Annotated in this window: 52 protein-coding genes, 1 other RNA gene and 2 pseudogenes (1 of these 55 running past the window's edge); 21 read left to right on the top strand and 34 right to left on the bottom strand. The window is 62.4% G+C overall.

What is annotated here, in order from left to right; all coding sequences use genetic code 11:
* Both KLP40_RS09915 and KLP40_RS09910 read right to left on the bottom strand, forming a co-directional pair.
* On the bottom strand, positions 1–498 hold the 5' portion of the coding sequence (locus KLP40_RS09915) for an NADH-quinone oxidoreductase subunit B (protein WP_044000931.1). It extends 57 nt beyond the left edge of the window; the window shows 498 of its 555 coding nt (coding positions 1–498); it begins with the start codon at positions 496–498; the stop codon falls past the left edge of the window.
* Between the two features lie 81 nt (positions 499–579).
* The gene (locus KLP40_RS09910) at positions 580–972 is read right to left on the bottom strand and encodes an NADH-quinone oxidoreductase subunit A (protein ID WP_044014256.1); all 393 of its coding nucleotides are present in this window, start codon (positions 970–972) and stop codon (positions 580–582) included.
* 132 nt (positions 973–1104) lie between these two features.
* Between KLP40_RS09910 and KLP40_RS09905 the strand changes: the two genes are divergently transcribed.
* The gene (locus tag KLP40_RS09905) at positions 1105–1704 is read left to right on the top strand and encodes a Uma2 family endonuclease (protein WP_215593618.1); all 600 of its coding nucleotides are present in this window, start codon (positions 1105–1107) and stop codon (positions 1702–1704) included.
* Positions 1705–1717: 13 nt separating this feature from the next.
* Positions 1718–2323, top strand: coding sequence for a Uma2 family endonuclease (locus KLP40_RS09900; protein WP_215593617.1), 606 nt, complete (start codon positions 1718–1720; stop codon positions 2321–2323).
* Between the two features lie 66 nt (positions 2324–2389).
* Here the strand turns inward: KLP40_RS09900 and KLP40_RS21640 are convergent.
* Positions 2390–2566, bottom strand: a pseudogene (locus KLP40_RS21640) (L-glutamate gamma-semialdehyde dehydrogenase); the annotation flags it as partial.
* A complete protein-coding gene (locus KLP40_RS09890; protein ID WP_246558747.1) occupies positions 2567–4975 on the bottom strand; it encodes a TonB-dependent receptor domain-containing protein in 2409 nt (802 codons plus the stop codon).
* A gap of 205 nt (positions 4976–5180) precedes the next feature.
* Here KLP40_RS09890 and KLP40_RS09880 point away from each other — a divergent pair, with 205 nt between their 5' ends.
* Complete coding sequence (locus KLP40_RS09880) at positions 5181–6281, top strand: sensor histidine kinase (protein ID WP_215593616.1); 1101 nt, start codon at positions 5181–5183, stop codon at positions 6279–6281.
* Positions 6282–6327: 46 nt separating this feature from the next.
* A complete protein-coding gene (locus KLP40_RS09875; protein ID WP_215593615.1) occupies positions 6328–7038 on the top strand; it encodes a LytR/AlgR family response regulator transcription factor in 711 nt (236 codons plus the stop codon).
* Positions 7039–7121: 83 nt separating this feature from the next.
* On the opposite strand, the gene pruA is transcribed toward KLP40_RS09875, so the two are convergent.
* The 5 genes from pruA to KLP40_RS09850 all read right to left on the bottom strand — a co-directional run bounded on the left by pruA (position 7122) and on the right by KLP40_RS09850 (position 11276).
* Positions 7122–8786, bottom strand: coding sequence for an L-glutamate gamma-semialdehyde dehydrogenase (pruA, locus tag KLP40_RS09870; RefSeq protein ID WP_215593614.1), 1665 nt, complete (start codon positions 8784–8786; stop codon positions 7122–7124).
* Positions 8787–8968: 182 nt separating this feature from the next.
* Positions 8969–9517, bottom strand: a complete 549-nt coding sequence (locus KLP40_RS09865; protein ID WP_215593613.1) for a nucleoside/nucleotide kinase family protein — start codon at positions 9515–9517, stop codon at positions 8969–8971.
* 103 nt (positions 9518–9620) lie between these two features.
* Positions 9621–10313, bottom strand: a complete 693-nt coding sequence (locus tag KLP40_RS09860; protein WP_215593612.1) for a YjjG family noncanonical pyrimidine nucleotidase — start codon at positions 10311–10313, stop codon at positions 9621–9623.
* A 146-nt stretch (positions 10314–10459) separates the two neighbouring features.
* Positions 10460–10777 (bottom strand): (2Fe-2S) ferredoxin domain-containing protein, encoded by a 318-nt coding sequence (locus tag KLP40_RS09855; protein ID WP_215593611.1) that lies wholly within the window; start codon positions 10775–10777, stop codon positions 10460–10462.
* A 106-nt stretch (positions 10778–10883) separates the two neighbouring features.
* Positions 10884–11276 carry an ArsR/SmtB family transcription factor gene (locus tag KLP40_RS09850; protein WP_215593610.1) on the bottom strand — a complete coding sequence of 131 codons (393 nt, stop codon included), beginning with the start codon at positions 11274–11276 and terminating at the stop codon, positions 10884–10886.
* Between the two features lie 133 nt (positions 11277–11409).
* Between KLP40_RS09850 and KLP40_RS09845 the strand changes: the two genes are divergently transcribed.
* From KLP40_RS09845 to ureG, 8 genes are all read left to right on the top strand, one after another.
* A complete protein-coding gene (locus KLP40_RS09845; protein ID WP_215593609.1) occupies positions 11410–12078 on the top strand; it encodes a carboxypeptidase-like regulatory domain-containing protein in 669 nt (222 codons plus the stop codon).
* Between the two features lie 260 nt (positions 12079–12338).
* Positions 12339–13721, top strand: a complete 1383-nt coding sequence (locus tag KLP40_RS09840; RefSeq protein ID WP_215593608.1) for an NAD(P)/FAD-dependent oxidoreductase — start codon at positions 12339–12341, stop codon at positions 13719–13721.
* A 142-nt stretch (positions 13722–13863) separates the two neighbouring features.
* Complete coding sequence (locus KLP40_RS09835) at positions 13864–14589, top strand: urease accessory protein (protein WP_215593607.1); 726 nt, start codon at positions 13864–13866, stop codon at positions 14587–14589.
* 105 nt (positions 14590–14694) lie between these two features.
* Positions 14695–15393 (top strand): urease subunit beta, encoded by a 699-nt coding sequence (locus KLP40_RS09830; protein ID WP_215593606.1) that lies wholly within the window; start codon positions 14695–14697, stop codon positions 15391–15393.
* Positions 15394–15446: 53 nt separating this feature from the next.
* A complete protein-coding gene (locus KLP40_RS09825; RefSeq protein WP_215593605.1) occupies positions 15447–15872 on the top strand; it encodes a hypothetical protein in 426 nt (141 codons plus the stop codon).
* A gap of 14 nt (positions 15873–15886) precedes the next feature.
* Positions 15887–17602 carry an urease subunit alpha gene (gene ureC / locus KLP40_RS09820; RefSeq protein WP_215593604.1) on the top strand — a complete coding sequence of 572 codons (1716 nt, stop codon included), beginning with the start codon at positions 15887–15889 and terminating at the stop codon, positions 17600–17602.
* A 117-nt stretch (positions 17603–17719) separates the two neighbouring features.
* Complete coding sequence (locus tag KLP40_RS09815; RefSeq protein WP_215593603.1) at positions 17720–18403, top strand: urease accessory protein UreF; 684 nt, start codon at positions 17720–17722, stop codon at positions 18401–18403.
* 266 nt (positions 18404–18669) lie between these two features.
* Complete coding sequence (ureG, locus tag KLP40_RS09810; RefSeq protein WP_215593602.1) at positions 18670–19422, top strand: urease accessory protein UreG; 753 nt, start codon at positions 18670–18672, stop codon at positions 19420–19422.
* A gap of 223 nt (positions 19423–19645) precedes the next feature.
* On the opposite strand, the gene KLP40_RS09805 is transcribed toward ureG, so the two are convergent.
* The 11 genes and pseudogenes from KLP40_RS09805 to KLP40_RS09755 form a co-directional block, all read right to left on the bottom strand.
* Complete coding sequence (locus tag KLP40_RS09805; RefSeq protein ID WP_215593601.1) at positions 19646–20542, bottom strand: urease accessory protein UreD; 897 nt, start codon at positions 20540–20542, stop codon at positions 19646–19648.
* Between the two features lie 31 nt (positions 20543–20573).
* The gene (locus tag KLP40_RS09800; RefSeq protein WP_215593600.1) at positions 20574–21293 is read right to left on the bottom strand and encodes a hypothetical protein; all 720 of its coding nucleotides are present in this window, start codon (positions 21291–21293) and stop codon (positions 20574–20576) included.
* 50 nt (positions 21294–21343) lie between these two features.
* Positions 21344–21994, bottom strand: a complete 651-nt coding sequence (locus KLP40_RS09795; RefSeq protein WP_215593599.1) for a beta/alpha barrel domain-containing protein — start codon at positions 21992–21994, stop codon at positions 21344–21346.
* A gap of 110 nt (positions 21995–22104) precedes the next feature.
* Positions 22105–22494, bottom strand: a complete 390-nt coding sequence (locus tag KLP40_RS09790; RefSeq protein WP_246558746.1) for a PH domain-containing protein — start codon at positions 22492–22494, stop codon at positions 22105–22107.
* A gap of 22 nt (positions 22495–22516) precedes the next feature.
* Positions 22517–22963: pseudogene (locus KLP40_RS09785) on the bottom strand (HEAT repeat domain-containing protein); the annotation flags it as partial.
* Positions 22964–23289: 326 nt separating this feature from the next.
* Complete coding sequence (locus KLP40_RS09780) at positions 23290–25653, bottom strand: M1 family metallopeptidase (protein ID WP_215593597.1); 2364 nt, start codon at positions 25651–25653, stop codon at positions 23290–23292.
* 186 nt (positions 25654–25839) lie between these two features.
* Positions 25840–26442 (bottom strand): HupE/UreJ family protein, encoded by a 603-nt coding sequence (locus KLP40_RS09775; RefSeq protein ID WP_215593596.1) that lies wholly within the window; start codon positions 26440–26442, stop codon positions 25840–25842.
* A gap of 192 nt (positions 26443–26634) precedes the next feature.
* Positions 26635–29172: a S9 family peptidase gene (locus KLP40_RS09770; RefSeq protein WP_215593595.1), complete on the bottom strand. Its 2538-nt coding sequence runs from the start codon at positions 29170–29172 to the stop codon at positions 26635–26637.
* A gap of 196 nt (positions 29173–29368) precedes the next feature.
* Complete coding sequence (locus KLP40_RS09765; RefSeq protein ID WP_215593594.1) at positions 29369–30079, bottom strand: pirin family protein; 711 nt, start codon at positions 30077–30079, stop codon at positions 29369–29371.
* Between the two features lie 2 nt (positions 30080–30081).
* Positions 30082–30660, bottom strand: a complete 579-nt coding sequence (locus tag KLP40_RS09760; protein ID WP_215593593.1) for a nitroreductase family protein — start codon at positions 30658–30660, stop codon at positions 30082–30084.
* A gap of 138 nt (positions 30661–30798) precedes the next feature.
* Positions 30799–31512 (bottom strand): pirin family protein, encoded by a 714-nt coding sequence (locus KLP40_RS09755; RefSeq protein ID WP_215593592.1) that lies wholly within the window; start codon positions 31510–31512, stop codon positions 30799–30801.
* Between the two features lie 184 nt (positions 31513–31696).
* On the opposite strand from KLP40_RS09755, the gene KLP40_RS09750 reads away from it, so the two are divergent.
* Positions 31697–32572, top strand: coding sequence for a glutamate--tRNA ligase family protein (locus KLP40_RS09750; protein WP_215593591.1), 876 nt, complete (start codon positions 31697–31699; stop codon positions 32570–32572).
* A 122-nt stretch (positions 32573–32694) separates the two neighbouring features.
* Here the strand turns inward: KLP40_RS09750 and nfi are convergent, their stop codons facing one another.
* The gene (nfi, locus tag KLP40_RS09745; protein WP_215593590.1) at positions 32695–33381 is read right to left on the bottom strand and encodes a deoxyribonuclease V; all 687 of its coding nucleotides are present in this window, start codon (positions 33379–33381) and stop codon (positions 32695–32697) included.
* A 112-nt stretch (positions 33382–33493) separates the two neighbouring features.
* Here nfi and KLP40_RS09740 point away from each other — a divergent pair, with 112 nt between their 5' ends.
* Positions 33494–34063: a DUF1990 family protein gene (locus KLP40_RS09740; RefSeq protein WP_215593589.1), complete on the top strand. Its 570-nt coding sequence runs from the start codon at positions 33494–33496 to the stop codon at positions 34061–34063.
* Complete coding sequence (locus tag KLP40_RS09735; protein ID WP_215593588.1) at positions 34056–34781, top strand: DUF1990 domain-containing protein; 726 nt, start codon at positions 34056–34058, stop codon at positions 34779–34781. The genes KLP40_RS09740 and KLP40_RS09735 overlap by 8 nt, the downstream gene beginning before the upstream one ends.
* A 35-nt stretch (positions 34782–34816) precedes the next feature.
* Here the strand turns inward: KLP40_RS09735 and KLP40_RS09730 are convergent, their stop codons facing one another.
* Positions 34817–35482 (bottom strand): cytochrome b/b6 domain-containing protein, encoded by a 666-nt coding sequence (locus tag KLP40_RS09730; RefSeq protein ID WP_215593587.1) that lies wholly within the window; start codon positions 35480–35482, stop codon positions 34817–34819.
* A 175-nt stretch (positions 35483–35657) separates the two neighbouring features.
* On the opposite strand from KLP40_RS09730, the gene KLP40_RS09725 reads away from it, so the two are divergent.
* A complete protein-coding gene (locus KLP40_RS09725; protein WP_215593586.1) occupies positions 35658–36704 on the top strand; it encodes an NAD(P)-dependent alcohol dehydrogenase in 1047 nt (348 codons plus the stop codon).
* A gap of 179 nt (positions 36705–36883) precedes the next feature.
* On the opposite strand, the gene KLP40_RS09720 is transcribed toward KLP40_RS09725, so the two are convergent.
* The 3 genes from KLP40_RS09720 to KLP40_RS09710 all read right to left on the bottom strand — a co-directional run bounded on the left by KLP40_RS09720 (position 36884) and on the right by KLP40_RS09710 (position 40519).
* The gene (locus KLP40_RS09720; RefSeq protein WP_215593585.1) at positions 36884–38422 is read right to left on the bottom strand and encodes a serine hydrolase; all 1539 of its coding nucleotides are present in this window, start codon (positions 38420–38422) and stop codon (positions 36884–36886) included.
* 193 nt (positions 38423–38615) lie between these two features.
* Positions 38616–39125 (bottom strand): hypothetical protein, encoded by a 510-nt coding sequence (locus KLP40_RS09715; protein ID WP_215593584.1) that lies wholly within the window; start codon positions 39123–39125, stop codon positions 38616–38618.
* A gap of 197 nt (positions 39126–39322) precedes the next feature.
* Entirely contained in the window at positions 39323–40519 is a 1197-nt protein-coding gene (locus KLP40_RS09710; protein ID WP_215593583.1) for a pyridoxal phosphate-dependent aminotransferase, read from the bottom strand.
* 248 nt (positions 40520–40767) lie between these two features.
* On the opposite strand from KLP40_RS09710, the gene KLP40_RS09705 reads away from it, so the two are divergent.
* Positions 40768–41289: a DinB family protein gene (locus KLP40_RS09705; protein WP_215593582.1), complete on the top strand. Its 522-nt coding sequence runs from the start codon at positions 40768–40770 to the stop codon at positions 41287–41289.
* 10 nt (positions 41290–41299) lie between these two features.
* Here the strand turns inward: KLP40_RS09705 and KLP40_RS09700 are convergent, their stop codons facing one another.
* Together KLP40_RS09700 and KLP40_RS09695 are read right to left on the bottom strand one after the other, a co-directional pair.
* Positions 41300–42229 (bottom strand): glycoside hydrolase family 16 protein, encoded by a 930-nt coding sequence (locus KLP40_RS09700; protein ID WP_215593581.1) that lies wholly within the window; start codon positions 42227–42229, stop codon positions 41300–41302.
* Between the two features lie 30 nt (positions 42230–42259).
* Positions 42260–42556 (bottom strand): DUF202 domain-containing protein, encoded by a 297-nt coding sequence (locus tag KLP40_RS09695; RefSeq protein WP_215593580.1) that lies wholly within the window; start codon positions 42554–42556, stop codon positions 42260–42262.
* Between the two features lie 174 nt (positions 42557–42730).
* On the opposite strand from KLP40_RS09695, the gene KLP40_RS09690 reads away from it, so the two are divergent.
* Positions 42731–43807 carry a mechanosensitive ion channel family protein gene (locus tag KLP40_RS09690; protein WP_215593579.1) on the top strand — a complete coding sequence of 359 codons (1077 nt, stop codon included), beginning with the start codon at positions 42731–42733 and terminating at the stop codon, positions 43805–43807.
* Here the strand turns inward: KLP40_RS09690 and KLP40_RS09685 are convergent.
* Entirely contained in the window at positions 43804–44241 is a 438-nt protein-coding gene (locus KLP40_RS09685; RefSeq protein WP_215593578.1) for a hypothetical protein, read from the bottom strand. The genes KLP40_RS09690 and KLP40_RS09685 overlap by 4 nt on opposite strands.
* Positions 44242–44412: 171 nt before the next feature.
* Between KLP40_RS09685 and KLP40_RS09680 the strand changes: the two genes are divergently transcribed.
* On the top strand, positions 44413–45117 hold the full coding sequence (locus KLP40_RS09680; RefSeq protein WP_215593577.1) for a hypothetical protein: 705 nt from the start codon (positions 44413–44415) through the stop codon (positions 45115–45117).
* A 281-nt stretch (positions 45118–45398) separates the two neighbouring features.
* Here the strand turns inward: KLP40_RS09680 and KLP40_RS09675 are convergent, their stop codons facing one another.
* The 4 genes from KLP40_RS09675 to dnaX form a co-directional block, all read right to left on the bottom strand.
* Entirely contained in the window at positions 45399–45929 is a 531-nt protein-coding gene (locus KLP40_RS09675; RefSeq protein ID WP_215593576.1) for an REP-associated tyrosine transposase, read from the bottom strand.
* Positions 45930–46426: 497 nt separating this feature from the next.
* Complete coding sequence (gene icd / locus KLP40_RS09670; protein WP_215593575.1) at positions 46427–47689, bottom strand: NADP-dependent isocitrate dehydrogenase; 1263 nt, start codon at positions 47687–47689, stop codon at positions 46427–46429.
* 155 nt (positions 47690–47844) lie between these two features.
* Positions 47845–50811 carry a M16 family metallopeptidase gene (locus KLP40_RS09665; protein WP_317196764.1) on the bottom strand — a complete coding sequence of 989 codons (2967 nt, stop codon included), beginning with the start codon at positions 50809–50811 and terminating at the stop codon, positions 47845–47847.
* 198 nt (positions 50812–51009) lie between these two features.
* Positions 51010–53163 (bottom strand): DNA polymerase III subunit gamma/tau, encoded by a 2154-nt coding sequence (dnaX, locus tag KLP40_RS09660; RefSeq protein WP_215593574.1) that lies wholly within the window; start codon positions 53161–53163, stop codon positions 51010–51012.
* Between the two features lie 179 nt (positions 53164–53342).
* Between dnaX and ssrA the strand changes: the two genes are divergently transcribed.
* Together ssrA and KLP40_RS09650 are read left to right on the top strand one after the other, a co-directional pair.
* Positions 53343–53714: a transfer-messenger RNA gene (gene ssrA, locus KLP40_RS09655) on the top strand.
* Positions 53715–53935: 221 nt separating this feature from the next.
* On the top strand, positions 53936–54307 hold the full coding sequence (locus tag KLP40_RS09650) for a hypothetical protein (protein WP_215593573.1): 372 nt from the start codon (positions 53936–53938) through the stop codon (positions 54305–54307).
* 82 nt (positions 54308–54389) lie between these two features.
* Here KLP40_RS09650 and KLP40_RS09645 read toward each other — a convergent pair whose 3' ends face one another.
* Complete coding sequence (locus KLP40_RS09645) at positions 54390–54737, bottom strand: hypothetical protein (RefSeq protein WP_215593572.1); 348 nt, start codon at positions 54735–54737, stop codon at positions 54390–54392.
* A gap of 122 nt (positions 54738–54859) precedes the next feature.
* Entirely contained in the window at positions 54860–55768 is a 909-nt protein-coding gene (gene uvsE / locus KLP40_RS09640) for a UV DNA damage repair endonuclease UvsE (protein WP_215593571.1), read from the bottom strand.
* Positions 55769–55776: the final 8 nt, after the last annotated feature.

The raw sequence follows: 55776 nt of genomic DNA, 5'->3' as shown, positions 1-55776 counted from the left end.
GAAGGATTCGTTCTTGGCCAGGTCCTGGATGCGCATCAGGCCGTCGAGCACCTGCTCGGGGCGGGGTGGGCAGCCGGGCACGTACACGTCCACCGGGATGATCCGGTCGATGCCCTGAAGCACGGAGTAGGTGTCGAAGATGCCGCCCGAGGAGGCGCAGGCACCCATGGCCAGCACCCAACGGGGCTCGGCCATCTGCTCGTACACCTGCTTCACGATGGGGGCCATCTTCTTGGCGATGGTACCCATCACCATCAGCAGGTCGGCCTGCCGGGGCGAGAAGCTGGGGCGCTCCGAGCCGAAGCGGGAGATGTCGTAGCGGGAGCCCATGGTAGCCATGAACTCGATACCGCAGCAGGAGGTGGCGAAGGGCAGCGGCCAGAGTGAGTTGGCGCGGGCAATGCCCACCACTTTTTCCAGCGAGGTAGCGAAGAAGCCGGCGCCTTCGAGGCCGTCGGGCGCGTCTACCGTTTTGATTTCAGGAACTCGGGTATCCATGAGAGCAAGTCAGATTTGGGAAGCGGCGACGCTTCAGAAAGGCAACATCCGGCCAGGGCCAAAGGTTGCCGCCACTAGGGCTTAACGGGCTTCGTTCCAGCGCAGAACGCCTTTTTTAATCACGTAGGCGAAGCCGGCCATCAGCAAAGCCAGGAACACCAGCATCTGGTAGAAACCGGTGGTGCCCAACTGGCGGAAGTTCACGGCCCAGGGGTACATGAAGATAACTTCCACGTCGAAAAGCACGAATAGGATAGCCGTGAGGAAGTATTTCACCGAAATCGGGGTGCGGGCGTTGCCCACCGACTCGATGCCGCACTCGAAGGCTTCATCCTTCACCACGCTCTTGCGGCGCGGGCCCAGCAGGTGGGACGTAATCATGGCGAAGGCCACGAAGGCCACGGCCAGCACAAACTGCACCACGATGGGCAGGAAATCCTGGGGCTGATATTGGGTCGGAACGGCGAGAAGCATAGGCTGCGACAAATAAACGCCGCGTAGAAACGGCATGGGAGGCAAAGGTAGGACCTAGCCGGTTGGGAACAAAGGTGAAATAGGAGGGTAGGGGAAAGGCGTATATTTGGTGAACACCAAGCCCTATTGCCTGTGGAAACCGCTCTAGCTACCCCACACCGTTATACTGTAGAAGAATACTTCGCCCTGGAGGAAGTATCGGAGGTACGACACCTTTATTACCGGGGCGAAATCTTCGCTATGTCGGGTGGCCTCGGGTTTCACAACATTGTGAAGCAAAACTGCGTGATGAGTCTACGCAATGCGCTGCGTGGCAAAGGCTGCCGGGTGTATGCCGAGAACATCCGGCTGGCCGTGCGTGAAGGGGAATTATACACGTACCCGGACGTGATGGTGACCTGCCATCCCGACGACTCACCAGATAAAATAATGATGCATCACCCGGTGCTTATTATCGAAGTGCTGTCGCCGGGAACGGAAAGCCACGACCGAATCTGGAAGTTCAGCCGCTACACACAACTGGCCTCGTTGCAGCACTACCTGCTGGTATCAGCCGATAAGTGGCTGGTGGAGTGGTATCGGCGGGAGCCGTCGGGCGTGTGGTCGTTCACCCCGTTGGCCGGCCAGGACGAGGCGGTGACGATTCCGGAGCTGGGCATTACGCTGCCATTGGCTGAGCTGTATACGGAACTGGACATAAAGCCAGAATTGGACAAGCCACGCAGTAACTAACCGACAACCGCACATGGAACCGGCCGCATTACCCACTCAGTATACTGTAGAAGAATACCTGAAGCTGGAAGAAAGCTCAGAAATCCGCCACGAATTTTACCGCGGCGAGATATTCGCCATGTCGGGGGCTTCACTCAGCCATAACCGTATTATTCGTAATGGTGCCACCTCTACACAGCGCTTACTGAATGACGGGGCGTGTGAAGTATTTCTCGACGGTGCGCAGCTAAAGATAGATGCTACTTGCTTCCTCTACCCCGACCTGACTATCTCCTGCCATCCGGACGACCTCGCTGCCGACCGGATTCTGGCGCACCCCAGCGTGGTTTTCGAAGTGCTTTCCCCCAGCAGCGCCGATTACGACCGCACGAGTAAGCTGCGGCTGTACCAGCAGCTCCCCAGCCTCCGCCATTACGTGCTGGTGCGTCAGGATTATTGCTGGGTGGAATGTCTCACGCGGCAACCCCAATCAGCGGGGGCGGAAAACGAGTGGACGCTACAAGTGTACGATAAGCTCAGCGACGAACTCCATCTTTCAGCCTTGTCTATTCGGGTGCCGTTGACCGAGCTGTATGCCCGCGTGAAGCTGGAACAGCCGCCCCAGATACGACTCCGATAGCACCAATAAGAAGGCCGCCCTGGAATTCCAGAGCGGCCTTTTTATTTCTAAAAACCGAACAACGGCCTACAGACCTTTGTCCCGGTTCAAGTCCTCCTTAGGCTCGGAGCCCAGGAAGGGGTAGCGGTAATCCGTGACGGGCACGAAGGTTTCCTTGATGGCGCGCGGCGACACCCAGCGGAGCAGGTTCAGCAGGGAGCCGGCCTTGTCGTTGGTGCCGGAGGCGCGGGCCCCGCCGCAGGGCTACCGGCCCACGCGGCCTTCCTCCTCCTGGCTGCCAGCGCTGCGCTGGCTGCGGGTTTTGCCGCTACCCAGCTTGGTGGTGAAGGCAAGCGATACCCGGCGGCTTTCCCACTGATTGGTCCAGGTCTGGTTGACGTTGTTGTAGCGCAAGTCGCTGCGGAAGCGGTTGGTGGCGAATACGTCGCTCACGCGCAAACTCAGGCTGGCTTTTTCGGCCCAGAGCTGCTTTTTCAGGCCTAGGTTGCACTGCCCCGCCGAGCGGGTATAGAACAGCCCCATTACCGAGGGAGAATTATAGTAGCCGCCTATCAGCAGCGTGTACTGCCGGGGCAGCGTAAACGTGTGGTCGGAGCTAACCGACCAGCCGAAGCGGGCCAGGCGTACGTTTTGGCCTTCGAGCTGGGTGGTGACTACGTTGTAGCTACCCGTGAGCTCATTGTCCATGCCCCACCACTTATTTAGGGTGCTGTGGCCGCCGGAGCTGAGTGTGAACGTAGTGGCCTGGCCCAGGTTGCGGGGCATGGTGGTCGATACTTTGGTCTGGTCGTTTTGGGTGACCACCTCGTTCATGGCATTGGTTTCGCGCAGGTAGCTCAGGCTCAGAACCTGGAAATCCTTGTGGATATAATTCATGACCAATGACTGGGAGAGCGAGGGTGCCAGAAATGGATTACCCCGGAAGGCTGTGTAGAAGTCGGTGTAGCGCAGGAAAGGGTTAAGGTCCTGGTACGAGGGGCGGCTGATGCGGCGGCTGATGGAGGCACTGAGCTGGTTGTTATCGTCCAGCTTATAGGCGGCAAACGCACTCGGAAACAGCTGGAAATAGCGCCGCTCCACGCGCTGGCCGGTGGTGGGCGAGTTGCCGGTTGACTGGGTCAGCTCACCCCGCAGGCCGCCTTTCAGCTCCAGCTTGCCCAGCGTAGTGCTCAGCGTAACGTAGCCGGCACTGATGTGCTCGTCGTACCAAAACGAGTTGGTGCGCAGCGTATCGAGCAGCCACTGCTGGCCGGCCAGATGGTCGAACTGAATGGCGCTGCGTGAGGTAACCCAGCTGGTTTTGGCCCCGGTTTCGGCCCGCCACCGGGTGCCCGCGAAAGGGTGGACGTAGTCGATTTTGGCGGCCCGGATAGTGGTGCCCGACGAGTTGGCGCTCCGCAGCTGCCCGGCATCCTGGCCCGTACCCTCGTTTTCCTGCGCAAATGTCAGGTTGCGGAACTGCTGCTCCTTGGCACTGGTATAGCGCACGTAATCGGCGTCGGCGCTCAGCTCGCGGCCCGTGCTGTCGATGGCCCAACGGTAGTTGAGGTTGAACGCCCGCGACGCGCCGCGGTCGTTCTGGGGGTTGAAAAGCTGGCGGCGCTCCACGAAACGGCCGGCCGCATCGGTGGTAACTGAGTTAGCGGTGCTCAGGGCGGTAGTCTGGTCGCCGCTCCCGCGCAGCTGCAGGCCCAGGCTATGGCGGGTGTTCAGAGCCACATCGGCCCCGGTGGCGTAGTTGCCACTGTAGGTGAGGGGCCGCCAGTAGTTTTCCTGACTAAATACGGTGTCGCGGATGATGCGGCGCATGGTGAGGCGGTTGAACGAGTTGTAGCGGCCCCCGTCGAGGCGGGCGAACAGACGTACTTTGCCCACGTTGTAGGCCAAGTTGGTGCCGGCCCAGCCTTTCTCGAAGCGCCCGTAACCACCGCCCACGTTGAACGTGCCGCTCAGGCCCGGCAGCTGGTTGCGCTTGAGGCGGATGTTGAGCACCCCGGCCGTGCCGGCTGCGTCCATGGAAGCGGGTGGGTTGGGCAGCAACTCAATCTGGCTGATGGCCGAAGCCGGCAGCGACTTCAGGTAATTCTTGAGCACCTCGCCCGACATGTACGTGAGCTTGCCGTCGATGAGTACGTTGATGCCGGTGCTGCCCCGGTACACGATATTTTCGTCCTTGTCGAGCCGGATGCCGGGGGCCTGCTGTAGTACTTCCAGGGCGTTGGTGCCGGCCGTATTCAGGCGGGCCACGTTGATAACGGTGCGGTCGGCGTGCTGCTCCAGCCGGGGCGGCAGACCGGTTACAACTACTTCGTCCAGCGCGGTAGTGCCCGCCGCCAGCCGGAGCGTTGGTACCGTTACGGACTGGCCGGCAGCTACCGCGAAGGCGGCGCTCCGGGCCGAGCGGTAGCTGATCAGTAGCGCCTTTACACAGTAAGTGCCTGGCCGCACGCTGGCAAAGGTGTAGCTGCCCTGCTCGGTGGTGGCCAACGAGGCCGTTATGGTTGAGTCGGGCAGGTGCAGCAGCACGGCGGTGGCGAAGCTGAGCGGCTGGTTCCGGGTATCGGTTACGCGGCCCGTAACGGATGTGGCGGTTTGGGCGGTGGCGAGGCCGGAGAGCAGCAGTAGCGGGAGCAGCAGGGAAGCGGAGCGCATCGGAAAGCAGATGTGGTGGCAGAGTGGTCCAAAGGTGAACTCCTCATCCGGCCGCTGAAAAAAGATTATTCCACTTCCCGAAAACCCGTTGTCAGTGCCCCCAATGCCGGTTTTTCGGTCTCACATTCCAAATCAGGGCAGTGACATAAAAAAGTAGCGGCCCTGGCGGCAGCCGCGTAGTTTTGACGCCTAACCTGCTGCACTTATGGCTCCTTTCCGGCTCCCGACTATCCCCACGGTTTACTGGCACATCCTGGGCTGGCTGCTTTATGGCGGTTACGATTTGCTGGGGCTCCTTATCGGGCGCAATTCGCCCACTCCCGTGGCCGTCTGGCTCACGGGGTCGATGCTGTTGATCCGCATCCTGGAATTTTACCTGTGCTACTTCATCGTGTACCCGCACCTGCTCCAGCCAAGCCGCGGCTGGCGGCTGGCGGGGGCTCTGCTGGGGGTAATAGCCCTGTTTATCGGGGTGCGGGCGCTGATTGAGGAAGTCCTATTTCCGGCCGTGCTGGGCTTTCATAACTACTCGCCCGATACCAAGGCCTGGTACTACATCCTGGATAACGGGTATTTTGCTATGCCCATGCTCATTATCAGCGCTGCGCTATGGGCCGGGCGGGCTACGCTGCTGCGGGAGCGCGAAAACCAACTGTTGCGGGGCGAAAAGCGGGCAGCTGAAGTGGCGTTTCTCAAAACCCAGATCAACCCGCACTTCCTTTACAACACGCTCAACATGCTTTACGGCTTGGCCTACCCCGTGGCCAAACCCGTAGCCAGCGCCATTCTGAAGCTCTCGGACCTGATGCGCTACATGCTCCGCGACACCCCCGACGGCCAGGTGCCGCTCACCGAGGAAATCGACTACCTGCATAACTACCTCGACCTGTACCGCCTCCGGTTCGCCGACCAGTTTCACGTGCAGTTTCAGCTCACCGGCGACCCCGCCGGCCACCGCATCGCCCCGCTGCTGCTCATCCCGTTCGTAGAAAACGCCCTCAAACACGGTACCCTCGACGACCCCGCCCACCCCGTCCGCATCCACCTGACGCTAAGCGCCGGCCACCTGGATTTTGAAGTTCGTAACCTCCCCCTTGACCCTGCCGACCACAAGGATGCTACTACCGGCGTGGGCCTGCCCAACCTGCGGCGGCGGCTGGCACTGCTCTACCCCGGCCGCCACACGTTGCGGGTACAGGCCGACGAAGAAGAGTTTGTTACTTTCCTGCAACTTGCCCAGCCAAGCGAGGTGGGCCGGGCTGGTAGCGTGCATATTGCCGCAATACCACACTTACTGCCCGCTTAGCTGCTGCTGAGAAACGCAGCCTTACTTTTTCTCAATCCACACCTCTATGATTCGTTGCCTGGTTGTTGACGACGAAGCCCCGGCCCTGGCTATTCTGGCCGATTATATCAGCCAAGTACCCTTCCTGACGCTGGTAGGGACTACCACCAAGCCTATTGAAGCCCTGACGCTGGTGCAGCAGGGCGCGGTGGATCTGGTGTTTCTCGATATTCAGATGCCGCGGCTCACGGGCCTGCAGTTCCTCAAGCTGGCGGGCAACAAGTGCCGGGTCATCCTCACCACGGCCTACCCTGAGTACGCCCTCGAAGGCTACGAGAACGACGTGGTAGATTACCTGCTCAAGCCCGTGTCGTTTGAGCGCTTTTTCAAGGCGGCGCAGAAAGCCTTGGCTCTGCTGCCAGCCCCTCCGGCCCCGCTGTCCTTGGCTGCGCCGCCGCCCGCCGCCCTGGGCCACATGTTTGTGAAGGGCGAAAGCAAGAACAAGTTTCTACGGGTGGAGTACGCCGATATTCTCTATATCGAAGGCCTGAGCAACTACGTAGCCATCCACCTGCCCGGACTGCGGTTGGTGACCTACCACACGCTCAAGGACTTGGCCGAAACCTTACCCCAGCCGCCGTTTCTGCGGGTACACAAGTCCTATATCGTGTCGCTGAGCAAAATCCGCATGGTCGATGGCAACACCATTTACATCGGTGAAAAGGAAATTCCGGTCAGCGAGACCTACCGTGAGCAGCTCTACCAACTCATCCGCTGAGCCGCAAGGTCCGCCCCGAAGCACGGCAAAAAGGCCGCCCTGGAATCCCGGAGCGGCCTTTTTGTTCCTCAAAACCAAACGGCCTACAGGCCCTTATCCCTGTTCAGATCCTCCGCAGGCTCGGAGCCCAGGAAGGGGTAGCGGTAATCCGTGACAGGCACGAAGGTTTCCTTGATGGCGCGCGGCGACACCCAGCGGAGCAGGTTCAGCATGGAGCCGGCCTTGTCGTTGGTGCCGGAGGCGCGGGCGCCGCCGAAGGGCTGCTGGCCGACTACCGCGCCGGTGGGCTTGTCGTTGATGTAGAAGTTGCCGGCCGCGTGCACCAGCTTCTTCGAGGCGTGGTCGATGGCGTAGCGGTCCTGGGAGAAGATGGCACCAGTGAGGGCGTAGGGCGAGGTCGTGTCTACCAGTTCCAGCACTTCGTCGAACTTGTCGGCGTCGTAGATGTGCACGGTGAGCACGGGGCCGAACAGCTCCTCGCACATGGTCACGTACTTGGGGTCCTTGGTCACGATGACGGTGGGCTCGATGAAGTAGCCCTTCGACTTGTCGTAGCCGCCGCCGGCCACGATTTCGGCGTTGGCATCGGCCTTGGCCCCGTCGATGTACTTGGCCAGCTTATCGAAGGACTTCTCGTCGATAACGGCGTTAATGAAGTTGGAGAAGTCCTCAACGTCGCCCATCCGGAACGAGGCCAGATCTTCCTTCACGTAGCCCAGGATTTCGTCGGCGAGGTTCGAGGGCAGGTACACCCGCGAGGCGGCCGAGCACTTCTGGCCCTGGTACTCAAACGCGCCCCGGCTGATGCCCACGGCCACGGCCTTGGCGTGCGCCGAGGGGTGGGCCAGGATGAAGTCCTTGCCGCCGGTTTCGCCCACGATGCGCGGGTAGCTCTTGTAGTTGTTGATGTTCTCGCCGATGGTCTTCCAGATGTTCTGGAACACGCCGGTGGAGCCGGTGAAGTGGATGCCGGCAAAGTCGCGGTGCTTGAAGATGACCTCACCAGCGGTGGGACCGTCCACGTACACCAGGTTGATAACGCCGTCGGGCACACCGGCTTCCTTGAACAGTTCCATCAGCACCTGGGCCGAGTAGATCTGGGTGTTGGCGGGCTTCCACACCACCACGTTGCCCATCATGGCCACCGAGGCGGGCAGGTTGGCGGCAATGGAGGTGAAGTTGAAGGGCGTGAGGGCAAACACGAAGCCTTCCAGCGGGCGGTGCTCCAGGCGGTTCCACATACCGGGCAGGCTCTCGGGCTGCTGCTGGTAGATCTGCTGCATGAAGTGCACGTTGAACCGGAAAAAGTCAATCAGCTCACAGGCCGCGTCGATTTCGGCCTGGAAGGCGTTCTTGCTCTGGCCCAGCATGGTGGCCGCGTTGAGGCGCGCCCGGTAAGGGCCGGCCAGCAGGTCGGCGGCCTTCAGGAAGATGGCGGCGCGGTGCTCCCAGGGCATTTCGGCCCACAGCGGGCGGGCGGCCAGGGCCGCGTCGATGGCCTGCGCTACGTGCGAGGCGTCGCCTTCGTGGAACTGGCCCAGCACGTGCTGGTGGTCATGGGGTGGGGTGATATTCTGCTTCTTGCCGGTGCGGATTTCCTCTCCGCCGATGTGCATCGGAATGTCGCGCTGCTGCTGCTTAAGCTCCTTAAGGGTCTTGAGCAGCTCAAGGCGCTCCGGCGAGTTGGGCGCGTAGCCCTTCACGGGCTCGTTGATCGGGGTCGGGACGTTGAAAAAGCCGTTGGCCATAAGGAAGTGCTGGTTTGGGGTGATGGGTGGTGGGGAAGGGCAAAGGTAATCGGAATGGGGAAGTGCTACGCCTGTCATCCTGAGCTTGCGAAGGACCTTGCCACGCTTAGCACGAGGCGTAGCAACGATGGTCGTGCTAGCGTGGTAAGATCCTTCGCAAGCTCAGGATGACTGGGGCAAGCCTACAGCCGCGCCAGCAGCGCCCGCACCTGCCGTTCCAGGTCCAGGACGGAGCCGGTGTTGTGGAGGGTGAGGTCGAAGTGGGGGTAGTGGTCGAGGGCGGTTTCGGAGGGGTGGTCGTCGTCGCGGGTGCCGTCGCCGCGCTGGTGGAGCGGGTCGCCCTCCACGCGCACCATCAGGCCGCCGCGGCTGCGGATGAGGTCGGCCTCATTGGGGAAGCGCACGTCCGGAATCAGGGTGTGCTGCTCGGCCGGCAGCTGGGAGAAGAACGCCTGCACCCAGATATCGGGCTCCCAGAGGCGCAGGGCCAGGCCGATCTGCTGGAGCATTTCGCCGCGGGTGCGGCCGAACGTCGGCAGCAGCTCGGCCTTGCCCTGCTGGGAGAAATACGGGGCCGTGCCCTCGCCGGCCAGCGCCGCGCACACGGCCTTGATAGGCTCGCCCACGGAGCGAATGTGCCAGCGCTGCTGGGGTTGCAACTGCTGAATCAGGCGGGCTGCCGTGTCTTTCCCACTGCCGCGCCGCCCCGAAAAACCAAGTAAGCGAATCATCCGGCAAAGGTAAGGGCTTGTCATTCCTCTAACGCCTGTCGTCCTGAGCATGTCGCTTGATGCGCGACATGCTCAGGACGACAGACATTGTGAGGACGGCTGCTTACAAAATCTCTTTCAGTTCGCTCAGGCAGCTGATTTCGTAGGTTACCTGGTTGAAGTGGCGACGCTTTTCGGGGTTGAAGTACACCTGGTCGAGGCCGGCGTTGTAGGCGCCCAGCACGTCGCACTCCAGATTGTCGCCCACCATCAGGCTCTCGGCGGCCACGGCGCCGGTGCGCTCCAGGGCGTGCGCGAAAATGCGCGGGTCGGGCTTGAGGTGGCCGCAGCACTCCGACGTGATAATTTCCTGGAAATAAGGCAGCAGATTCGAGGCCTGGAGCTTAAGGTGCTGAATGTCGCGGAAGCCGTTGGTGATGAGGTGGAGCGCGTAACCCTGGTCGCGCAGGTAATCGAGCACCTCGTGGGTGTAGGGGAAGACGGCCGTTTTGTGGGGCAACAGATTGGTGAATTCTTCCGAGAGCGTGGGCGGCGAATCGGCCTCCGTCAGGCCAAGCTTCAGGAAGGTGCGCGGGAAGCGGGTAGCGCGCAGCTGCTGCTGGTTGATTTTGCCGCCCTGGTACAGCCGCCACAGGCCGTGGTTGATGTCGGAATACTCCTTGATGAACTTCTCCACCGACACCCCGTGCCGGCTGATGTTGTGCTCCGCGAACAGGTGGCGCAGGGTTTCATCGGCGTTGGTTTCAAAGTCCCAGAGCGTGTGGTCGAGGTCGAAGAAGAGGTGGCGGTATTTCACTGGTAATGCGTGAGGAGTTAAAAGGAGAAATTGTAGCAGAACGTCATGCTGAGCTGGCCGAAGCATCTCGCGTGCTGACGCCTGATTACTACTGCAACGTCAGCACGCGAGATGCTTCGGCCAGCTCAGCATGACGTTCAGGGGAGTCAGTCAAGCCGCAGCCGCGCTACCACCCGGCCCTGGCCCAGGTGCTCGTGCACGATGTCGGCCGCGTCGCGGGGGCGGACGTTGCCGTAGGCCGTGCCTTCGGGGTAGATGAGCAGGGCCGCGCCGTCGCCTTTTTTGCACTGCTTGCACAGGTCGAGACAACTGCAGGTCTGCACCCGTACTTTGCGCTTCTCGCCATCGAGCAGCCGCTTTTTCAGGCCCTGCTTCTTCAGCTCCGTTTTCAGGGCCCGGGCCACGTCGCGGCCGACTTCGTTCTTCTGGGCCGCGCACACAAACAGGCGCGTCATGTTCTCCACAGTATAGTTGGGTTGAGTAGTGAGTATCGGGTATTGAGACAAAGGCACTGTAGTAAAGGCGAAGCCGTGCATTATGAGACGCTTCTCCTTACTCACTACCAACTACTCAGTACGATGAACCGTGCCAGCGGCGACTCTGGAGCTTATACGCGGCCAGCTCCCGGTTCGACCAGAGGGTCTGGTAAATTTTCTGGTCGTGCGCGAGCTGGGGGTCGCGCTCCATGTAGCCCAGCAGCTGCTGCAGAAAGTCCAGGGCTTCGTCCTTGATGAAGTAGAATACCCAGTTGTCGAGGCGGCGGAAGCTGACGAGGCCCGCATTTTTTAGGTACGCTAGTTGCCGGGAGGTTTTGGTCTGGGTGAAATCCAGAATCTGCTCCAGGTCGGAGATGCACATTTCCTGGTTGCGCCAGAGCAGATGCAGGATGCGCACCCGGCTCTCGTCGCCGAGGGCTTTGAATACTTGCTGGCCGAATGCAACGGTAAAGTGTTTGAGACGCATCTTTAGGCAAAAGCAGGAAGGGGAGCCCGAAATCAGGCGGGCGGGCCCCGAATTTAGGGTAAACCCGGCAGCCACCCCCGAAAGTGCCGTATCTTTGTCGTTCGTAATGGCTTGTATGTTCTCCGTGGCTCAAATGCGTATCTCTTTTTTCTCCGCCGGGCTGTTCCTGCTGCTGGCCCTGCTGCTGCCCGGCCAGAGTCGGGCGCAGGGCCAGCGTCCGGTGGTGCAGTTCACGGGCATCGTGGCTTCCGGCGACTCGCTGCTGGGCGTGCCCGGGGCGGCCATCTTCGTGCCCAAGGCCGGCCGCGGCACCACTACCAACGAGTACGGCTACTTCTCGCTGCCCATTCTGGCCGGCGACAGTATCGTGATTCGCAGCCTGGGCTACCGCAACCAGTACGTCATCGTGCCCGAAAACTACCCGCGCCAGAGCTATTCCGTTATCGTGCAGCTCAAGGAAGACGCCACGGTGCTGCCCGAAGTGCGCATCTTTCCTTACGCCACCGAGCGGGCCTTCAAGGAGGCCTTCCTGGCCATGAAGGTGCCCACCGAGAAGGACCGCACCCCTGCCGACAAGCTCAACGAGCAGGTCATGCGCCGCATGTTCAATAACCTGCCCGTCACCAGCATGGGCAACTACCGCCAGACCCTGCAAAACCAGCAGTACGACCAGCAACGCCGCATGGGCGTCGCGCCCAATCCGGCTACCAACAACCCCCTGCTCAATCCCTTCAGCTGGCTCCAGCTCATCAAGCAGGTCAAGGATGGCGAATTCAAGAAGAAGGAAGGCGTAGATTATTGAGTTGAATGGCTGAACTGTCATTGCGAGCAGTGCGAAGCAAACCTTTCTTTTCGAGGCACAAACTCTTGATTCACTTAAAAGCCCTTGGCGTCCGCACGTCAGGGGCTTTGTGCTTCTTCGGGGCGGGGCGCTCTGTGAAGGACGGATTGCTTCGCGCTGCTCGCAATGACAATTCAACCCTTCACCCATCCAACCGTCCAGCCATCCAACCATCCTGTCCTATATTCAGTACAGCCACTGTTTGACCTTCCGATTTTGCTATGGATACCAACCTGCCGCGTACTTCCCAACCTCGTATTGTAATTATCGGCTGCGGCTTTGCCGGCCTGCGCCTGGCCAAAGACCTGGCTGACGCGCCCGTGCAGGTGGTGGTGATTGACCGCAACAACTATCACAACTTCCAGCCCCTGCTCTACCAGGTCGCTACCGGGGCCTTGGAGGCCGACAGCATTGCCTACCCGATCCGCAAGATTTTTGCCGGCCAGCCCAACTTCTTCTACCGCATGGCCGACGTGCAGCGGGTAGACCCGGCCACCAACACGCTCACCACCAACATCGGCGACATCCGCTACGACCACCTGGTGGTGGCTACCGGCTCGCTCACCAACTTCTTCGGCCTCACCAGCATCGAGCAGAACGCCATGCAGATCAAGAGCGTGCCCAACGCCCTGAACCTGCGCAGCTACCTGTTTCAGAACTTCGAGAAGGCCATTCTCACCGAAGACCCGGCCCAGCGCCAGGCCCTGATGAACGTGGTGGTAGTGGGCGGCGGCCCCACCGGCGTGGAAATCTGCGGCTCCCTGGCCGAGATGCGCAAGGACGTGCTGCCCAAGGACTACCCCGAGCTCGACCTCAAGCAGATGGAAATCTACCTCGTCGAATCGGGCGGGGAGGTGCTGGGCCCCATGAGCAAGGACTCGCAGGTGCAGGCCAAGCGCTACCTGGAGGAAATGGGCATTCACGTGCGCCTCAACACCCAGGCCAAGCACTTCGACGACGGCAAGCTGTACTACTCCGACACCGAGTTCATCCGCACCGAAAACCTAATCTGGGCGGCCGGCGTGAACGGGGCGGCGCTGGAAGGCTTGCCCGAAGCCGCCGTGGCCCGCAACAAGCGCGTGAACGTGGACACGGTGAACCGGGTGGTGGGCTTCCAGAACGTGTACGCCATCGGCGACGTGGCCAACATGGTCACCGACGAGATGCCGCGCGGCTACCCCATGCTGGCCCCCGTGGCCATCCAGCAGGCCGAGCAGCTGGCCGACAACTTCCAGCGGCTGCTGCGCGGCGAAACCCTCCGGCCGTTCAAGTACACCAACAAGGGCAGCATGGCCATTGTGGGCCGCAACCGCGCCGTGGTGGATTTGCCCGGCAACAAGCACTTCGGCGGTTTCTTCGGGTGGCTTACCTGGCTGTTTGTGCACCTGATGACGCTGGTGGGCTTCCGCAACAAGGTGGTCACGCTGGTGGGTTGGGCCATCAGCTACTTCAGCTCCGATAAGGCCCTGCGCCTCATCATCCGGCCCTACAAGCGCAACGACTTCAAATCGGACAAGGGCCTGGCCACGGCCATCCACAACGCCGCCACGCCCGAGTACAACCCCGCCGTGCCCGCCCCCGATGCCGCCGTAGTAGGTGGGTAGTATCCGGAAGGTGATTTGCTGAAAACTGATAGCCCTGCTCTGGTAGCAGGGTTATTTTTTTGGGGTGTTTGAAGAAAATCGTGTAGATTTTCCGGAGTAAGGCTTAGATTACTACCCTCAACCTCCTGATGCGCCTGTTTTCATGCAAGAGGCCCTGCCGCTTTCCTTCGCCTTGCTGGCCGGCACCGGACACGCCTTTGAGGCCGACCACCTCATTGCCGTGAGCACCCTGGTAGCCCGCCACGACCACCGCCGCGACGCCGTGCGCGAGGGGCTGTTCTGGGGCCTGGGCCACACCACCACCCTAGTGGTGTTCGGGGGCGCGCTGCTGCTGAGCCGCTCCCTCGTCACCCATACCAACTACTTCGAGGCCGCCGTGGGCGCGCTGCTGCTGGTGCTGGGCCTGAGCCGCCTCACCGATAAAAGCTACTACCAAACCGCCCCGCCGCGCTACCGCCGGGGCACGGCCTACGCCGTGGGCCTCGTGCACGGGCTGGCCGGCAGCGGGGCGCTGGTGCTGCTGCTGATGGGTAGTCTGCGCTCCGCCTGGCTGGGCGTGGCCTATCTGGTGCTGTTCGGGCTGGGCTCGGTGGTGGGTATGCTGGGCGCCACCGGCCTGATGAGCGTGCCCTTTACCCAACGCATGCGCTTCAGCCGTAACCTGCGCGCCGGCCTGGTCATCGTCTCGGCCCTGCTCAGCATCGGGTACGGCGGGTGGATGGTATATGGAAATTTATTTAGAACTGAGAGCTTAGAACTGAGAACTGAGAGTAGTTCCGGTAACAGAGTAAGGCCAGAACGATGTAGAGACGCGACCCTTCGCGTCTCGTCGTTGAACGGCTCGTGTTATGCAGCCTGCAAACCATAGCCAGCCGCGCATAAGCCGTTCAACGCGGAGACGCGAAGGGTCGCGTCTCTACATCGTTCTACGAAAGCTTCTTTCTTCTCATTTCTAAGTTCTCACTTCTCTACCATGCACCTCTCTCCAAAAGACCTCGATAAGCTGGTGCTGCACCAGGCCGGCGTGGTGGCCCAGAAACGCTACGCCCGGGGTCTGGCCCTGAACTACCCCGAGGCGGTGGCGCTGCTGGCTACCCAGCTGCTGGAGTTTATCCGCGACGGGGAGTCGGTGGCGGTGCTGATGGATAAGGGCAAGCAGATTCTGGGGCTGCAGGATGTGCTGCCGGGCGTGGCCGCGCTGGTGGCCGAGGTGCAGGTGGAAGGCACCTTCCCGGATGGCACCAAACTCGTGACGGTGCATCACCCCATCTGCCGCGAAACCGGCTCCGCCGAGCTGGCCCTCCACGGCTCCGGCCTCGTGCGCGCCCCGCGCCCCGCTGCTGCCCCGCCCGCAACCACTCCGCCCGCGCCCGGCGAGTACCAACTGGCCGCCGAAGACCTGCACCTCAACGAAGGCCGCGAAACCCTGACCCTCGACATACTCAACCGCGGCGACCGGCCCATCCAGGTCGGCTCGCACTACCCGTTCTTCGAAACCAACGCCGCCCTCGACTTCGCCCGCGCCGCCGCCCGCGGCTTCCGCCTCCACATCCCCGCCGGTACCGCCGTCCGCTTCGAGCCCGGCGAGCGGAAAACCGTAACGCTGGTGGCGCTGGCCGGGGAAAGAATCGTGTACGGCGGCAACGCGCGGATTAATGGGAAAGTGGATTGAGTGATTTTTTCAAGTTTTTAGCCTTTTTTGTTTTCAAATAGATGTAATATCAGATGAAATATTATTTAGTTTTAATTGTGTTGATGGTCGGTATGAATGAGTGCTTAGGGCAAAATAATGTCATTTATACTGGCCCTTCCTTTGTGGGGTGTAGATCATTAAAAGATACAGTTGTTGCTCATTTACTGATTGATAAATTGACTGGGGTAAGATATATTCTTGATGATGATTTCATTCATGTCAAGGCCGTAGATAAGAATGGGGTATTGTTGTGGAAGATAGATCCTTTTATAGATAATAAATTGGAGGTATATAGAATAAAAAGGCCTTTGATAATTTATTTTTCATTCGGTTTATCTGGATTTAATAAGTGCGAGGAAACTAAGGGAAAAGCGATTATTAAGATAATATATAACAGTAAGCAGTTTGGCGAAATAGACAAAGTAACAGGAGCCTTTTCATTTGTGGGTCAAGATTAATTCAGTTTAGTACCATGTCCCTTCCCATCTCACGGCGTGCGTACGCCGATATGTACGGCCCTACCACCGGCGACCGGGTGCGGCTGGGTGATACCGACCTCGTGATTGAGGTGGAGCACGACTTCTGCGTGTACGGCGAGGAATGCAAGTTCGGGGGCGGCAAGGTGCTGCGCGACGGGATGGGCCAGGCTGCCGGCATTTCCCAGGCGGAGGCCCTGGACCTGCTCATCACCAACGCCCTCGTGCTCGACTACACCGGCATCTATAAGGCCGACATCGGGGTGAAGAACGGGCGCATTGCGGGCATCGGGAAGGCCGGCAACCCGCACATTATGCCGGGCGTGACGCCGGGCCTGACGGTAGGCGTAACCACCGAAGTGGTGGCGGGGGAGGGGCTCATCCTCACGGCCGGCGGCATCGACTGCCACATTCACTTCATCTGCCCCCAGCAGATTGATGAGGCCCTGGCCGCCGGGCTCACCACCATGCTGGGCGGCGGCACAGGGCCATCGGCGGGCACCAGTGCTACTACCTGCACGCCGGGGGCATTCTACATCGAGATGATGCTGAAGGCCACCGATGCGTTTCCGCTCAACTTCGGCTTTCTGGGCAAGGGCAACACATCCCGGCCCGAGGGCCTGCGCGAGCAATTGGAAGCCGGGGCCCTGGGCTTCAAGCTGCACGAGGACTGGGGCACCACGCCCGCCACCATCGATACCTGCCTGCAGGTGGCCGAGGAGTACGACGTGCAGGTGTGCATCCATACCGATACGCTCAACGAAAGCGGCTTCGTGGAAAACTCGGTGGGCGCGTTCAAGGGCCGCACCATCCACAGCTACCACACCGAGGGCGCGGGCGGCGGCCACGCCCCCGATATCATCAAAATCTGCGGCGAGCCGAACGTCATTCCCTCGTCCACGAACCCCACCCGGCCCTTCACCAAGAACACCATCGACGAGCACCTCGACATGCTCATGGTCTGCCACCACCTCGACCGCAACATCCCCGAGGACGTGGCCTTTGCCGAAAGCCGCATCCGGGGCGAAACCATTGCCGCCGAGGACGTGCTGCACGATCTGGGCGCGCTCAGCATCATCAGCTCCGACTCGCAGGCCATGGGCCGGGTGGGCGAGGTGGTGACGCGCACCTGGCAAACGGCCCACAAGATGCGCCAGCAGCGTGGCCTGCTGCCCGAAGACGCCGCCCGCGGCTGCGACAACTTCCGGGCCCGGCGCTACGTGGCCAAGTACACCATCAACCCCGCCCGCGCCCACGGTTTCTCGGAGCACATCGGCTCCGTGGAGCTGGGCAAGCTGGCCGACCTGGTGCTCTGGAAACCCGCCTTCTTCGGCTCCCGGCCCGAAATGGTGCTAAAAGGCGGCGTTATCGTGCGCAGCCAGATGGGCGACGCCAACGCCTCCATTCCCACGCCCCAGCCCTCGTTTTCGCGGCCCATGTTCGGGGCTTTCGGCGGGGCGGTGGGTCCCACGTCGCTGGCCTTCGTGTCGGGGGCTTCGGTGGAGCACGTGCGCGCCTCATACGGCCTGAACAAGCAGGTAGTAGCTGTGCAGGGCTGCCGCACGGTGCAGAAAAAGGACATGGCCCTCAACGATTACCTGCCCAACATCGAAGTAGACCCCGAAACCTACCGCGTCACCGTGGACGGCGTCCACCTCACCTGCGAACCGGTGGACACATTGCCCCTGACGCAGCTGTATAATCTGTTTTAATAGAGAAGTTAGAACTGAGAGCTGAGAACTAAGACAGGCTTACCACATAACAAGCCGCTCACGTCACATCTTTGCGCTTCTCAGTTCTAAGCTCTCAGTTCTAAGTTCTCAGCTCTCTTGTCTACCCGTCTTGCCCGTTTGCTTCACCTGGCCGATTCGGCCCTGCCGACGGGTGGGTTTGCGTATTCGTATGGGTTGGAAAGTAGCCGCACGTTTGGGCTGGTGCAGTCGGAAAGCGGGCTGCGGAATTACCTGTACTCGTTTCTACAGCAGGCGGTGGGGCTGGAGGTGCCGTTTCTGAACGCCTGCTACCGGGCCGCGTTGCCCGCCGGGGCTGGGGAGCTGCGCACCATTGTGCAGGAGTACGACGCCCAGCTGCTGGTGCCGGCCCTGCACCGCGGCAGCCTCACGCAGGGTAAAACCTGGCTGCGGCTGCTGCACTCGTTTTACCCGGCCGCTGATCTGCCCGCCCTGGGCGAGTGGCTGGCCGCCGAGGAGCTGCCCCTGCACTTCGTGCCTCTGCTGGCCCTGAGCCTGCGCCGCCTCGACTACACCCTGCCCGAAATCCACACGCTCTACCTGCACCTGGCGTTGCGCGACCAAATCAGCGCGGCCATCCGGCTGGGCTGCCTGGGCCCTATGGAAGGCCACCGCCTGCAGCACGAGTTCTACGCCATCTTCGACGACCTGCTGGCCGGGGCCGACGCCCTCGACCACCGCCACGCCACCCGTTCCGCCGTCCTGCTCGACGCCGCCCAGATGCTGCACGAACAGGTGTACTCGCGCCTGTTCCAGAACTGAGGCCGGGAAGCAGAACGATGAGCGGGAGGCGGAACGATGAGCAAAAGAAACGTCATGCTGAGCGGAGCCGGAGGCGGAGTCGAAGCATCTCTACCGCTTCGTTGTAATGCTAACCCAACGAAGCGGTAGAGATGCTTCGGCTTCGCTCAGCATGACGTTCTTTTTCAACAAAGTCAGCACGCGAGATTCCTCGGCAAGCTCGGAATGACGTTCTAGGTAGGCTGAGCTTCTGACAACTGACAACCAGCAACTAACAACTACCCAATATGCCCTTCATTGATAAACTCGCCCTGTTGCTCCACGGTCACACGCACGAGTACTACGAGTCGCCCGGCGACTTTGACCGGCGCGAAACGCGGCGGCTGCCGTCGCACCGCAACTTCCGGCAGCGGGCCTTCACGGTGGGCATTGGCGGGCCGGTGGGCACGGGCAAAACGGCGCTGCTGAAGGCGCTGTGCGAGCGGCTGCGCCACGAGTTCGAGCTGGGCGTGGTCACCAACGACATCTTCACCAGCGAGGATGCCGAGTTTCTCATCCGCCACAGTGCGCTGAGCGAGGACCGGATTGTGGGCGTGGAAACCGGCGGCTGCCCCCATGCGGCCATCCGGGAGGATATTTCCCTGAACATGGACGCGCTGGAAGGCCTGATGAAGCGCTTCGACAACCGCCTCGACTTCCTGTTCGTGGAAAGCGGCGGCGACAACCTGGCGGCCCACTTCAGCCGCGAGCTGGTAGACTACTCCATCTACGTTATCGACGTGTCGGGCGGCGACAAGGTGCCCCGCAAGGGCGGCCCCGGCATCACCCAGTCGGACCTGCTGGTCATCAACAAAACCGACCTCGCCGAACTGGTGCGCGCCGACCTGGACGTGATGGACCGGGATGCCCGCCGCATGCGCGGGGAAGGCCCCTTCCTGTTCGCCCGCGCTTTGCACGGCGTCGGTCTGGAGGAAATCATCCAGCACATCCACGAAGCCAAAGCCCGGGCCTTTGCGGCCGTCGGGCCGGAGCGGCGGTGAGAATGAGCAATACGGTTGACCGTCATTCCGAGCGAAGGCGGAGCCGTAGCCGAGGAATCTCGCGTGCTGACGTTGTCAAAGTAACTGTCATGCTGAGCGCAGCCAAAGCATCTCTACTACTTTGTTGGAAGGGTATTGTTTACTACTGCAACATCAGCACGCAAGATTCCTCGGCTACGGCTCCGCCTTCGCTCGGAATGACGTTCATATGAAACCATGAACCCTAATACTTCCGCTGGCCGGCGTGAAAGCCCAGCAACTCCGGGGCGGCCAGGGCTTCATATAGCGCGTTGTAGATGGGTTGCAGGGCGGCGCGGCCCTGGCCCACGGCGCGGAGCAGATGCAGACCGGGGCGGGCTTCGGTGAAGGCGACGACGGCGGACTGCCGGGAAAGGTCGGGCGGGAGCTCGTGGCGGGAGTGGGGCTGTTGGGCGGCCAGCACGGCGGAAAGCTGCCGGAACCGCGCGTCCTCGGGCGCGCCGGCCAGGTACACCGATAGCGTAGTCTGGTGCGGGCCGAAGTGGGCGGGGGAGGTGGCAACGTGCTCCTGGGGGCGGAAGCCGAACCGGTCCAGGGCCAGCAGGCGGCCCTCGTACGTCAGCCGGATTTCAGATTCGTAACTGCTGAATTTGAACTGTTCCCCGCTGTCCATGCGGCCCGAGTGGAGCCAGTCGGCCAGCAGCAGCACGGCGCCAGATTGCAGGTGCCAGTGCTGGTATTGGCGGAAGCGGGCCCGGGTCTGAAGCACTAGTGGATCGGGAAATACGGCCGTGAGGCTGCCGGCGGCCAGATGCGCCTCGAGGTACTGCTCGGCGCTGGTTTCGTGGTCGGCGCGGTACACGCGGGTGTTGGCCTGGGTGCCCAGCAGCGTCCGCGCCCCGGCCTGCACGTGCAGGCGCAGCCGCACCACGTCGCCAGCCAGCAACCCGCCCCCGTAGCTGGAGAGCACCACGTGGCAGATGCTGCCGCCCGCCCGCGGATTCAGCAGCTTCAGCGGCTGCACGCTACGGCTCCGCGTCAGCACCGACTGGCCCCGCACGGCCGTTACTTCGGCCTCACTCCACGCATCTTCTTCGGGCATAAAGACTTGATGAGCGGGAACGGGAGCAGAACGGGTCATTGGATGGCGAAAGAGGGGCCGGAAAGTGATGTTACAAGGTAGGCAAGGTCGTATTGCTATCTGCCGGATACTGCCCGTTTTCCAGGAAATAGCAATAGCGGCGCAGGTCAGTTTCGGCGTCGCCGGTCAGGTACTCCAAGTAGGCCTGGGCTTGGCCGTCGTTTGCTGCGAGTGTTTCGGCTCGAGTGAGAGCCATGATTAAATCGCCCCGATTGCGCCACCAGTGCATACAGGTAGCATAGGTCCAATAGTCGTTGCCATTGGCCGAATAACTATCAAATACTTCGGTTGCTGCTGCGTCGAGAATATCTAAAAAAGCAGCATAGTTCTGTGGTTGTCGGAATACGTACTCGCAACTGTCGCTGTCATTCGCGACGTTGCCGGGGGCCTCCCAGATACCAGTACCGCAGGTATCCGACTCGCCCGTGTAGAAAGGACCGGGGAAGTTGAACGGGTGCTTCGTAGACCAATGGTTGTGGTTAAGGAATTGTAGATGCGGGTTATCTGGTTCCCAAGCCGGCAGAAATTCCTTCCTGACGAACTCATCAAAATCAAGGCGGTAGAAAAACGTGTTGAAATCCCCATAAAAGGATTCAAGGCGCTTTTTTTTCAGCGGTAACGCCAATTCTTTCTCGGCCAGGTAAGCAACATGACTTGCCCATAGCTCTTCCGCATCATAATGATAAACAGGCACCGCGGCGGGTGGCGCGGGCTTCACGAACAGCGACTTCAGGTAGGCGAGTAGATTCATGTGAATAGCATGGATGGACCGTAGGAAATCAAACGCCAACAAAAAGCACGCTACCCCGCCAGCCGTACCGCCGCCAGCAGCTCCGTTACCTGGGCCGTTAGGCGGGCGGGCTCGTCGGTGTCGAGCAGGCGGGCATCGAGGCCCACGCAGGTGGCCCCGGCCTGCTGCCACGCCCGCAGGCTTTCCACGGTGGGCTGGATGCCACCCGTCACTATGAGGGGCACCTGGGGCAGGGGGCCGCGCAGGATGCGCAGGTACTCGGGCGTGAGGTAGGCCGAGGGAAACAGCTTGACGAGCGTCGCGCCCAGGCGGTGGGCCTCGTAAACCTCGTTCAGCGTCTGGGCGCCGGGCAGCCAGGCCAGGTCGTAGCTGCGGCAGACGGCGGCCACGTCGGGGCTGGTGATGGGCTGGATGATGAAGTCGGCGCCGGCCTCGATGAAGCGGCCGGCTTCCTCGGCCGTGAAGATGGTGCCCGCGCCCAGCAGCAAATCGGGGAAATCCGCTTCCACGAAGCGTTGCAGCCGCTCGAAGATGGCCGGGGCTTCCGGCCCGCGGTTGGTGAACTCGAACAGCCGCACCCCGGCCGCGTAACAGGCCGCCAGCACCCGGCGGGCGTAGTCTTCCTGGGCGTGATAAAACACCGGAATCAGCGGGTGCTGGCGGGCTTGCGTGAGGGCGTGAGCGGAAGTGAAACGAGCCATGGAGTGAGGTGGTGAAATGGTGAGATAGTGAAATGGTGAGTTTACGTTCCGGTGGCGCAAACGGCGCAATCAGCACGTAAACTCACCACTTCACCATGTCACCACCACACCTACAGCGCGTACTCGCTCAGGGCGCGGCTGACGTCGTAGATGGCTTTGTCGCCGCGGAAGGTTTTGCTGATGGGCTCGGCCATGCCCCGGACCCAGATTTTGAGCTCCGCGTCGAGGTCGAAGTGGCCGGTGGTTTCGGTGGAGTAGCGCTCGATGCTACGGTAGGGGATGCTCAGGTACTCCCGCTTCTTGCCCGTTACGCCCTGCTTATCAATGAACAGCAGGCGCTTGGTGGTGAACACCAGCAGGTCGCGGATGATGACGTAGGATTTGCGCACTTCCTCGCCCGTGGCCAGCAATTGGCTCATTTCCAGCTGAATGGCGTGGGTGTCGGTTTCAGATGCGTTGCCCAGCAGGCCGTCGAGAAGTCCCATAGTTAAGTAGCTCAAATGGTGGAAAGAAGCGGAAAAGCTACAAATCCTCCACCAATTCCCCGATGTTTTCCAGCCCCAACTCCAGCAGCGACTTGCTCGGGGCCAGTTGCGCCACGGCCCACTGCTGCTGAATAAAGGCCACATCTTCGAGGGAATACTTGAAATCCTGATCCTCAATGGCCATCAGCGCCATCAGCTGCGCCTCGTAGCCCTGCTGAAAAACCATCTGGAAGAGTTCCTTCAACAAGTGCCGACAGTCGAACTGCGTGAGGGCGTACACCATCGTGCCGTTGGAGCCGCGGGTTTCCGGCCGCTGAATGGCTTGCAGGAGCGGCGCCACGGCCCGCGCATCGCCCAGATAGGCCAGGCCCATGGCGGCCCGGTTGCGCCACCCGCGCTCCGCCGTTTCCAGCAGGCTTAGGTAAAACTGCGCGACGTCCTCCGTGCCAATGGCGGTTAGGGCCTCGAAGGCTTCATAAGCCGCCTCCGGATCGGGGCCGAGGGCCTAGTGCTTGAGTGATTTCAGACGGGAAGATGATTGGGGCATTGATGTGATGTTACGATAACCTGATTCGCCGGGTGGCCGCAGAGCGGCTTTCGGTTTGTAGAAAAACGGCGGCAGAACGCTAGCGCTGCGTAGCGGTGCCCGAAATGGCAGGAGTTCCGGGCACCGCTACGCAGCGCTAGCGTTCTGCCGGAATGCCGGGCTACAAACCGACGGCCGCTCTGCGGCCACTCAGTTTCGGTGACACAAAAAAGCAGCCGACCCCACCGGGGCCGGCTGCTTTAAAACTACCGGAAAACGGCCGGTTAATTCGTGCCGCCCGTGGAACCGGGCGAAGTCAGCGGCTTCTGCTCCTTCTGCTGCAGGGCCGACTGCTGCTGCATGGGGTTCGGCTGCTGGCGCTGCTGGTACTCGAACAGCTCGAAGCGCGACGGCGCGGCCTGCTGGGGCCAGGCGTTGTTGCTCAGGTCGGTGTCGGCGGTTTGCTGGAAGGGGTCGAGCACGAAGCTCACCACCGGCTTTTCGGTGATGAACACCTTGGACACCTCGGCGTTGTTCTTGCGCCAGATTTCAGCCGGAATGTGCATGATTTCCTGCTGGCCGTCGGCGTAGGTCATCTGTACGATGACGGGCATCGTGAGGCCGCCCAGGTTCTTGAGGCTCACCTCGTAGAAGTTCAGACCGCTATTCAGGCGCTGCTGCTGCTCGGGGCTGAGGCCCTTCACCAGCTGCTGGTAGCGCTGCTGGTCGGCGGGCGTAGTGGCCAGCGGGTCATACTGGTTGTAGAAATCCTTGAGCTGGGGCTTCTGCTCCACCAGGGGCTGGGGAATGGCCGTCAGGTTGCGCTGCTGCGAAATGGTTTTGGGCGCTTTGCTGGTCAGCTCGCGCTGGCGGGCTTTTTCAATGTCGGGGTTCTTGGAGTCGACGTTGTACTGCTTCACGCCGGCAATGGCCAAGTCGGTGTGTTCCACCGAGTAGAACCAGCCGCGCCAGAACCAGTCCAGATCCACGCCCGAGGCGTCTTCCATGGTGCGGAAGAAGTCGGCGGGGGTGGGGTGCTTGTATGCCCAGCGGCGGGCGTACTCCTTGAAGGCGTAGTCGAACAGCTCGCGGCCCATAATCGTCTCGCGCAGGATGTTGAGGCCGATGGCGGGCTTGCCGTAAGCGTTGTTGCCGAACTGCAACACCGATTCGGAGTTGGTCATGATCGGGGTCTGCAGGCTCTTGTCGGTGCGCATGTAGGCCACAATCTGGGCCGGGTCGCCGCGGCGCGAGGGGTAATCCCGCTCCCATTCCTGCTCCGTGAGGTACTGCACGAAGGAGTTCAGGCCCTCGTCCATCCACGTCCACTGCCGCTCGTCGGAGTTGATGATCATGGGGAAGAAGTTGTGGCCCACCTCGTGGATAATCACCGAAATCATCCCGTATTTGCGCTCCGCCGAGTAGGTGCCGTCCTTCTCGGGGCGGCCGCCGTTGAAGCTCAGCATCGGGTACTCCATGCCGCCCACCGGCCCGTGCACCGAAATGGCCACCGGGTAAGCGTAGGGAATGGTGTACTTGGAGTAGGTCTTGATGGTGTGGGCAATGACCTCCGTCGAGTACTTGCCCCAGAGCGGGTTGCCCTCCTTGGGGTAGTAGCTCATGCACATCACCGGCACGCCGTCCTGCTTCACGCCCATGGCATCCCAGATGAACTTGCGCGAAGAAGCCCAGGCGAAGTCACGGACGTTCTTGGCGGCGTAGGTCCAGGTTTTGGTGCCCTTGGCGCGGCCCTGCTCGGCCTTTTCGGCCTCCTGGGGCGACACAATCAGCACCGGACTCTTGGCCGAGGCGGCCTGGTTCAGGCGCTGGCGCTGGGCGCTGCTGAGCACGTCGTTGGGGTTCTGCAGCACGCCGGTGGCGCCCACCACGTGGTCGGCGGGGGCCGTGATGCTCACCCGGTAGTCGCCGAAGGGCAGAGCAAACTCGCCGTTGCCCAGAAACTGCTTGTGCTGCCAGCCCTGGTTGTCGGAGTACACCGCCATGCGGGGGTAGAACTGGGCAATTTCGTAGAGGTAGTTCTTATCCTCCGGGAAGTACTCGTAGCCCGAGCGTTGGTTGATCTTGTTCTGGTCGTTGATGTTGTAGCTCCACTTGATGCTGAACGTCACGGCCTGCTTGGGCCGCAGGGGCGTGGGCAAATCCACCCGCATCATGGTGTGGTTGATGACGTAGGGCAGGGCCTTGCCACCCTTCAGCTTCACTTCCGCAATCTTGAAGCCCCCGTCGAAATCGCTCCGTTGCATGTAATCCAGGGCCTGGAAGGGCATGCGCTGCTGAATCTCACCTACCTGCGTGGCCGTCGTGATGGAGTTCTTGTCGAGGATGTTCTGGTCGAGCTGCACCCAGAGGTAGGTCAGCACGTCGGGCGAGAGGTTGGTGTAGGTGATGTCCTCGTCGCCGCTGATGGCCTGCTTCTCGTCGTCGAGCCGGACGCGGATGGCGTAGTCGGCCCGCTGCTGCCAGTAGTCGGTGCCGGGCGCGCCGGAGGCGGTGCGGTAGGAATTGGGCGTGGGCAGCAGGGTTTCGAGCTGGGCAAATTTGTCGGTGCCCGAATTGGTGTTCTGGGCGGCCGTCGGCAGGGCCAGCAGCGCCAGCAGCCCGGCGGCCAGCAGAGTAGGTTTGAGCATAAGATGCGAAAAGGGGAGAAAAACAGGAGTCGGCAAAAGTCTGAATAAGAACGCAGAAACCCACCAGGCCGCGTCGCGTGCGACGAAAGACAGAAGGGCGGCCGGGAGGTTGCAGAGCGGTGAAGTGGGGCAGTAGGGAATGCGTGAGTCGGACAGTGCTATTCGCTCATTTCCCACTGCACCGGATTACACACTAACCAGCAGGATGGTGGCAATGCCCAGGGCGGCACCGCTGGTAACCAGCAGCCAGTCGCGCCGGGCCACGTTGAGGCCGCGCAGCAGCAGCAGGCCCAGCAGCAGAATCAGGCCCACAATCAGCAGCTGGCCCAGCTCTACGCCCACGTTGAAGCTGAGCAACTCCAGCACCGGCCGGCTTTGCCGGCCCAGCAGGCCGCGCAGGTAGCTGGAAAAGCCCAGGCCGTGAATCAGACCGAACCCGGCGGCCAGCAGGTTGGGCAGGGCCAGCACAACGGGCCGGGAAGCGGGGGGCGCCACGGCGCGGTCGGTGGGCCGCCCGGCCCGGGCCAGGTTCAGCAGGCAGGTCAGGATGATAGTAACCGGAATCAGCCGCTCAATCAGGGCGGGCGAGTAGTGCACCACCTCAAGCGTGGCCAGGGCCAGCGTGAGGGAGTGGCCCAGGGTGAAGCTCGTCACCAGGGCCAGCACCCGCCGCCAGTCCTGCAGCACGTAGGGCGCGCACAGGGCCAGCAGAAACACGAGGTGGTCGTAGGCACGCAGGTTGAAGATGTGGTGGAAGCCGAGCTGGAGGTAGGTGCTGAAAACGGACATGCGGGCAGAAGAGAACGGACGCAGTAAATATCAGCAGGCTTGGCGGCATTGTACTCATCGCCGGAAAAACACACTCTCACCTCTGCCGGCCGTTGGCGGCGCACAAAAAAAAGCCTCCCCGAAAAGCGGCCCGGAAGCCGTTGTTTTCGGAGAGGAAAAGTAGGCCCGCCACGTAGCGGCCGGGGAGCGGAACTAGTTGTTCTGCGAAGTGCCCGGCAAGGCTGCCGGAACGGTAACGGGTGTGGCTACCGGCGTGGCAGGGGAGGTGGCGGTGGGGGAGGTGGCGGTGGCCTCCGGGGCAGGAGCGGCCTCTGCCGGCGCCGCTCCGTACTGTTTCACATACGTGTTCAGCCAGGTATTCATCTCCCAGAGCATGGGCATGATGGATTCCCGCGCCTGGTAGCCGTGCGATTCAGACGGCAGCGTCACGTACCGGACGGTGGCGCCGTTGCCCTTCAGGGCCTCATAGAACCGCTCATTCTGGAGGGCGAAGTTGCCGGAATTGCTATCGGCATCGCCCTGCACCAGCAGCAGGGGCGCGGTGATACCGTTGGCGAAGCTGAACGGCGACACGGCGCTGTACGCCTCCGGCGTTTGCCAGTAAGCCAGCTCCTCGCCCTGGAACCCGAAGGGCGTAGGGCTGCGGTTGTAGGCGCCGCTGCGGGCAATGCCGGCCTTGAACAGCTTGGTGTGCGCCAGCAGGTTTGCCGTCATGAACGCGCCGTAGCTGTGGCCCATCACGGCCACCCGGGCCGTATCCACCACGCCCAGGCGGCGGCCTTCGTCGAGGGCGGCCTGCGCCGAGGCTGTGAGCTGCTCCACGTACGTGTCGTTGGGTTGCTGGCTGCCTTCTCCCACAATGGGCATGCTCACGCCCTGCAGCACGGCGTAGCCCTGCGTTACCCAGTAAACAGGCGAGCCCCAGCTCAGACGGGGGAAGGAGTAGGGCGAGCCGGTGACCTGTCCCGCATCCTTCTTATCCTTGAATTCTACCGGGTAGGCTTCCAGCAGCGTGGGCAGGGGGCCGCTTTCCTTCTTATAGCCGACCGGCAGATACAGGTTGGCAGTCAGGTCCACGCCGTCGGCGCGTTTGTACTTGAGCACCTGCTTCTGGAAGCTGCCTAAGCCCGCATAGGGGTTCGGGAGCTTGGTGAGGGCCGTGATTTTGGGGTTGGCTCCCCGGCGCGTGTAGTAGTTGGGCGATTCGGTAGGCGATTCGCGGCGGGTTACGAACAGGCTCTTGCTGGCGTCGAGAATGGCCACGGGCATCTCGTAGTAGGGCGCTTCTGAACGCCACCAGCGCTGGCTTTTCTTGGTGTGCACGTTCAGCTCATCCACGAAGGGCCGGTCGCCCTCGGGCGAAGCCCCGTTGCCGATGAGGTAGATCACGTCGCCGCTGGCATCGGTCAGCAGCACCGGCCGGCCCTGGGCGTTGCGCTGCTCCACGGGCTTGCCCGGGTGGGTATAAGCGTCCTGGATGGAATGCTCGAACAGGGGCAGCAGAGACGTTTTGGTGGCCAGGTCGAGAGTCCAGGTGGTTTCCTTGCGGTCGGCCCAGCGGTAGCCTTCCACCAGGGCCAGCTTATTGCTCGACCAGTGAATGGTGCGGAAGCGCAGGGGCAAAGCGGCCAGTTCCTGGGGCTTGTCGGTGAAAGGAGAGGGCAGGGAGAAAAGCTTGTCGCGCACGGCGGCTTCGGCCCGGGGGTCGCCGCCGTCCTGGGCTTCCACCCAGAACAGGGTGGCGGGCGCATCTTCGCGCCAGCTGAACTCCCGGGCTCCCCCGGGCACCGCATCGAAGTTCGTGGGCACCTGGTCGGCCAGGGGCGAGTCGGCTACTTCCTTTACCACCAGCCCTTCCATATTCAGAATCTGGGTGCGGACCGGGAACCGGCTGACGGGCAACGAGTAGGAGTAGGGGCGGTGGCGGGTGCGCACCAGCACGTACTGGCCGTTGGGTGAGGGCGTGGCCTGCTGAATCACGCCCGGCTGGCCCAGCGGAGCCATCCGGCCATCGAGGCCCACTTTCACCGGCTGGGAAAGCGTGTAGTAATCGAAGAGGCGCTCATCAACCGGCGTTTTAAGCAGGTCCTGGTAGGTGCGGGCCGGGGCCTGCCTGCCCAGGTTCTGCTGCACGTTCGGGTCGGTGGACGCTTCCTCGGGCTTGGGCGCGTCGCCGCGGCCGCCCACAACGGCGCGGGCAATAAGGGTCTTGTTGTCCGATACCCACTCGTAGGGCATCCCGAATACGTCGTTGAGAAACAGGTTGGGCACCAGCCGGGCCGAGGCCGAGGGTACATCCACAATCCAGAGCTCCACGTGGTTGTTGGAGGTGTGGGTGAAGGCCAGCTTGGAGTTGTCCGGCGACCATTGCACGTTGCTGATGCGCGGGTTGGCCGGCAGGCCCTGCACCAGCAGCTCCTTGCCATTGGGCAACTGGCGCAGCCGCAGCGCCGAAATGTAGGTAACGCGGCTGGGGCCGTTGGTAACCGGGTTGATGCGCAGGCCGGCCAAGCGTAGTTCAGGCCGGCTTGCCTCCGGCGTGGAGGACATCTCGCGCACGTCCATCTGCAGCATCCAGTCCCCGTCGGAAGAGAAGCTGACGCGGGGCATTGCCGGAGCGTCGGCCAGAGCTACAATGGCCCGCGGGGGGAGTTGGGAGGGAAGATCCTGCGCGCCGGCCAGCCGAGCCAGCCCGGCGCACAGGAGAAACGTGAGACAATGTATTTTCATAGAAAAAGGGTATCCAACAGAAAATCAACCACAAAAGTCGAAACAATCCAGCAAAAACGCTACTGTTTGCGGCAACTTATTCAGCCCTAGCCTCGTAGCCGATTTTCGCTTGGTGGCCACCCGCCACGAAAAAGAGCCCCGCCAAACCGACGGGGCTTCTGGGTATTTCCGGAAATAGTTCTATTTATCCTCCGAATCAGTGATTGATTGGTACTTCAATCAGTAGAAACTGCGTCGTGGTTTCGCAATGCATGGCCACAGCTGCGGTATCCCACAGGCCCAGGCTTTCCCGCTCCTGGAGGGTTTCGCCATTCACGGTTACGCGGCCTTCCAGCACGAACACGAACACGCACTTATTGAGTGGCTGCAGCGCGTAGTCCACCGCCTGGCCGGCCTCGAAATAGCCCAGGCTGAGGCGGGCATTCTGGTTGATCCAGCAGTGGGCCGTGCCTTCTTCGTTGCTGACGATGGTGGTGAGCTGGTTAAGCCGCTTGGCGCGCGGAAAGTGGCGGCGTTGGTAGCGGGGCGTCACGTTCTGTAGCTTGGGCTCAATCCAGATCTGCAGAAAATTCACCGTTTCGTCGCCGATGTTGTACTCTTCGTGACGCAGGCCGCTGCCGGCACTCATAATCTGCACCCAATCGGCGCCTACTTCCTCGGAGTAGCCCAGCGAGTCCTTATGGTTCATGCGCCCGGCCAGCAGCACGGAAATGATTTCCATGTTGGCGTGGGCGTGCAGGCCAAAGCCCCCGCCCGGTTGCACAAAGTCATCATTGAACACGCGCAACAGCCCGAAACCGGCCCGCTCGGGATTAGCGTAGGGGCCGAAGCTCAGCGAGAAGTGGCTTTGCAGCCAGCCGATATCCTTGAGGCCGCGGTCGGCGGCAGTGGTGTGGCGGGTGGGCATGGCTAGGCGGGAAGATGCTGGTGGAAGGCAATTTCGGCCACCGGCTTGCGCTGGCGGGCGGCTTTTTCGCGGCTCAGGAAGGGCTCCTCCAACTGCTCGGCCGCGCCCAGGTAACCCAGGGCAATCATCACGACGGGCTGCAGTGAGTCGGGAATTTGGAAGGCTTCGCGGGTTTTGGCGGCATCGAAACCGCCCATGAAGTGGCCGTGCAGGCCCAGGGCCGTGGCTTCCAGGATGAGGTTGCCATTGGCCAGGCCCAGGTCGTGAAGGGCGGCCCCGTTGGCCGTGCCGTTGTCGTAGTGCGTTTTGGTGAGGGCCAGCACGAGTACGGCCGCGTTTTTGGCCCAGGGCTGGTTGCCGGGCAGCAGGCAATCCACCATCTTCTGGAACGCCTCCGCGTCGGAGCGGTGGGCGTACACGTAACGCCAGGGCTGCTCGTTCATGGCGCTGGCGGCCCAGGAGGCGGCCTCAAATACCTGGCTCAGCGTTTCGGGCGCTACAGGGCGCGGGTCGAAGGCGCGGGGGCTCCAGCGCTGGCGGATGGTTTCGAGCACGGGAAAAGTAGTGGAAGCAGGTTTCATGGAGAAAGGAAAATGGGCGGCAACAAGCCAGATCAGCTACCACAAATGTAGAAAATGGCACCAGGCCGCTGGCTGCCTACTCGGCAGATGGCGGTTGGCCGCGGCCGGAGCCTGGTTTCGCCCCGGCCACGGTCTTTTTTAGAAGCTCATGGGCACCTCCATCAGCAGCAGGCGGGCGTTAGCGTCGGCGCGCACCTCAAAGGCGTCGGTATCCTCGATGCCCAGCCCGTCGCGGCGGCCCAGCGTCTGGCCGGCCACGGTGGCTGCGCCTTCGAGTACGAAGACGTACACGCCGTTGCCCGCCTTTTTTACCTCATACTGCGCGGCGTGGCCGGCGTCGAAATCGGCCAGATGAAACCAGGCATCCTGGTGCACCCACACGCCCGCATCGTCGGGCGAAGGCGAAAGAACCTGCTGGAACTGGTTGTGGCGCTCCTCGGCCCGGAAGCTCTGCTGGTCGTAGCGGGGCTGCACGTTGCGCTTATTGGGAAACATCCAGATCTGCAGAAACTGCACTTCCTCCGAGCGGCTGTGGTTTTTCTCGCTGTGGGCAATGCCGGTGCCGGCACTCATCATCTGCACGTCGCCGCTGCGGATAATGCCGTGGTTGCCGGCATTGTCGCGGTGCTCGAGCGTACCGCTGAGCGGAATGCTGATGATTTCCATGTTGTCGTGGGGGTGGGTGCCGAAGCCCATGCCCCCGGCCACGGTATCGTCGTTGAGCACGCGCAAGGCACCGAAGTGCATGCGCTCCGGGTTATGGTAGCCGGCGAAGCTGAACGTGTGGTAGGAATTGAGCCAACCGTGGTTGGCGTGGCCCCGGGAACTGGCCGGATGAAAGGTCGTCTGCATGCTTTGACTGGAAGTAAGAGGTGGTTGAGCTGGTAAATATATGTACATACATCGATTAGCTGCGAAAAGATTTCCCCAGCCTGCTGTTTTTTAGCCGGCCGCCGGTAATTCGTTTGCCAGGGTGCTGGCCGGGCAGGTGGTTATCGGGGCGGGTGCCGTAATTTACCGGCTCCGCTCTGCCGTTATGGTACATTCCGTTCCCGTTGTTTCGCGCCTGGCGCCCACGCCCAGCGGCTTTCTGCACCTGGGCAACGCCGTCAACTTCACCCTGACCTGGCTGCTCACGCGCCGGGCCGGCGGCACGCTGCACCTGCGTATCGACGACCTGGACCGCGCCCGGTTCCGCCCCATCTACCTCGACAACATCTTCCAGACCCTGGAGTGGCTGGGCCTCGACTACGACCACGGCCCCGGCGGCCCCGGCGACTTCGAGCGGTACTATTCCCAGCGCCACCACCTGCCCGCCTACGAGGCCGTGCTGCAGCAGCTGGCCCTAGTGCCGGGGCTGCTGCAGGCCAGCACCCGCTCCCGCACCGGGGCCACGCCGGCCGCCACCGTGCCCCTGCACACCCCCGAAGCCGCCTGGCGCGCCCGGGTACCGCCCGACACGGAAATCAGCTTTCCGGATGCCGCGCGGGGCCTCACCACGGTGCCGCTGGGTGCGCTGATGCCCGATTTTGTGGTGCGCAAGAAAGACGGCGTCGCCGCCTACCAGGTGGCCTCGGTGGTGGATGATCTGCGGCTGGGCACCAACTTGCTGGTGCGCGGCCTCGACCTGCAGGCCAGCACCGCCGCCCAGCTCTGGCTGGCCCGGCAGCTGCCCGAAACCGCCCCGTTCAACGCCGCCCGCATCCGGTTTCATCACCACAACCTGCTGCTCACGTCCGATGGGCAGAAGCTGTCAAAATCGACCCAGGCGGGTGGCTACAGCGGGATTGTGAACGAAGCCGCCGGCCCGCGGGTGGTGTACGAGGCGGTGGCCCGGCTGCTGGCGCTGCCGCCCGGCCCGGCTGGTTCGCTGCGGGAGCTGGCTGAGAGGTGGCGTGCGGCGGCTGGTTGAAGGCCCTAGAGACGCAATAGGTGGAGTCGCGTCGTTGAACAGCCCGGAGCCGTGGCAGCTAAACAACCTCAGCAACGACGAAACCCAGAATACTGCGTCTCTACCTCGTTCACCCAACCTACCTACCGCAGCTCCTTTTTGAATTCCTCGGCCCAGTGGTCGGCGAGGCGGGTGGGCTCAGGCAGCTTGTAGGTGCGCAGGCAGGCCAGCGTAAGGCGGGTGGCCGTGGCCTGGTCGCAGCGGTGGCCGGGGCTCACGAACAGGGGTAGCACCTTGTCCTTGCTGCGGATAACCTGGCCCAGCAGCTCGCCCTGTTTATCGGTGAGCGGGGTGATGCTGCCTTTGGTAAGCGCCGGTTCCTGAAACGTGCCGGTGAGCTTCTGCTTGGCCACGCCGAAGGTGGGCACATCGAGCTCCACGCCCAGGTGGGCCGCAATGCCCATGCGCCGGGGGTGAGCAATGCCGTGCCCGTCCACCATGATGACGTCGGGCCGCTGGCGGAGCTTCTCGTAGGCCAGCAGCAGGTTGGGGGCTTCGCGGAAGGCCAGCAAACCCGGGATGTAAGGCAGCGTCACGGGACTCACGTGGTACACCTTCTCCACCACCTCCAGCGACGGAAACCGCAGCACCACGAACACCGACAAAACCGTGTCGGGGGTAGGAAAGGACGAGTCGCAGCCGGCAATGAGGCGGGGCTCCCCACCCAGGGGCTCCAGGCGGATGCGGGTGCGCAGCTGGTCCTGCTGCTGGGTAAGCTCGCGCACGAGCTGCGGATCGGGAGCGGGGCCGGGGGGGCGGTAGTAAGCCATGGGCGAGGAGCAACGGGTGGAACGCGGGTGTACTGCCCCCGCGGGCCCGGGGTTGTGAGAACCTGCGCCCGCGCCCTGCGTTAGCTATAGCTGCCACCGATACTTCCCCGTGATGTCAAAACCCGAACAACCTGCCCACACCGGCAGCGGCGCCTATTTCGAGCGCCGCTACTGGGTAGATGTGCAGCACCCGCGCCAGTCTGCCGAACAGCTGCTCGGGCACATCAAGTGCCACCTGCCCGACTACTCCCCCGATCTGCTGGCCGACTTCGACAAAATCAAGGGCACCACCGACTGCCTGCGGGTTGATGACGAGTTTCACATCAAAATTCTGGGACCCTGGAACGGGGAGGTACGGGTAACCAATATCGGGCCGGACTTCTTTGAGCTGACCACCCTGGAAAGCCACCCCGAGGCGGGCCGCATTCATTTTTCGCTGCGGCCCCACGCCACGCTGCCCGACACCCTGCGGTTTGAAATCCACTCCTTCGCCCGCTCCCGCGACGGGCTGGTGGCCTTCACTTACGATACGCTCGGGCTGGGCAAGCTGGTGCAGCAGCAAACCTGGGAGCAGTTCTGTGAGCGCGTGGCCGAACGCAGCCAGGGCCTGTGGCTGGGGCCGGTGCAGGTAGAAACCATCAAACAGGACCGCCAGGGAACCGAACTGCTGCACGATGCCTAAGGCCGCCCCCCTCTACGAGCTTGAAAAAGCCCGCCTCGAAACCTACGCCCGCTCGGGCTACAACTTCGACCCCGACCAGCTGGCCAACCTGCCCGCCGGCGCGGGCTGGAACGTGGATGACTACGAAACCGACCTGCCCGCGGAAGCGCCCGGCCCCCCGGCGGCGCAGGGCGCCTGGGCCGCGGCCCGGGAGGTGCTGCGCCGCTACTCGTTTCCGCCCCCCGGCCTGATTACCGGCATCTTCCTGCCCGATCAGCCCCTGGAGCAGCGCGTGATGGTACTGCGCGGGCAGTTTTTGTTTTTTACCTTCTGGTTTGGAGTGCGCATCGGCGGGGTAACCGACGAAGTACGCACCCTGCCCACCGGGGAGCAGGAGCAGGTGTGGGGCTACAATTACCGCACGCTGGAAGGCCATTTCGAGCGCGGCCAGATCGACTTCATGGTGCACAAGAACCTCACCACGGGCCGGGTCTGGTTTCACATTCACGCCGTGTCACAGACGGGCCGCATCCGCAACCCGGTGTACTGGCTGGGCTTCCGGCTGTTTGGCCGCACGTTGCAGAAGCGGTTCTCGAATCAGTCGGTGCGGCGGCTGCGGGAACAGGTGGAGCAGATGCTGCGGGAAGGCTGGCCGGCTCCCGCCGCCGCCGAAAGCCCCACCATCCGGCCGGTTTCCGCCCACGAAGAGGCCCGGGAGCAATTGGAAAAGAACCAGTAGGAGTTGGTTTTTGGCTGTTAGCTATCAGCCAACAGCTAAATTCCTTCGGCTGGCTCGCCGCCGTTGATCATGTCGGAGATAAGGCCGGGCTCCTCGGTTACCTCGGACCGGAAGACGCCGACAATGTGGGCCACCACGAAGGCCAGCACGATGTACATCGACACCTCGTGGATTTCCTTGGCCAGATGCTCCAGGCTGCGGAAGTTGTCCTCGAACACCAGCAGCACGCCCGTAACCACCATCACGGCCAGTACCACATAAAACGCGCGGTAGCTGTAGCGCACCCACAGGGCTTTGGTAGCGCCCGATTCGCCCCGGGCGGCGCGGGCCCTGATGGCGGCAAGTTTGGCGTCGGTGCGCTGGCTGCCGCGCTGCAGGAAGCTGACGATTACGCGGTAGGCCAGCAGGCAGGAAATGGTGATGCCGATCCAGATATGCCAGTCCCAGATGCGGTGAGCCACAATACGGGTGAGGCCGCGCAGTTCCGCGGCCGGCATCGTGACGCCCTTTTCGGCCAGCACCCGGCTGAACTCCGGGGCCAGGGTTTTCACCTTCACGATGACGAACAGAAACAGAATGGTGATGAGCTGGGCCAGTACGAGGCCGGAGTTGGCCCAGTGCCAGATGCGCAGGCCCAGGGAATTGCGCTTGGGGCCGGAAGTAAGGGTGCGGGGAGCCGAAGCAGAAGACGGTGCGGACATAAGGGAAACAGAATGGAAGGGGAGAATTGCCGGAGTAATGTACGCCGCGTTGGGCAAATGTCCCGCCTGAGCTGCCGCGCAAGGATGCTGGCCGGTCTGATTGAACAATCGGCCCGGCTGGCCGTTGTAAGAGTTCCGTTCTGAACAATCAGTCCTGACAACAACCTCCCCTCTTATGATCGACGCCAAAGGTTACGCCGCCCCCGCCGCCAACCAACCCCTCGCCCCCTTCAGCTTCGAGCGCCGCGACGTGGGCCCCCACGATATCCGCATCGAAATCCTGTTCTGCGGCGTCTGCCACTCCGATATTCACCAGGCCCGCAATGAGTGGGGCAGCTCCATCTTCCCGATGGTGCCGGGCCACGAAATTGTGGGCCGCATCACGGAAGTGGGCGCCCACGTGAAAGACTTCTCCGTCGGCGACCTGGCCGGGGTAGGCTGCATGGTAGACTCCTGCCAGCACTGCGCCGAGTGCAAGGAAGGCCTGGAACAGTACTGCGACAACGGCTTCGTGGGCACCTACAGCGCCACCGACAAGGATGGCTCCATCACCCAGGGCGGCTACTCCAACACCATCGTGGTCACGGAGAAATTCGTGCTCCACGTGTCCGAGAAGCTGGATCTGGCGCGCGTGGCCCCGCTGCTGTGCGCCGGTATCACCACCTGGTCGCCGCTGCGCCAGTGGAAGGCCAAGGCCGGCGACCGGGTAGCCGTTATCGGCCTCGGCGGACTGGGCCACATGGCCGTGAAATTTGCCGCCGCCATGGGCTGCGAAGTCACCGTGCTCAGCACCTCGCCCGGCAAGGAAGCCGACGCCAAAGCCCTGGGCGCCCACAAATTCGTGGTGACCAAGGACGAGCAGGCCATGAAAGGCATCAGCAACTACTTCGACCTGATCATCAACACCGTCTCGGCCCCCATCGACCTGATGCCCTACGTGGCCAGCCTGCGCCTCGATGGCACGATGGTGCTGCTCGGCGTGCCGCCGGAAGCCGCCCAGCTGCATGCTTTCAACCTCATTGCCAAGCGCCGCCGCATTGCCGGCTCGCTGATCGGCGGCATCCAGGAAACCCAGGACATGCTGGATTTCTGCGCCGAGCACAACGTGATGAGCGACGTGGAAGTCATCAACATCGACTACATCAACGATGCCTACGAGCGCATGATGCAGTCCGACGTGAAGTACCGCTTCGTTATCGACATGGAAAGCCTGAAAGGCTAAACGCTGATTCTGGCGCTTGGCAGGTTGAATTGCCAATGCCGAAAAGCCCGTCATCCTGAGCGAAGCGAAGGATCTTATCACGTACTAACGGCCGTAACAACGACTCGTTTTAACGTGGCAGGATCCTTCGCTCCGCTCAGGATGACGGGCTCTTTTGCGGATGAATTCCCTGGTTCCAGCTACCGCTTCACGAACACGTAAGGGTCCTGCTCCACGTAGTCGTTCACACGCAGCTCCAGGTTCTTCACCTGGCCGTTTTCGACTTCAAACTTGGCGGGCAGCACGCCGAATACCAGGTCGGAGTAGGTGGCGCGAAATTCCTGGCCATCCATGTAGTCGAGGGTAGCGGTGAGGCCGGGGTGGTTGGGCAGCGTCACGAGCAACTGCTTGCCTTTCTGGGTGACCTGGATGCGGCCGAAGAGCGGGTTTTCAAACTCGCCGACGTAGGCCTTGAGCGGCAGCGGGGTCTTGTTCTTCTTGGCCACGCGGGTGGCCAGGGCCACGGTCGGGTCGGGGCCGGCGGCCTTCTCCCCGGCGCGGCGGCGTTCCAGGAACTGGGCGCTGCGGTCCACGTAGGGCACGCCGAGGTAGCTGTCGAGAATCTGGTAGCGCAGGGCCTCGAAGAAGCTCTGGTTGTCGTTGTTGGTGAGCACGGCCAGGCCCAGGCCCGCCTCGGGCACGAAGCACACGTTGCTTACCTGGCCCGAAGCCCCGCCGGTGTGCCAGAAAATCTGGCTGCCGTTGTAGTCGGCCGTTTCGGTGCCCAGGGCGTAGGACACGAAGTGCATGGGCAATATCGGCGACTTGCGGCTGGTGATGATGGTGTTGGCGTCGCGGGTTTTGCGCAGGGCCGCCCAGGGCAGCACCTGCCGGCCCTCGTAGCGGCCACTATCGAGCTGGAAGCGCAGCCAGTGGGCCAGGTCCGTAACGTTGGAAGCCATGCTGGCGCAGGGACCCATGTTGTCCCAGTTATCAAACTGCACCTTGGCCAGCGGCCCGAAGGTGTTGGAGTAAGCGGCCGCAATGTTGGGCTGCTTCGCGAATTCTATGGACGAGACGAAGGTGCGGCTCATGCCCAGGGGCTGGAGCAGGTGCTGCTGCACGTAGCTTTCCCAGCTCGTGCCCCCGGTGGCCGCCGGAATGATTTCGCCGGCCGTCACGAAGCCCGCGTTGCAGTAGCCGTAGTCGCGGCGGAACTCGCGGGTAGGCTGCATCAGGCGCATGCGGCGCACAATCTCGCCCCGCTCGAGGTTGGATTTGAAGAAGGTGAAGTCGCCCTGGAAGGTTTTGAAGCCCAGGTGGTGGCTCATCAGGTCGCGCACCGTCAGGAGGCGGGTGCTGAGCGTGTCGTAGAGCCGGAAATCGGGCAGGTACTTGGTCACCCGGTCATCGAGGCTGATTTTCTTCTCCCCATCGAGTTTGGCCAGGGCCGTGCCGGTGAACAGCTTGGTGTTGGAGGCAATCATGAACAGGGTCTGGGCATCCACGGCGTCTGGTTTGCCCACTTCGCGCACACCGTAGCCCTTCTGGGCCACAAGCTGCCCGTCCTTCACTACCACCACGGCCAGCCCGGGAATATCCCAGAGGCGCATCCCGCGCCGCACGTAACTATCGAGACTGTCGGTGATGAAACGGTTGGGGGCGGCAGTCTGGGCCCGGGCGGCGGTGGCGCCCAGCAGCAGGGCGGCGGTGGCTAGTTGCAGGAAAGGAAAGCGCATGGGGGAATTGGATAAAACAGAACGTCATGCTGAGCATGTGGCGCATCAAGCCAGTGTGCGCAGCCGGAGTCGAAGCATCTCTACCGCTCCGTCGGTAAAAGTAACCCCTGGCGTTGGGTTAGCACTGCAACGAAGTGGTAGAGATGCTTCGCCTCCGGCTCCGCTCAGCATGACGTTTTTCCCCAGTTCCCAATTATTCCTTCTCCACCGGGTACTCGAACTCGCCTTCCAGGGTGAAGCGCCGGGCGCCGCGGCCGGCTTCGCAGACCTGGCAGCGGTAGGTGCCGCGCAGCCAGTGCTTTTCGGCATTCACGCCCGTAATCGTGACCACGCCGGGGTTATCGGCGCAGGATTTGGAGTAGGCCGAAACGGGGCCGTAGCGGTAGGAGGCGTCGCGGTTGCGGCCGCTCAGGATTTCCTGGAAGCTGTAGGTGCCCGCCGCCACCGGAAACCGGTCGATGAGGATGGTCAGGCCCTCGCCGTCGGGGTCGTCGGCGCGCACGATGTTGAGGCGCAGGGCGCGGTCGTCGCTCAGGAAAAAGCGGGAGCTGCTGGTATCGGCGGGCACGTTTTTCCCATCGATGCGCAGGGTCAGCTGGCGAACGGAATCGGAGCGGAGCGGGGCAACCGAGGACGTGGGAGCGGCCCCCAGCAGGGGCAGCAACAGCAGGGGCAGCAACAGCAGGGGCAGCAGGCGTTTCATGGCGGGCACAGGAACAAGAATCAGCCCAGAAGCTACGCAAAAAGGCCGGGCACTTCAAGCGGCGGCGGCGGATGATGCCCCCTACGCCCGTCCTGCCGGGCCGCGCGAAGCCCTGGTAGCCCCTTTACCGCTGAGGTGGTAAGGTCCTTCGCCCTGCTCAGGATAACAGAGTGGTTTCCTCGCCCTCACGCTTCTACCTACTCCTGGCGGCCGGGATACTGCTGCAGGGCTGCTGCCAGGCAATCCATGGCCCGGCTGATGACGTCCTGATTGACCACGTAAGCCAGGCGTACCTGCTGGCGGCCCAGCTCGGCGGTGGCGTAGAAACCGGCGGCGGGGGAGGCCATCAGGGTTTCGCCGTGCAGGCTGAACTCTTCCAGCAGCCACTGGCAGAAGCGGCCGGCATCATCCACGGGCAGGTGGCAGAGCACGTAGAAGGCCCCCCGGGGCAAGGGGCAGCGCACCCCCGGCATAGCCCGCAGCCGGCTCACCATCAGGTCGCGGCGGGCCAGGTATTCGGCTTTGGTGTGGTCGAAGTAGTCAGCGGGCAGGTCGGCGGCGGCTTCGGCCAGCAGCTGACCCAGGCCGGGCGGACACACGCGCAATTGCGCCAGCTTGAATACCACGTCGCGCAGGGCCTGGTTTTTGGTCACGAAAGCCCCGATGCGGGCCCCGCAGGCACTGTAGCGCTTGGAAATGGTATCGAGCAGCACCACGTGCTGATCGGCACCGGCCAGCTCCAGGGCACTGGTAAAAGCCCCGTCGTAGCAGAATTCGCGGTAGGCTTCGTCGGACAGCAGGTACAGGTTGTGGCGCAGGCACAGGTCGCGAAGCTGCTCCAGTTCCGCCCGGCTGTACACGTAGCCGGTGGGGTTGTTGGGGCTGCAGATGAGAATGGCCCGGGTGCGGGGCGTGATGCGGGCCTCGAACTCGGAGATGGGCGGCAGGGCAAAATCCTGCTCCAGGTAGGACGGCACCGGCACTACGTGGGTGCCGGTAGCCACCGCAAAGCCCTGGTAAGGCCCGTAGAAGGGCTCGGGTACGATGAACTCGTCGCCGGCATTGAGGCAGGCCAGCAGCGCAAAGGAAATAGCCTCGCTGCCCCCGGCCGTCACGATGATGTCGTCGGCTTCCACGGGCAGGCCCTGCTGCTGGTAGTAGCCGGCCAGGGTCTGGCGGTAGGAGGCAGTGCCGGCGGTGGGGCCGTATTCCAGCACCCGGATATCGGCCTGCTGCACGGCGGCCAGCATCTGCGGGGGCGTTTCGATATCGGGCTGGCCGATGTTGAGCGGATGCACCGTGAGGCCGCGGCGGCGGGCGGCGTCGGCGAAGGGCGTGAGTTTGCGGTAGGGGGAAGGGGGCAGCGTCAGCCCACGCTCAGAAAGTGGCAGCATGGGCTTAAAGATAGGTGGGGCCCGCCACAAACCCAGCGCCCCGGCTACAAAAGCAGGGGCCGCAAAGCAACCGGGCGCAGTCCCCAAGCTGGTTATGCCGGGCGCTGCCGCAGAAATTAGCGGGCTGATGGTGCGTTGCGTTGGCAACCTGGGCCCGCGAGATTCCCGGCTGCGCCCGGCCCGACGTTTTTCAGGGCCTGCGTACGCTGGCTGCCATAACCAGACCGCGCCGGGGCGGTTATGGCTGCATGACGGCACCTGCCCAACCCGAAGTCTGGCTGCGCGGCCCCCTGCCCGGGGTGCCGCCCCTGCTCCAGCCCGTAGCCCACGCCCTGCTCCAGGCCCGCGAGGAGCTTGAGGCGGCCCTGCACGGCTTCCCCGATGATTTACTGGCCGTCCGCCCGGCCGGGGTGGCCTCCGTGGGCTTTCACCTGCGCCACCTCAGCGGCGTCCTCGACCGGATGCAGACCTACGCCCGCTCCGAGCCCCTCAGCCCCGCGCAGTTTGCCTACCTGGCCGCCGAAACGGAAGGCCCCGGGCCCGGTCAAACCACCCGCCAGCTGGTGGCCGCCTTTTCCGATGCCGTGGAAAGCATGCTGGCGTTGCTGGGTACGCTGCCCGAAAGCAATCTGCCCGAGTTCCGGCCGGTGGGGCGTCAGGCCCTGCCCAGCACCGTGCTGGGTTTGCTGGTACACGCCGCCGAGCACACCACCCGGCACGTAGGCCAGCTGCTGGTTACGGCCCGGGTGGCGCGGGCGGGGCTGCAGTAGCCGGCCGCGTTCAGCGGCCGGGGCGCGGCTTGTACACCTTGATGTAATCAACGATAAGGGTGCTGTGCCGCTGGTCCGGCGGGCCCGCCCAGGTGGTTGCCGGGGCGCCGGCCAGAACGGCCTGGTTGACGATGATATCGGCCGGGGCGGGGAAGGTGGGCAGCTCGGTGGCGGGAATGGTGCGCAGCAGGCGTCCGTCCAGGTAGAAGCTGACGGCCTGCGCTGTCCAGCTGACGGTGTAGGTGTGGAAGGCCGCCGCCAGATCGGCCCCGCCCCGGGCCTGAAACTCGGCCTGCCGGGAACGGGCGGGGCCGTTGCTGGGATTCCAGTGCAGGTTGTTGGAAAAGCTCCGGTGGTCGAGGCTTTCCAGCACATCAATTTCGGTGGGGCCGTTGAAGAGCCAGAAGGCGGGCCAGGTGCCCGCCCCGGCGCCCAGCCGGCAGCGAATCTCGAACAAGCCGTACTGCACGCCCCGGTTGCCGGGCCAGCGGGCCGTATCGCCCCACTCCCGGCGGGGCTGATAATCAGATTTCAGGCTCAGCCACCCCGACTCAAAGTGCAGCACCTTCACCGTATCGCGTCCGCCGTAGGAATAGCGGTAAAGCAGGGGTTCGGGCAGCGGGCGGGCAATCAAATGAAGCGTACCCTCGTGCAGCTCCGCGGCGTGCGGATCGTAGTATTCGTCTTCGCCCGCATTGTTGACGAGGGTGCGGTAGGTATCGGGGGTAAATTTCCAGGGCGAGCGGGCCTGCATGTCGGCCACGTCGCGGTAGGTATCGAAATCTTCCAGCCACACCAGCTGCCAGTCGCGGTAGCGCAGGCGCTGCTGGGCCCGGGCCGGCTCGGACAGGGCTGCCAGGGTCAGCAGCAGCAGCGGCAGCCAGGGCCATCGGGCCGGTCGTTGAGAGAAGCGAAATACAGCAAGGTACAGCCAGCGCATATTGAAAGGAAAATAAGCTAACGGCCCCACTCAGACGCGCCGGCCGGCTGCCTGTACGTGGCCATCGATGTGGCGGTGCTTGTGGCGGTAGCGCAGCCAGCCGGCCAGCATCAGGCTGATGCCCAGGGGTACGAATAATACCCCAACCCACACGTAAATATGTTTCTGAAAGAAGTTGATCAGCGAGAAGCCGGCAATAATCAGCGTCATGCCGGTGCGCAGATAGGCCAGCAGGGTGCGCTCATTGGCCAGGCGGGTGCGTTCCAGCGCCAGCAGGTCGCGCAAGTCCAGGGGCGTGCCGGCAGGTAAGATAGAGGGAGTTGCCATGGGGCCTTCCTACGTAACGGCGGGCGGCAGGTAGGTGTCAATGCGGGTAATTGGGCACAGAAAACGGTTCCGGGCCGGGTCAGGCGGCCCGCTCACAACTTCCGATGGGGGAATTACGTGTTGCGGATGCCGGCGGCTCCGGTCGAGCTGCCTTTTTACCTTCTTTCTCTTGCTATGGACTTTTCTATTGCCCTGCAAAAGCTCAACACCATGGGCCGCAGCTTCATGGCCGTGCTGCCCAACCTGCTGATCGGGCTGGTTGTACTCGTGATTTTTCTGTTTGTAGCCCGGGGCGTGCGCTCTCTGGTGCAGCGCCTGACGGCCAGCCGCCACCAGAGTCAGAGCCTGACGCTGCTGCTTAGCCGCCTGGCCTACGTGCTGGTGCTGATTCTGGGTATTCTGATCATGTTTACCATCATGATTCCGAGCTTTACGCCCACCAGCCTGCTAAGCGCCCTGGGCGTGGGGGGCGTGGCCATCGGGTTCGCGTTCAAGGACATCTTTCAGAACTTCCTGGCCGGGGTGCTGCTGCTGCTTACGGAGCCGTTCCGCATCAACGACCAGATCAAGTACAAGGACTTTGAGGGCACGGTGGAAACCATCCAGACCCGGGCGACCACCATCCGGACCTACGATGGCCGGCGGGTGGTGATTCCCAACGCCGAGCTGTTTGTGAATGCCGTGACCGTGAATACGGCCTACGACAAGCGCCGTTTGCAGTACGATGTGGGCATTGGCTACGGCGACGATATTGCCCAGGCCCGCCAGCTTATTCTGGAAGCCATCCGGGAGGTGCCCGGCATTCTGCCTGATCCGGCACCGGAGGCGCTGGTGGTGGAGCTGGCTGGCAGCAGCGTGAACCTGCGGGCCCGCTGGTGGATTAACCCGCCCCGGCGGGCCGATTTCATGGATTCCCAGGACGCAGTGCTGGAGGCCATCAAGAACAAGCTGAGCGCCGCCGGTATCGACCTGCCCTTTCCCACTCAACAGATCCTCTTCCACGACCAGACGGAGGAAACCGACGGCAACCGCCAGACCCAGCGTGAAGGCTGGCCCGCCGGCCCGGGCAACGTGCCCTCGTCCCGCGCGCAGGTGCAGCAAGAGCAGCGGCAGCAGCAGTCCGAGCAAGACCAGCAACGCCAGCTAACCAGTCCGCAGCCTACCGCGCCGCGCCAGCTTCCCGAAACAACCGGACACGCAGCTGCCCCGGATAACCGGGCCGCCTCAGACGAGCTCCGCCCAACTGCCTAGGCGCTGCCGACACGTAAGCGCACCGGGATTTCGCCAAAGCGAAATCCCGGTGCCCGGGCGCAGGCCGACACAATGGCTGCCCCGGAATAAGCCAGGCGCGGGGAAAAACAAAGCCGTTGCCAAAGAAGGTGAACGTGCTTTCCAAGCCTGCGGAAGTCCATTCCGGACATGCAAAAACTCGTTCCGGGCATGTGGAAAATCATTCCGGGCATGTGGAAAATCATTCCGGGCATGTGGGAAATCATTCCGGACAGATGAAAACTCATTCCGGACAGATGAAAACTCATTCCGGACAGATGAAAACTCATTCCGGACAAGCAAAAACTTATTCCGGACAGACGGAAAATCATTCCGAACAGATGAAAACTCATTCCGGACACGCGAAAATTCGTTCCGGACATGCGGAAGTGCGTTCCGGACATGTAGAAACTCATTCCGGACAGGTAGAAACTCGTTCCGGACAGGCGGAAAGGTATCCGGGGATGGGTTGTAAGCAGCTATCAGGACCGAGGACGACGAGCGGGTGGCCGGGCGCTGCAGCTGTTGGGTAGCGGGCGGAATATTTTTATATTTCGTTATTCTTCAACCCTCTCATTATCTATACTATGGAACGTGTCAAACCCAATTTTTCCTGTCGGCTGGATGAGCTGGTGCCCCTGGCCCGGCTGCTGCGCGTAAGCTACCTGCGCGACCAGGCCGACTTCCGGGCCCTGTTGCCCGAGGACTACACCGCCGCCTTCCTCCAGGACTATGATGCGCGGCTGGCGGCGGCCGATGGGCTGGAGGCGACCTCCGTGCAGATTGCCCGCCGCATGGTGTTCACCGAGCGGATTAACGGCCTCTACAAGCAGCTGCCGCAGCTGCTGGATTTTCTGGCCGCCCGGGTGCGCCGCGCCACCCCGCTCACGGTGCCCGCCGACCGCTTCGGGCTGGAGCAGGCCCGCCGCGCCCGCAACCACGACGACCACGCCGGCCTGGAAGCGGCCCTCAAAACGTTGCTCCAGAACATCGAGGCCAACGCCGCCGCCCTGGCCGCCAAGGGCCAGCAGCCCCAAGACACCCAGCAACTCCAGGACATCTACGATACGCTGGTGGTCGATACCACCGCCCAGGGCAGCCAGATGAGCACCCAGAAGGGAAATACCGAGGAAAATATGATCGTCCTCAACGCCCTCTACGAGCCCATGACCCACCTCTTCAACGACGGCAAAGCCCTCTACGGCCGCTCCGACAAAGCCAAAGCCGAGGACTACACCTTCCGTCAACTAATCAAGCGCGTGCGCCGCGAACGAAAAGCCGAACCGGCGTAAGTATTTCGGTTCGTTGCAACACAAACAGGGCACCCGGTGGGTGCCCTGTTTGTGTTTTGGGGTTAGTGGTTTCTTTACCGGGCCGCTACCCCCGCACTCGCTCGGCTATGCCGAGTGAGGCCTACGCCTGAGGGGCTGTGCCCCGAATCCGTCCGCGCCACCTATGCCGCCGTGGCAGGCGCGCGCAGCACAGCTGCTTGGGCGTAGTACTCACTCGGCATAGCCGAGCGAGTGCGGCGGGAGTGCGGCGGCAAGTTCTGGTGACGCCAGGATATCAACCATTAGAGTGGCATCATCTGCAAGGGGCTGAAGTAGGAGGCACTACTCAAGGGATAATGTTCCGGAGCGGTGACGAGGCCGGCAGCAACGGGGTTGTTATGAATATAATCGGCTTTCTGTTGTATGACAGCTGGGGTCCAGAGGGCAATTGGGAAGGTGGTCTTTTGCCAGAACATGTACTGCTCGTTTTGGCGTTGCGGGCGGGCATAATGGGCGAAGAGGCGCATCATCCATTCGCGGCGGCTCTCGTGCTCGTTTTCGGCAATGGCCTTGAGCAGTTGGCGGGTGGTGTGCGCCTTCAGGTCGCGGAGCACGTCGCTGAGGTTACCCTCTGTGCGGGCGGCAATCAGGTGGATATGACTACTCATCACCACGTAGGCATAAAGTTCAAGCCCTTTATGCTGCTGGCAGTACCGGAGGCTGTCGATAATGATTTGGGTGTATTGCGGCCGGATAAATACATCTACCCAACCCACAACCGTCAGGGTCAGGAAAAACAAGCCTCCTGGATAGGTTTTGCGCAGTTCAGACATCTTAAAAAGATGGTATACTAAACGACTATTCGCGGCGTCAATATGGTGCAGCCGCTCGGCTTTGCCGGGTGAGTACTATGCTCAAGCAGCTGCGCTGCGCGCGCCTGCCACGGCGGCACAGGTGGCGCAGGCGGATTCGGGGCATAGCCCCTCAGGCGTAGGCCTCACTCGGCACAGCCGAGCGAGTGCGGGGCGAGTGCAGTTCGGACATATCGAAAAGATAACACCCGCAACGAATAACTTCTACCCACTGTGCTGTCTTGTCTCTTTTGCAGTCGCTTGGCTATGCCGAGTGACGACCAAGCAGCTATGCTGCGCGCGCCTGCTCACATACTGCGCAGTTTGGTGCAGGCGGATTCGGGGCACAGCCCCTCAGGCGTAGGCCTCACTCGGCACAGCCGAGCGAGTGCCAGAGGCTCGTACAAAACAAAACCCCCACGCCGGCCTTACAGCCAACGCGGGGGTTCCGGTTGAGGTAGTTGGCGTATGCCAAGCTACTACATCCGGTTGATAATCTCGTCGCCGAACTCGGAGGTTTTCAGGAGGGTGGCGCCTTCCATCAGGCGTTCGAAGTCGTAGGTGACGCGCTTGGCGGCAATGGCGGCTTCGAGGCCTTTGTAGATGAGGTCGGCGGCTTCCTGCCAGCCCAGGTGCTCCAGCATGAGGGCCCCGGAGAGGATAACCGAGCCGGGGTTCACCTTGTCCTGGTTGGCGTACTTGGGCGCGGTGCCGTGGGTGGCCTCGAAGATGGCGTGACCGGTCACGTAGTTGATGTTGGCACCCGGCGCGATGCCGATACCGCCCACGATGGCGGCCAGCGCGTCAGAAATATAGTCGCCGTTCAGGTTGAGGGTGGCTACCACCGAGTACTCGGCGGGGCGGAGCAGAATCTGCTGGAGGAAGGCGTCGGCGATGCTGTCCTTGATGAGGATTTTGCCGCTGTCGAGGGCCAGCTTCTGCTGGGCGTCGGCCACTTCCTGGCCCTGCTTGGCCAGCACCTTGTCGTACTGGGCCCAGGTGTACACCTTGTCGCCAAACTCCTTTTCGGCCAGCTCGTAGCCCCAGGTTTTGAAGGCGCCTTCGGTGAACTTCATGATGTTGCCCTTGTGCACGATGGTCACCGACGGCTTTTTGTGCTCGATGGCGTACTCAATGGCGGCGCGCACGAGGCGCTCGGTACCTTCCTTGCTCACGGGCTTGATGCCGAAGGAGGACGTTTCGGGGAAGCGGATTTTCTTCACGCCCATCTCATCCTGGAGGAATTCCAGCATTTTCTGGGCCTGGGGCGTACCGTTCATGTACTCGATGCCGGCGTAGATATCCTCGGTATTTTCGCGGAAGATGACCATGTCGGTCAGCTCGGGGTGCTTCACGGGGGAGGGCACGCCCTCGAACCAGCGCACGGGGCGCACGCAGGCGTAGAGGTCGAGCTCCTGGCGCAGGGCCACGTTCAGGCTCCGGATGCCGCCGCCTACGGGCGTGGTCAGGGGGCCTTTGATGCCCACCAGGTAGTCGCGGAAGGCGTCCAGGGTTTCGTTGGGCAGCCAGTTGTTTACCTGCTTGAAGGCTTTCTCACCGGCCAGTACTTCTTTCCACTGCAGTTTGCGCTTGCCGTCGTACGCCTTTGCCACTGCCGCGTCGAATACGCGCACGGAAGCCGCCCAAATATCCGGACCCGTGCCGTCGCCCTCGATGAAGGGGATGATGGGTTGATCGGGCACATTCAGCTTGCCGTTTTTGATGGTGATTCTCTCTGCCATTGTCGAAAAGGTACTTAGGTACTATAGGGTTGTAGTTGAGTGGGGCCGCCCCGTCATCCTGAGCGGAGCGAAGGACCTTATCACGTTGGCTAGTCGTTGAACAACTTGTTCTGACGTGATAAGGTCCTTCGCTTCGCTCAGGATGACAGGCGGCGTCAGTACCCGAAAATCTCTTTCAGGGTAAGTTGCTGGACCTGGCCGTACTTGGCCAGCTCCTTGAAATTGAGGCGGTCCTTGGAGCCGATGACTAGGATGGTCTGGGGTTGGCCCTTCACGCGGGCCTGCTGGAACTGAAGCAGGTCCTGGAAGCTCATGTTGGCCGTTTGCTCGTACACGTCGCGGCGCAGGTCGTAGTCGAGGCCCAGGCGCTTGGCCCGCTCGTAGCTGAAGAGGATGTCGGACTTGGTGATGCGCTCGGTGGCGATGCTGTTGCGGATGGCGGCCTTGGCAATCTGGAGGTTGGCTTCGGCCGTGGGCATGTCGTTGAGCAGGGTGTTCATGCCGGCCATGGCCTCGGGCAGCTTGTCGGCCTGGGTACCGATGTAGCTCAGGTTGTAGGAGCTGCGGCCGAGCTTGTCGGCATTCGAGAAGCGCGAGGAAGCCGAGTAGGCCAGGGCCTTCGACTCGCGCAATTCCTGGAACACGATGCTGCCCATGCTGCCGCCGAAGTACTCGTTGTAGAGGCTGGTGGTGGGCACCAGGCCTTTATCAAACACGGGCCCTTTGGTCAGGAACAGGATTTCGGCCTGCACCATGTTATAATCGACCCAGTACACCTTGGGCTTGTCGAGGGGCTTCTCGGCGAAGTCCTTGCTGGCGGGCGTGGGGATGAGGGTAGCGGGCGTCTGGTGCAGCTTGTTGAGCGTGGTGGTCAGGCTGGCTTCCTGCTTGGGGCCGTAGTACAGCACCCGGTGCTGGAAGGTGGGAATCTTCTGAATAACGGCGGTGAGCTGCTCGGGCTTGAGGGCTTTGAGCTCCTTCTCGCTGAGCTGGGTGGTGAAGGGGTTCTGGGCGCCGTACTTGGCGTAGTTCACCAGGGCCTGATTCAGAATCACGCCTTTGTTGAGCTTGGCATCCTGACGGGCCTTAAGCACGCCGGCCACCATATTCTTAAGGGCAGCGGCGTCGGGCTTGGGGGCGTGCAAAAGCTGCTCGAACAGTTGCAGGGCCGGCTCCATGTTGCTGTCGAGGCCGCTCAGGCTCACGAACGTGCGGTCCTGGCCGCTGCTCACCGAAAACGAGCAGCCCAGCTTGTAGAACTCCTGCTGGAGCTCGGCGGCCGAGTACTTGCCGGTGCCCAGGTACTGCAGGTAGTCGGTGGCCAACCCGAGGCGCGGGTCGGTGTTGGTGCCCATATCGAGCACGTAGTACAGGTTGAAGAGGTTGTTTTCCTCGTTGTGGGTGTAGTACACCGGCACACCCGAGGCCAGCTTAGTCTCCTTGATGTCCTGCTGGTAATCCACGAACACCGGCTTCAGCTCGGGGTTGGGCATGGCCGTTACCTGCTTGTAGAAGTCGGAGGCCACTTCGCGGTTCACGGGCACGGGCGTAATGGCGGGCTTCACCACCTTCACCTTGTTGGGGTCTTCGCCGGTGCGCTTGTAGATGGCCGCGTAACCGGAGCCGTAGTACTGCCGGGCCACGCGCATCACGTCCTGCTTGGTGATCTTGCCGAAGTCCTCGAACTGCTGGAGGTAGTCCTTCCAGTCCTCGCGGGCCACGAAGGCCGACACGAAGGCGCCGGCGCGGGCCTCGTTGCTCTCGTAGCTTTTGGTACGCTGGAGCTGCTCGTTGTTGATGATGGCCGGAATCAGCCACTCCGGGAAGTCGCCCTGCTTTACTTTCTCCAACTGGCCCAGCAGCAGGTCGCGCACTTCTTCCAGCTTCTGGCCCTCGCGGGGCGTGGCGTAGAGGATGTGGGAGGAGTAGTCGTTGTTGAGGTCGGTGAAGGAGGCGGCCTGCAGTACCTTCTGCTGCTGGTTGAGATTAAGGTCAATCAGGCCAGCCTGGCCGTTGGTCAGGATCTTGTCGATCATGCGCAGCACCACCGCGTCGGGGGTGGCCGTGCCGGGGAAGCGGAAGCCCAGCATCACGTTCTCGGCGCTCGGGCCCACAATCTGGGTCACGACCGGGGCCGTGAGGGGGGCTTCCTGGGCGGGCGTGAAGGCCGGCACCGGCTTGGACTTCAGCTGGCCGAAGTACTTGTCGATTACCCGGATGGTCTGGTCGTAGTCCAGGTCGCCGCTCAGGGCCAGGGCCACGTTGTTGGGCACGTAGTACTTGTCGAAATACGCCTTGATTTCCGTGATGGACGGATTCTGCAGGTGCTCGATGGTCCCGATGGTGGTCTGGGTGCCGTACTCGTGCTGTTGGTAGAGCGTGCGGTTGAGGGCCTCGTACTCCTTGCTGAAGTCGTTGTCGAGGCCGCGGTTCTTTTCCTCATACACGGCTTCCAGCTCGGTGTGGAAGAGGCGGGGCACCATCTCGCCCAGCCGTTCGCTCTGAATGGCGGCCCACTTCTCGAGCTGGTTGCTCGGAATGTCCTCCTGGTACACCGTCTGCTCAACGGAAGTGTAGGCGTTGGAGCCCTTGGAGCCGATGGCGCCCATCACCTTGTCGTACTCGTTGGCCACGGCGTACTTGGCCGCCACGCCCGAGATGGAATCAATCTGGTGGTAGGTCTTGCGCCGGGCCACGGGGTCGTTGCGCTGGGCGCGGTACTGCTCGTAGAGGGCCTCAATTTTAGCCAGCTCGGGCTTTTCCTGGGCCCAGTTCTGGGTACCGAGGCGGGACGTGCCCTTGAACACCATGTGCTCGAGGTAGTGGGCCAGGCCGGTAGCGTCGTGGGGGTCATTCTTGGAGCCCGCGCGCACGGCCAGATAGGTCTGAATCCGGGGGGCGTCCTTGTAATCGGAAAGGTAGACGGTCAGGCCGTTATCGAGGGTGTAGATGCGGGCCTGGAGCGGGTCGCCTTCCACGGTCTGGTACTGGTATTCCTTCTGGGTTGGGGCAGCGGCTGCTTCGGTGGCCGGGGCAACGGAAGTAGCGGGCTTACTGGTTTGGCACTGAGTCAGACCCAGGGAGGCCAGGGCCGGAACGAGGAGCAGAAAGGGTTTTTTCACAGGAAAACCGGGACGGAAGGCAGCGCAGAGAGGAAGAAGAAACTCAAAGATAGGCGACCCCCCCGGGAATAAAAAGCCCCATCAACCCCCCGCGGCCTCCAAGTCCGAAAAAATGCTTATGAATCGCAGATGGTGCAGATGACGCAGCCGCCCCAGATTCGCTAAATCACAGATGGCACCATCAGCGCCAGCTGTGATTTAGTCGACGTCGAGGCCGAGCTTCTGCTTCATCTCGCTCAGGATCGGGTACTTCCCGATCAGATAGTCCATCTTATCGGAGGAGGTGTAGAGCTTGCGCCCGGTTTCCTGGCGCTCCACCACGCTGACCTGCACGTTGAGGCGGGGGTAGCCGGAGCGGCGGCGCAGCTCGCCCAGAAAGTCGGCCCGGAAGTCGTTGAACTGGTCTTCCTGGACCGGGTTATCCACCTGGAGCAGAATCAGGTGCTGGTCGTTGGCCTGCACGGGGCGCTTGAGGATGCTGTAGTGCATCATGCTCACGGCCTTGCGCTCCTCGGTCAGCTCCTGCCACACGCGCTGCAGCACCGCGTCGTCGATGGCGGGCAGGCCGGTGACGGGGCCGCCGGGCTCGGCTTCCACGGCCGCTTTGCCGGCGGCGTTCTGCTGGGCCAGCTGGGCCTTCATGGCATTGAGGCTACCCAGGCCGGGCAGCTTGGCGCCGAGGCCCAGGGGCTTGCCCGCCGGCGGCAGGCCGGGTTTCGGTAGGGGCGGGGGCAGGGGAGCAGCCGTAACGGCCGGCTGCCCCGGCTCGTGACCGGCTATGCTGGGCCGCCCGATTTCCACGTGGGGCACCGTGTCGCGGAGCTGGCGGGTGGTGGGCACCTGCGTAGCGGTTTCGTCCTCGATGCTGGGCGTGTCGTGCAGCTCCTCCACGCCGCTGGCCACCGGCACGATGGGCTCGGGGTCGGCGGGGGCTGCTTGGTTGTTGGTGGCTGGTTGTTGGTGGCTGGGCTGTTGGGGCGGCGCGGCCGCATACGTGGCCGGGGCTTCGGCGGTGCCGTCGGCCACGAGCTGGCCGGCGGAAGAGGGGGCAGTTGGGCTACCGGCCGGGGCGGGCGGAGTTACGCTACTTTTTTTTTTCGCCTCGCCGTTGCTGGTCGAGGCGGCGGGGGCGCTCAGGTCGCGGGCAAACTGCACGGCCCCGTTGAGGTAGGCCAGCTTCATGAGCATGAGCTCCACGTGCAGGCGCTGGTTTTTGGCCTGCTTGAATTCCCGGTCGCAGAGGCTGACCAGGTTCAGGGCCGAGAGCAGAAAGGCCAGCGGCGCGGCCTGGGCCTGCTGCACGTAGCGGCTGCGGATGTTGTCGGATACTTCCAGCAGCTGCACCGTTACGGGGTCTTTGCACACGAGCAGGCCGCGCAGGTGCTCGGCCGTGCCTACCACAAAGTTATGCAGGTCGAAGCCCTGCTGCATCACTTCTTCCAGCAGCAGCAGCGTGGCACTCAGGTTTTCGGTCAGCAGGGCATCTACCAGCCGGAAGTAGTAGTCGTAATCCAGAATGTGCAGGTTCTGGACCACGTCCTGGTAGCGCAGGTGCTGGCCCGAGAAGGTCACCATCTGGTCGAACATGCTCAGGGCATCGCGCAGGCCGCCGTCGGCCTTCTGGGCCAGCAGGTGCAGGGCGTCGTCTTCGGCCTGAATCTGCTCCTGGGTGGCCACGTAGCGCAGGTGGCTGCGCATGTCATCGACCTTGATGCGGTTAAAGTCGAAAACCTGGCAGCGCGACAGGATGGTGGGGATGATTTTGTGGCGCTCGGTGGTGGCCAGGATGAAGATGGCGTAGCTCGGCGGCTCTTCCAGCGTTTTGAGGAAGGCATTGAAGGCCGCGTTCGAGAGCATGTGCACTTCGTCGATGATGTACACCTTGAAGCGGCCCTGCTGGGGGGCGTAGCGCACCTGCTCCACCAGGCTGCGGATGTCCTCCACCGAGTTGTTGGAGGCCGCGTCCAGCTCATGCACGTTGAACGAGGCGTTTTCCTGGAAAGCCCGGCAGGAGCTGCACTTGCCGCAGGCTTCCAGCTCGAAGGGCGTGTTGTCGGGGTCGGCGGCCGTGAGCAGGACCTCGGGCACGATGTCGGGCCGGCTCTTGATCAGCTCCGAAACCGGCCGGCCCTGGCGCACGTGTTCTTCCACGAACTCGCAGTTGATGGTTTTGGCCAGAATCCGGGCGCAGGTGGTTTTGCCCACGCCCCGGGGGCCGCAAAACAGGAACGCCTGGGCCAGGTGCTGGGAGGCAATGGCGTTCTGTAGGGTGGTGGTGACGTGCTGCTGCCCCACCACGCTGCGAAACGTGGCCGGGCGGTACTTACGGGCCGAAACAACGAAATTTTCCATACGAGCTACCGGCAAAGATACCCCGAAAAGCCCGGCTTTGGAAGGCCGCCGGCGTGCCAATATGGCCGGTTGGAGCGCCGGTCGGAGGGAACATTTTCGGGGGCGCGCAACGTTTATCCGGCAGCGTGCGTACATTCGCACCCCGCTACGCTGGTGGCGGGCATCGTTCTTTCACAACTGGGGCTGACCGGAATTGACAGCTTGTGCATGTCGCGAGTAAGCGTGTCGGGAGTTGGATGGATCTCCCGTAAAAAAAGTTGTCCAAACAATAACTGGCGAGTATAGCTACGCCATGGCTGCTTAGTCTAGGTACTAAGTAAATGCCATCGTCCCGCACCCGTCATCCTGCTCACGGGTGAGTTCGGGGCGTCGTAAGAGTTAGGATAGTTCGCGGGGCACTGTGACCCACGGGCGAAACTCAAACAGATAAGGGGAAACCAAGGGCCTGATGTGCGCCTGGTTGCTCACGAAAATCCAAGCATAGATACACACGTAGAAAGCTCGACGCCTTCCTTGTCTGGACCAGAGTTCGAATCTCTGCAGCTCCACATCTGAACGATGCAGAAACCCCGCCGGCCCCCGTGGCCGGCGGGGTTTTTTTGTGCCCGCGGGCAGGACTCATACCCGCGCTACTGTTGAGTAAGGGGCTGATAAATAGGTCTTTATATATGTTAAAAATTCGGGTATTGCCCGGCGGTTGGGGCCTTGGTGCCGTATGCCGGATAGGTTCTGCCAGGTGGCAGAACCGTTGTACCGTCTTACCTGCCTGACAATGAAAACGAATTTCCTGCTGGCCGCCGCCCTTCTGCTGGGTACCGCCACGGCCGCTTCGGCCCAAACCACTCCTACCGTTACGCCCCGCAGCGGCACCCTGAATCAGTCTACCATGCCCCTGCCTAACCCGGCTAATCCCACCACCAACCCGGGTACCATTGACCAGCGCACGCCCACCCGTGGCAACCCCACGCAAACCAGCGTCGGGACCATGGACCGGACCCCGGCCGTGGACAGCCGCGTGAATCAGGATGCACGACGCCGGACCAATCGGGCCCGTACCACCACGCCCCGGCGCACTACCACCCCGGCTGCCAGGCAAACCAATCCGGCTGGTACGCAGCCTGCCCGTCCTGCCACCCAGTACTAGGCACTGGCTCCGACCGCCGGATGAAAAAAAGCCGCCCGTATGCGTACGGGCGGCTTTTTTTTGTCTATACGCGAGCCGGATGTCAGGCGGCGTCTTCCAGCTGACCGCCGGCCTTGAGCAGCAAATCGGAGAGCGTGGAAAGGCTGGAGCGCACCTCGGCGGGAGCGGTCTGCGCGGCTTCGGCCGTCTGGGTGCCCAGCATGCTCAGGGAGCGGCCGATGGAACGGGCATCGAGGCCCACGGCGCCGGCGCTTAGCAACGACTGGAGGTTGCCCAGCTCGCGGCCGATGTCCTGCAGGCGAGGCTCCCCGCTTTGCAGCAGGTGCTGCTGCCAGGTTTCGGTATTGTCCTGAGCGGCGCTGAGCGGGATGCCGGTCAGGCCGTTGCTGAGCGAGTGCGTGGTGGCGTTGAGCAGGTCGGTGAAAATCATCGGAAGGAAAGTTCGGGTAAGAAAAAGGGAAGACAAACGAAGAGGCCCGGGGCCGCAACGGTTTACGTAAAGTGGCCGCCGCCGACTATGCCGCGCCCAAAATTGGCCGCGGCGGGGGCAGCTCAGGCCGTTCCGGCCGCGGCCAGTCGGCCAGCCGTGCGCAGCAGGGTGCAGGCCCGGTGGGCGCTGGCTTCCTTGTCTTTTATTTCGAGCATAATATCGGCCTCTAGGTCTCCCAGGTCCGTCAGGAAATTCTGGAAAAGGGTTTCCTCCAGGGTCGCCGTGTGCTTGCCCTTGCGCTCCCCGGTGGCCTGGGAGCTGTAGTCCATCATCATCACCCCATCCCGGACGGGGTGCCAGGTGGCGGCGGCCAGCCGCAGCGCCTCGGCCATGGGCTCGCCGTGGTTGAGGCATTCGTGGTGGAAGTTGTCGAAGAGAACCGGGATGCCCACGGCCGCGTGCACCCGCAGACAGTCGCGGAGGCTGAACAGGCGGTCGTCGTTTTCAATCACGAGGCGGGCCTGCACGGCCGCGGGCAGCCGCTGGTAGGTGCTGATGAAGCGGCTGATGGCCAGTTCCCGGTCGTTGTAGAGGCCGCCCACGTGAATCTGAAGCTTGTGGGTGGAGTCGAGGCCCATCAAATCCAGCATCGAGCCCTGGTAGATAAGCTCCTGAATGCTGCGCTCCACAATGCCCGCGTCGGGTGAGTTGAGCACCACAAACTGGTCGGGATGGAAGGACACGCGCAGGTCGTGCTGACGGATGTAGTCGCCCACCACCCGGAATTCAGTGGCGAAGTGGGTTTGCCAGGGAAAGGTGTTGATGGGGTGGGAGCCGAAAGGCACCACGCCCGAGCCAATGCGGAAAAACAGCAGGTGGTGCTCCACGTTCCAGGCCAGAATCCGGCGCAGGCAGCGCAGGTTGTTGCCCACGGCCTGCACCAGCCGCTCGGAACTATACGAAGCCAGCCGAAAGGTGCTGGTGGCGGTGCAATCGAGGGTTTCGTTGACGCAGGGGTAGCCGATACGCATGGGAGAAC

The organism is Hymenobacter piscis (genome assembly GCF_018760735.1).
In the GTDB taxonomy this organism is placed as follows: Bacteria; Bacteroidota; Bacteroidia; order Cytophagales; family Hymenobacteraceae; genus Hymenobacter; species Hymenobacter piscis.
This window is presented reverse-complemented; position numbering and strand designations above follow the sequence as displayed.

Coding starts and splice junctions, on each gene's coding strand:
- KLP40_RS09770 (WP_215593595.1), bottom strand. CDS start 29,172: ATGAAAATACATTGTCTCACGTTTCTCCTGTGCGCCGGGCTGGCTCGG.
- KLP40_RS09695 (WP_215593580.1), bottom strand. CDS start 42,556: ATGGCAACTCCCTCTATCTTACCTGCCGGCACGCCCCTGGACTTGCGC.
- KLP40_RS09825 (WP_215593605.1), top strand. CDS start 15,447: ATGAAATATTATTTAGTTTTAATTGTGTTGATGGTCGGTATGAATGAG.
- KLP40_RS09800 (WP_215593600.1), bottom strand. CDS start 21,293: ATGAATCTACTCGCCTACCTGAAGTCGCTGTTCGTGAAGCCCGCGCCA.
- ureG (WP_215593602.1), top strand. CDS start 18,670: ATGCCCTTCATTGATAAACTCGCCCTGTTGCTCCACGGTCACACGCAC.
- KLP40_RS09805 (WP_215593601.1), bottom strand. CDS start 20,542: ATGACCCGTTCTGCTCCCGTTCCCGCTCATCAAGTCTTTATGCCCGAA.
- uvsE (WP_215593571.1), bottom strand. CDS start 55,768: ATGCGTATCGGCTACCCCTGCGTCAACGAAACCCTCGATTGCACCGCC.
- KLP40_RS09715 (WP_215593584.1), bottom strand. CDS start 39,125: ATGAAACGCCTGCTGCCCCTGCTGTTGCTGCCCCTGCTGTTGCTGCCC.
- KLP40_RS09910 (WP_044014256.1), bottom strand. CDS start 972: ATGCTTCTCGCCGTTCCGACCCAATATCAGCCCCAGGATTTCCTGCCC.
- KLP40_RS09845 (WP_215593609.1), top strand. CDS start 11,410: ATGCGTATCTCTTTTTTCTCCGCCGGGCTGTTCCTGCTGCTGGCCCTG.
- KLP40_RS09780 (WP_215593597.1), bottom strand. CDS start 25,653: ATGCTCAAACCTACTCTGCTGGCCGCCGGGCTGCTGGCGCTGCTGGCC.
- KLP40_RS09735 (WP_215593588.1), top strand. CDS start 34,056: ATGCCTAAGGCCGCCCCCCTCTACGAGCTTGAAAAAGCCCGCCTCGAA.
- KLP40_RS09875 (WP_215593615.1), top strand. CDS start 6,328: ATGATTCGTTGCCTGGTTGTTGACGACGAAGCCCCGGCCCTGGCTATT.
- nfi (WP_215593590.1), bottom strand. CDS start 33,381: ATGGCTTACTACCGCCCCCCCGGCCCCGCTCCCGATCCGCAGCTCGTG.
- KLP40_RS09835 (WP_215593607.1), top strand. CDS start 13,864: ATGCAAGAGGCCCTGCCGCTTTCCTTCGCCTTGCTGGCCGGCACCGGA.
- KLP40_RS09900 (WP_215593617.1), top strand. CDS start 1,718: ATGGAACCGGCCGCATTACCCACTCAGTATACTGTAGAAGAATACCTG.
- KLP40_RS09685 (WP_215593578.1), bottom strand. CDS start 44,241: ATGAGTTTCTACATGTCCGGAACGCACTTCCGCATGTCCGGAACGAAT.
- icd (WP_215593575.1), bottom strand. CDS start 47,689: ATGGCAGAGAGAATCACCATCAAAAACGGCAAGCTGAATGTGCCCGAT.
- KLP40_RS09700 (WP_215593581.1), bottom strand. CDS start 42,229: ATGCGCTGGCTGTACCTTGCTGTATTTCGCTTCTCTCAACGACCGGCC.
- KLP40_RS09675 (WP_215593576.1), bottom strand. CDS start 45,929: ATGTCTGAACTGCGCAAAACCTATCCAGGAGGCTTGTTTTTCCTGACC.
- KLP40_RS09730 (WP_215593587.1), bottom strand. CDS start 35,482: ATGTCCGCACCGTCTTCTGCTTCGGCTCCCCGCACCCTTACTTCCGGC.
- KLP40_RS09725 (WP_215593586.1), top strand. CDS start 35,658: ATGATCGACGCCAAAGGTTACGCCGCCCCCGCCGCCAACCAACCCCTC.
- KLP40_RS09740 (WP_215593589.1), top strand. CDS start 33,494: ATGTCAAAACCCGAACAACCTGCCCACACCGGCAGCGGCGCCTATTTC.
- KLP40_RS09720 (WP_215593585.1), bottom strand. CDS start 38,422: ATGCGCTTTCCTTTCCTGCAACTAGCCACCGCCGCCCTGCTGCTGGGC.
- KLP40_RS09705 (WP_215593582.1), top strand. CDS start 40,768: ATGACGGCACCTGCCCAACCCGAAGTCTGGCTGCGCGGCCCCCTGCCC.
- KLP40_RS09865 (WP_215593613.1), bottom strand. CDS start 9,517: ATGATTCGCTTACTTGGTTTTTCGGGGCGGCGCGGCAGTGGGAAAGAC.
- KLP40_RS09830 (WP_215593606.1), top strand. CDS start 14,695: ATGCACCTCTCTCCAAAAGACCTCGATAAGCTGGTGCTGCACCAGGCC.
- KLP40_RS09850 (WP_215593610.1), bottom strand. CDS start 11,276: ATGCGTCTCAAACACTTTACCGTTGCATTCGGCCAGCAAGTATTCAAA.
- KLP40_RS09775 (WP_215593596.1), bottom strand. CDS start 26,442: ATGTCCGTTTTCAGCACCTACCTCCAGCTCGGCTTCCACCACATCTTC.
- KLP40_RS09795 (WP_215593599.1), bottom strand. CDS start 21,994: ATGGCTCGTTTCACTTCCGCTCACGCCCTCACGCAAGCCCGCCAGCAC.
- KLP40_RS09710 (WP_215593583.1), bottom strand. CDS start 40,519: ATGCTGCCACTTTCTGAGCGTGGGCTGACGCTGCCCCCTTCCCCCTAC.
- KLP40_RS09645 (WP_215593572.1), bottom strand. CDS start 54,737: ATGATTTTCACCGACCTGCTCAACGCCACCACGCACTCGCTCAGCAAC.
- KLP40_RS09890 (WP_246558747.1), bottom strand. CDS start 4,975: ATGCGCTCCGCTTCCCTGCTGCTCCCGCTACTGCTGCTCTCCGGCCTC.
- KLP40_RS09840 (WP_215593608.1), top strand. CDS start 12,339: ATGGATACCAACCTGCCGCGTACTTCCCAACCTCGTATTGTAATTATC.
- KLP40_RS09755 (WP_215593592.1), bottom strand. CDS start 31,512: ATGCAGACGACCTTTCATCCGGCCAGTTCCCGGGGCCACGCCAACCAC.
- KLP40_RS09680 (WP_215593577.1), top strand. CDS start 44,413: ATGGAACGTGTCAAACCCAATTTTTCCTGTCGGCTGGATGAGCTGGTG.
- dnaX (WP_215593574.1), bottom strand. CDS start 53,163: ATGGAAAATTTCGTTGTTTCGGCCCGTAAGTACCGCCCGGCCACGTTT.
- ureC (WP_215593604.1), top strand. CDS start 15,887: ATGTCCCTTCCCATCTCACGGCGTGCGTACGCCGATATGTACGGCCCT.
- KLP40_RS09760 (WP_215593593.1), bottom strand. CDS start 30,660: ATGAAACCTGCTTCCACTACTTTTCCCGTGCTCGAAACCATCCGCCAG.
- KLP40_RS09880 (WP_215593616.1), top strand. CDS start 5,181: ATGGCTCCTTTCCGGCTCCCGACTATCCCCACGGTTTACTGGCACATC.
- KLP40_RS09750 (WP_215593591.1), top strand. CDS start 31,697: ATGGTACATTCCGTTCCCGTTGTTTCGCGCCTGGCGCCCACGCCCAGC.
- KLP40_RS09690 (WP_215593579.1), top strand. CDS start 42,731: ATGGACTTTTCTATTGCCCTGCAAAAGCTCAACACCATGGGCCGCAGC.
- KLP40_RS09765 (WP_215593594.1), bottom strand. CDS start 30,079: ATGCCCACCCGCCACACCACTGCCGCCGACCGCGGCCTCAAGGATATC.
- pruA (WP_215593614.1), bottom strand. CDS start 8,786: ATGGCCAACGGCTTTTTCAACGTCCCGACCCCGATCAACGAGCCCGTG.
- KLP40_RS09650 (WP_215593573.1), top strand. CDS start 53,936: ATGAAAACGAATTTCCTGCTGGCCGCCGCCCTTCTGCTGGGTACCGCC.